55 protein-coding genes (1 of these 55 running past the window's edge) are annotated in these 54,857 nt (G+C 64.9%); 23 read left to right on the top strand and 32 right to left on the bottom strand.

The window, feature by feature from the left end:
• The 11 genes from ACOHWE_RS18555 to ACOHWE_RS18505 all read left to right on the top strand — a co-directional run.
• On the top strand, positions 1–987 hold the 3' portion of the coding sequence (locus ACOHWE_RS18555; protein ID WP_420668223.1) for a CpaE/TadZ family protein. It extends 249 nt beyond the left edge of the window; only the last 987 of its 1,236 coding nucleotides appear in the window; its start codon lies off the left edge, out of view; its stop codon occupies positions 985–987.
• Positions 988–1,070: 83 nt separating this feature from the next.
• Entirely contained in the window at positions 1,071–2,516 is a 1,446-nt protein-coding gene (locus ACOHWE_RS18550; RefSeq protein ID WP_420668222.1) for a TadA family conjugal transfer-associated ATPase, read from the top strand.
• A complete protein-coding gene (locus tag ACOHWE_RS18545; RefSeq protein ID WP_420668221.1) occupies positions 2,516–3,484 on the top strand; it encodes a type II secretion system F family protein in 969 nt (322 codons plus the stop codon). The genes ACOHWE_RS18550 and ACOHWE_RS18545 overlap by 1 nt, the downstream gene beginning before the upstream one ends.
• A gap of 11 nt (positions 3,485–3,495) precedes the next feature.
• Complete coding sequence (locus ACOHWE_RS18540; RefSeq protein ID WP_420668220.1) at positions 3,496–4,479, top strand: type II secretion system F family protein; 984 nt, start codon at positions 3,496–3,498, stop codon at positions 4,477–4,479.
• Between the two features lie 2 nt (positions 4,480–4,481).
• Complete coding sequence (locus tag ACOHWE_RS18535) at positions 4,482–5,072, top strand: tetratricopeptide repeat protein (RefSeq protein ID WP_420668219.1); 591 nt, start codon at positions 4,482–4,484, stop codon at positions 5,070–5,072.
• 132 nt (positions 5,073–5,204) lie between these two features.
• Positions 5,205–6,056 carry a tetratricopeptide repeat protein gene (locus ACOHWE_RS18530; RefSeq protein WP_420668218.1) on the top strand — a complete coding sequence of 284 codons (852 nt, stop codon included), beginning with the start codon at positions 5,205–5,207 and terminating at the stop codon, positions 6,054–6,056.
• Positions 6,057–6,059: 3 nt separating this feature from the next.
• Positions 6,060–6,557, top strand: coding sequence for a prepilin peptidase (locus ACOHWE_RS18525; protein WP_420668217.1), 498 nt, complete (start codon positions 6,060–6,062; stop codon positions 6,555–6,557).
• Positions 6,558–6,704: 147 nt separating this feature from the next.
• Complete coding sequence (locus ACOHWE_RS18520; protein WP_420668216.1) at positions 6,705–8,012, top strand: ATPase; 1,308 nt, start codon at positions 6,705–6,707, stop codon at positions 8,010–8,012.
• 291 nt (positions 8,013–8,303) lie between these two features.
• Complete coding sequence (locus ACOHWE_RS18515) at positions 8,304–10,718, top strand: ligase-associated DNA damage response DEXH box helicase (protein WP_420668215.1); 2,415 nt, start codon at positions 8,304–8,306, stop codon at positions 10,716–10,718.
• A gap of 70 nt (positions 10,719–10,788) precedes the next feature.
• A complete protein-coding gene (gene pdeM / locus ACOHWE_RS18510; protein WP_420668214.1) occupies positions 10,789–11,439 on the top strand; it encodes a ligase-associated DNA damage response endonuclease PdeM in 651 nt (216 codons plus the stop codon).
• 71 nt (positions 11,440–11,510) lie between these two features.
• Complete coding sequence (locus tag ACOHWE_RS18505) at positions 11,511–11,939, top strand: PaaI family thioesterase (RefSeq protein ID WP_420668213.1); 429 nt, start codon at positions 11,511–11,513, stop codon at positions 11,937–11,939.
• 105 nt (positions 11,940–12,044) lie between these two features.
• Here the strand turns inward: ACOHWE_RS18505 and folD are convergent, their stop codons facing one another.
• The 19 genes from folD to ruvC form a co-directional block, all read right to left on the bottom strand.
• Positions 12,045–12,947 carry a bifunctional methylenetetrahydrofolate dehydrogenase/methenyltetrahydrofolate cyclohydrolase FolD gene (folD, locus tag ACOHWE_RS18500; protein WP_420668212.1) on the bottom strand — a complete coding sequence of 301 codons (903 nt, stop codon included), beginning with the start codon at positions 12,945–12,947 and terminating at the stop codon, positions 12,045–12,047.
• Positions 12,948–13,067: 120 nt separating this feature from the next.
• Positions 13,068–14,744 carry a formate--tetrahydrofolate ligase gene (locus ACOHWE_RS18495; protein WP_420668211.1) on the bottom strand — a complete coding sequence of 559 codons (1,677 nt, stop codon included), beginning with the start codon at positions 14,742–14,744 and terminating at the stop codon, positions 13,068–13,070.
• A 186-nt stretch (positions 14,745–14,930) separates the two neighbouring features.
• Positions 14,931–15,506 carry an MOSC domain-containing protein gene (locus tag ACOHWE_RS18490; RefSeq protein WP_420668210.1) on the bottom strand — a complete coding sequence of 192 codons (576 nt, stop codon included), beginning with the start codon at positions 15,504–15,506 and terminating at the stop codon, positions 14,931–14,933.
• 64 nt (positions 15,507–15,570) lie between these two features.
• Entirely contained in the window at positions 15,571–16,263 is a 693-nt protein-coding gene (locus ACOHWE_RS18485; protein ID WP_420668209.1) for a hypothetical protein, read from the bottom strand.
• 194 nt (positions 16,264–16,457) lie between these two features.
• Complete coding sequence (ftsH, locus tag ACOHWE_RS18480; protein WP_420668208.1) at positions 16,458–18,371, bottom strand: ATP-dependent zinc metalloprotease FtsH; 1,914 nt, start codon at positions 18,369–18,371, stop codon at positions 16,458–16,460.
• A 78-nt stretch (positions 18,372–18,449) separates the two neighbouring features.
• A complete protein-coding gene (gene tilS / locus ACOHWE_RS18475) occupies positions 18,450–19,709 on the bottom strand; it encodes a tRNA lysidine(34) synthetase TilS (protein ID WP_420668207.1) in 1,260 nt (419 codons plus the stop codon).
• Positions 19,700–20,599: a tol-pal system protein YbgF gene (gene ybgF, locus ACOHWE_RS18470; protein WP_420668206.1), complete on the bottom strand. Its 900-nt coding sequence runs from the start codon at positions 20,597–20,599 to the stop codon at positions 19,700–19,702. The genes tilS and ybgF overlap by 10 nt, the downstream gene beginning before the upstream one ends.
• A gap of 4 nt (positions 20,600–20,603) precedes the next feature.
• Positions 20,604–21,128: a peptidoglycan-associated lipoprotein Pal gene (pal, locus tag ACOHWE_RS18465; protein ID WP_420668205.1), complete on the bottom strand. Its 525-nt coding sequence runs from the start codon at positions 21,126–21,128 to the stop codon at positions 20,604–20,606.
• Between the two features lie 89 nt (positions 21,129–21,217).
• Entirely contained in the window at positions 21,218–22,543 is a 1,326-nt protein-coding gene (gene tolB / locus ACOHWE_RS18460; protein WP_420668204.1) for a Tol-Pal system beta propeller repeat protein TolB, read from the bottom strand.
• Entirely contained in the window at positions 22,540–23,751 is a 1,212-nt protein-coding gene (locus ACOHWE_RS18455; RefSeq protein ID WP_420668203.1) for an energy transducer TonB, read from the bottom strand. The genes tolB and ACOHWE_RS18455 overlap by 4 nt, the downstream gene beginning before the upstream one ends.
• Positions 23,752–23,766: 15 nt before the next feature.
• Positions 23,767–24,258, bottom strand: coding sequence for a protein TolR (gene tolR / locus ACOHWE_RS18450; protein ID WP_420668202.1), 492 nt, complete (start codon positions 24,256–24,258; stop codon positions 23,767–23,769).
• Between the two features lie 3 nt (positions 24,259–24,261).
• Positions 24,262–24,957 carry a protein TolQ gene (gene tolQ / locus ACOHWE_RS18445; RefSeq protein ID WP_420668201.1) on the bottom strand — a complete coding sequence of 232 codons (696 nt, stop codon included), beginning with the start codon at positions 24,955–24,957 and terminating at the stop codon, positions 24,262–24,264.
• A gap of 105 nt (positions 24,958–25,062) precedes the next feature.
• Positions 25,063–25,446, bottom strand: a complete 384-nt coding sequence (gene ybgC / locus ACOHWE_RS18440) for a tol-pal system-associated acyl-CoA thioesterase (protein ID WP_420668200.1) — start codon at positions 25,444–25,446, stop codon at positions 25,063–25,065.
• A 59-nt stretch (positions 25,447–25,505) separates the two neighbouring features.
• Positions 25,506–26,048: an RNA 2',3'-cyclic phosphodiesterase gene (gene thpR / locus ACOHWE_RS18435; RefSeq protein ID WP_420668199.1), complete on the bottom strand. Its 543-nt coding sequence runs from the start codon at positions 26,046–26,048 to the stop codon at positions 25,506–25,508.
• A complete protein-coding gene (locus tag ACOHWE_RS18430) occupies positions 26,048–26,767 on the bottom strand; it encodes a hypothetical protein (protein WP_420668198.1) in 720 nt (239 codons plus the stop codon). The genes thpR and ACOHWE_RS18430 overlap by 1 nt, the downstream gene beginning before the upstream one ends.
• An 810-nt stretch (positions 26,768–27,577) precedes the next feature.
• Complete coding sequence (ruvB, locus tag ACOHWE_RS18425) at positions 27,578–28,609, bottom strand: Holliday junction branch migration DNA helicase RuvB (RefSeq protein WP_420668197.1); 1,032 nt, start codon at positions 28,607–28,609, stop codon at positions 27,578–27,580.
• On the bottom strand, positions 28,606–29,490 hold the full coding sequence (locus ACOHWE_RS18420; protein ID WP_420668196.1) for a GIY-YIG nuclease family protein: 885 nt from the start codon (positions 29,488–29,490) through the stop codon (positions 28,606–28,608). The genes ruvB and ACOHWE_RS18420 overlap by 4 nt, the downstream gene beginning before the upstream one ends.
• Before the next feature lie 4 nt (positions 29,491–29,494).
• Positions 29,495–30,184, bottom strand: coding sequence for a Holliday junction branch migration protein RuvA (gene ruvA / locus ACOHWE_RS18415; protein WP_420668195.1), 690 nt, complete (start codon positions 30,182–30,184; stop codon positions 29,495–29,497).
• Entirely contained in the window at positions 30,181–30,678 is a 498-nt protein-coding gene (gene ruvC / locus ACOHWE_RS18410) for a crossover junction endodeoxyribonuclease RuvC (protein ID WP_420668194.1), read from the bottom strand. The genes ruvA and ruvC overlap by 4 nt, the downstream gene beginning before the upstream one ends.
• A 327-nt stretch (positions 30,679–31,005) precedes the next feature.
• Here ruvC and ACOHWE_RS18405 point away from each other — a divergent pair, with 327 nt between their 5' ends.
• Positions 31,006–31,224, top strand: coding sequence for a DUF1127 domain-containing protein (locus ACOHWE_RS18405; protein WP_420668193.1), 219 nt, complete (start codon positions 31,006–31,008; stop codon positions 31,222–31,224).
• A 524-nt stretch (positions 31,225–31,748) separates the two neighbouring features.
• Here the strand turns inward: ACOHWE_RS18405 and ACOHWE_RS18400 are convergent.
• From ACOHWE_RS18400 to ACOHWE_RS18390, 3 genes are all read right to left on the bottom strand, one after another.
• Positions 31,749–32,099 carry a hypothetical protein gene (locus ACOHWE_RS18400; RefSeq protein WP_420668192.1) on the bottom strand — a complete coding sequence of 117 codons (351 nt, stop codon included), beginning with the start codon at positions 32,097–32,099 and terminating at the stop codon, positions 31,749–31,751.
• Between the two features lie 104 nt (positions 32,100–32,203).
• On the bottom strand, positions 32,204–33,076 hold the full coding sequence (locus ACOHWE_RS18395) for a 50S ribosomal protein L11 methyltransferase (protein ID WP_420668191.1): 873 nt from the start codon (positions 33,074–33,076) through the stop codon (positions 32,204–32,206).
• Between the two features lie 114 nt (positions 33,077–33,190).
• Complete coding sequence (locus ACOHWE_RS18390) at positions 33,191–34,426, bottom strand: MFS transporter (protein ID WP_420668190.1); 1,236 nt, start codon at positions 34,424–34,426, stop codon at positions 33,191–33,193.
• Here ACOHWE_RS18390 and ACOHWE_RS18385 point away from each other — a divergent pair.
• Entirely contained in the window at positions 34,425–34,607 is a 183-nt protein-coding gene (locus ACOHWE_RS18385; protein ID WP_420668189.1) for a hypothetical protein, read from the top strand. The genes ACOHWE_RS18390 and ACOHWE_RS18385 overlap by 2 nt on opposite strands.
• Positions 34,608–34,714: 107 nt before the next feature.
• Here ACOHWE_RS18385 and ACOHWE_RS18380 read toward each other — a convergent pair whose 3' ends face one another.
• A complete protein-coding gene (locus ACOHWE_RS18380; protein ID WP_420668188.1) occupies positions 34,715–36,910 on the bottom strand; it encodes a primosomal protein N' in 2,196 nt (731 codons plus the stop codon).
• Positions 36,911–36,991: 81 nt separating this feature from the next.
• Here ACOHWE_RS18380 and fsa point away from each other — a divergent pair, with 81 nt between their 5' ends.
• The 3 genes from fsa to ACOHWE_RS18365 all read left to right on the top strand — a co-directional run bounded on the left by fsa (position 36,992) and on the right by ACOHWE_RS18365 (position 39,962).
• Positions 36,992–37,645: a fructose-6-phosphate aldolase gene (gene fsa, locus ACOHWE_RS18375; RefSeq protein WP_420668187.1), complete on the top strand. Its 654-nt coding sequence runs from the start codon at positions 36,992–36,994 to the stop codon at positions 37,643–37,645.
• Positions 37,646–38,307: 662 nt separating this feature from the next.
• Positions 38,308–39,030 carry a DUF484 family protein gene (locus tag ACOHWE_RS18370; RefSeq protein WP_420668186.1) on the top strand — a complete coding sequence of 241 codons (723 nt, stop codon included), beginning with the start codon at positions 38,308–38,310 and terminating at the stop codon, positions 39,028–39,030.
• Complete coding sequence (locus ACOHWE_RS18365) at positions 39,027–39,962, top strand: tyrosine recombinase XerC (protein WP_420668185.1); 936 nt, start codon at positions 39,027–39,029, stop codon at positions 39,960–39,962. The genes ACOHWE_RS18370 and ACOHWE_RS18365 overlap by 4 nt, the downstream gene beginning before the upstream one ends.
• Before the next feature lie 99 nt (positions 39,963–40,061).
• On the opposite strand, the gene ACOHWE_RS18360 is transcribed toward ACOHWE_RS18365, so the two are convergent.
• The 5 genes from ACOHWE_RS18360 to ACOHWE_RS18340 are packed head-to-tail and all read right to left on the bottom strand — an operon-like array spanning position 40,062 to position 45,809.
• On the bottom strand, positions 40,062–41,342 hold the full coding sequence (locus tag ACOHWE_RS18360; RefSeq protein ID WP_420668184.1) for an amidohydrolase family protein: 1,281 nt from the start codon (positions 41,340–41,342) through the stop codon (positions 40,062–40,064).
• Complete coding sequence (locus ACOHWE_RS18355; RefSeq protein ID WP_420668183.1) at positions 41,342–42,286, bottom strand: ABC transporter permease; 945 nt, start codon at positions 42,284–42,286, stop codon at positions 41,342–41,344. The genes ACOHWE_RS18360 and ACOHWE_RS18355 overlap by 1 nt, the downstream gene beginning before the upstream one ends.
• Positions 42,286–43,335: an ABC transporter permease gene (locus ACOHWE_RS18350; RefSeq protein WP_420668182.1), complete on the bottom strand. Its 1,050-nt coding sequence runs from the start codon at positions 43,333–43,335 to the stop codon at positions 42,286–42,288. Before ACOHWE_RS18350 ends, ACOHWE_RS18355 begins: the two co-directional genes overlap by 1 nt.
• Positions 43,325–44,851: an ABC transporter ATP-binding protein gene (locus ACOHWE_RS18345; protein WP_420668229.1), complete on the bottom strand. Its 1,527-nt coding sequence runs from the start codon at positions 44,849–44,851 to the stop codon at positions 43,325–43,327. Before ACOHWE_RS18345 ends, ACOHWE_RS18350 begins: the two co-directional genes overlap by 11 nt.
• Position 44,852: 1 nt before the next feature.
• The gene (locus tag ACOHWE_RS18340; protein WP_420668228.1) at positions 44,853–45,809 is read right to left on the bottom strand and encodes a BMP family protein; all 957 of its coding nucleotides are present in this window, start codon (positions 45,807–45,809) and stop codon (positions 44,853–44,855) included.
• Positions 45,810–46,005: 196 nt separating this feature from the next.
• On the opposite strand from ACOHWE_RS18340, the gene ACOHWE_RS18335 reads away from it, so the two are divergent.
• Positions 46,006–46,275 (top strand): HNH endonuclease, encoded by a 270-nt coding sequence (locus ACOHWE_RS18335; RefSeq protein WP_420668181.1) that lies wholly within the window; start codon positions 46,006–46,008, stop codon positions 46,273–46,275.
• Positions 46,276–46,712: 437 nt separating this feature from the next.
• Here ACOHWE_RS18335 and ACOHWE_RS18330 read toward each other — a convergent pair whose 3' ends face one another.
• Positions 46,713–47,546, bottom strand: a complete 834-nt coding sequence (locus ACOHWE_RS18330) for a hypothetical protein (protein ID WP_420668180.1) — start codon at positions 47,544–47,546, stop codon at positions 46,713–46,715.
• A gap of 86 nt (positions 47,547–47,632) precedes the next feature.
• Complete coding sequence (locus ACOHWE_RS18325) at positions 47,633–48,430, bottom strand: HipA family kinase (RefSeq protein WP_420668179.1); 798 nt, start codon at positions 48,428–48,430, stop codon at positions 47,633–47,635.
• A gap of 267 nt (positions 48,431–48,697) precedes the next feature.
• Here ACOHWE_RS18325 and ACOHWE_RS18320 point away from each other — a divergent pair, with 267 nt between their 5' ends.
• From ACOHWE_RS18320 to ACOHWE_RS18310, 3 genes are all read left to right on the top strand, one after another.
• Positions 48,698–48,883: a hypothetical protein gene (locus ACOHWE_RS18320; RefSeq protein WP_420668178.1), complete on the top strand. Its 186-nt coding sequence runs from the start codon at positions 48,698–48,700 to the stop codon at positions 48,881–48,883.
• Positions 48,884–48,923: 40 nt separating this feature from the next.
• Entirely contained in the window at positions 48,924–50,234 is a 1,311-nt protein-coding gene (locus tag ACOHWE_RS18315) for a DUF6538 domain-containing protein (protein ID WP_420668177.1), read from the top strand.
• 408 nt (positions 50,235–50,642) lie between these two features.
• Entirely contained in the window at positions 50,643–50,861 is a 219-nt protein-coding gene (locus tag ACOHWE_RS18310) for a hypothetical protein (RefSeq protein ID WP_420668176.1), read from the top strand.
• Positions 50,862–51,013: 152 nt separating this feature from the next.
• On the opposite strand, the gene ACOHWE_RS18305 is transcribed toward ACOHWE_RS18310, so the two are convergent.
• Together ACOHWE_RS18305 and ACOHWE_RS18300 are read right to left on the bottom strand one after the other, a co-directional pair.
• Entirely contained in the window at positions 51,014–51,913 is a 900-nt protein-coding gene (locus ACOHWE_RS18305) for a hypothetical protein (RefSeq protein WP_420668175.1), read from the bottom strand.
• Between the two features lie 102 nt (positions 51,914–52,015).
• Positions 52,016–52,237, bottom strand: coding sequence for a helix-turn-helix domain-containing protein (locus ACOHWE_RS18300; RefSeq protein ID WP_420668174.1), 222 nt, complete (start codon positions 52,235–52,237; stop codon positions 52,016–52,018).
• Between the two features lie 139 nt (positions 52,238–52,376).
• On the opposite strand from ACOHWE_RS18300, the gene ACOHWE_RS18295 reads away from it, so the two are divergent.
• The 3 genes from ACOHWE_RS18295 to ACOHWE_RS18285 all read left to right on the top strand — a co-directional run bounded on the left by ACOHWE_RS18295 (position 52,377) and on the right by ACOHWE_RS18285 (position 54,473).
• Complete coding sequence (locus tag ACOHWE_RS18295; RefSeq protein WP_420668173.1) at positions 52,377–52,985, top strand: hypothetical protein; 609 nt, start codon at positions 52,377–52,379, stop codon at positions 52,983–52,985.
• Between the two features lie 214 nt (positions 52,986–53,199).
• Positions 53,200–53,634 (top strand): hypothetical protein, encoded by a 435-nt coding sequence (locus ACOHWE_RS18290; RefSeq protein WP_420668172.1) that lies wholly within the window; start codon positions 53,200–53,202, stop codon positions 53,632–53,634.
• Positions 53,631–54,473 carry a tellurite resistance TerB family protein gene (locus ACOHWE_RS18285; protein ID WP_420668171.1) on the top strand — a complete coding sequence of 281 codons (843 nt, stop codon included), beginning with the start codon at positions 53,631–53,633 and terminating at the stop codon, positions 54,471–54,473. The genes ACOHWE_RS18290 and ACOHWE_RS18285 overlap by 4 nt, the downstream gene beginning before the upstream one ends.
• The last annotated feature ends 384 nt before the right edge of the window (positions 54,474–54,857 follow it).

Genomic DNA, 54,857 nt, shown 5'->3' with positions numbered 1-54,857 from the left:
CAGGCCAAGGCGCAGGGCATCAAGGTGATTCTGATCGCCGATGACGTGACACCCGCGTCGCTGCACAGCCTGCTGCGCCAAGGCGCCGATGAGTTTATCCCCTACCCGCTGCCCGAACAGGAGCTGAAGGCCGCGATCGAGCGGCTGCGCGCGCCGGAGGGCGGCGCGGAGGAATCCCAGGTTCGGCACCAGCTGCAATCGGGCAGCCAGCGCGAGGGCGCGGTGATTGCCTGCCACGGGCTGGCGGGCGGCACCGGTTCAACGACGCTGGCGGTGAACCTGGCCTGGGAACTGGCAGCCTTGAGCGAGCACAAGGAGCCGCGGGTCTGCCTTCTGGATTTCGACCTGCAGCACGGCTCGGTCTCCACCTATCTCGACCTGCCCCGGCGAGAGGCGGTGATGGAGATGCTCAGCGAGACCGAGAGCATGGATGAGGAGCTGTTCGGCCAGGCGCTTCTGACCTTCCGGGACAAACTGCAGGTGCTGACTGCGCCCGCCGAGATGATCCCGCTCGACATCCTGACGCCGGATGACATCGAGCGGGTGGTGGAGATGGCGCGGAGCCACTTCGACTTTGTGGTGATCGACCTGCCGCACACTTTGGTGCAGTGGTCCGAGACGGTGCTGAACATGGCGCATGTGTATTTCGCGCTGATCGAGCTGGACATGCGCTCGGCGCAGAATGCGCTGCGCATGAAGCGGGCGCTGCAGTCCGAGGACCTGCCTTTCGAGAAGCTGCGCTTCGCTCTGAACCGGGCCCCGAAATTCACCGACCTTAGCGGCAAGTCACGGGTGAAGCGGCTGTCGGAGTCGCTGGGCATCTCGGTCGACCTGCAACTGCCGGATGGCGGCAAACCAGTGCCGCAGAGCTGCGATCACGGCACGCCGCTGGCGCTGTCGGTGGCCAAGAACCCGCTGCGCAAAGAGATCGCGAAGCTCGCGGCCTCGCTGCACGAGCTGGGAAAGAACGAAGCCCAAGCGGCCTGAGGGCTGGGAGTTGAGTTTGCGCGGCCACGGGGCCGCAGAAATGCCGGCGCTGCCCCAGCGGCAGCCCGTCTGAGGGTAAGCCGATGTTTTCCAAATACAAGAAGCAGTCACCGAAAACCGCGCCGCCGCCGCCGCCCGCCGCTCCGGCGCTGCCTGCGGCGGACGAGGCCGCAAAGCCTGCAGTCAGCCTGCGCCGCCCGGTTGCGCGCAAAGCGGCCGAAGCGCTGCCCGCCGACAAGGAACGCAAGCGCAAGGAACGGCTGAACGAGATCAAGGTGCAGCTGCACCGCGACCTGCTGGAAAACCTCAACCTCGCGGCGCTGGAACGGGCGGGCGAGGCCGAGCTGCGGGCGGAAATCGCCTCGATCAGCGCCGAGATTCTGGAAGAGAAGAGCATTGTGCTGAACCGGGAGGACCGGCAGCAGCTGAACAAGGAGCTTTTTGACGAGGTGACGGGCCTCGGGCCGCTGGAAACCCTGCTGCAAGACGAGACCGTCAGCGACATCCTGGTGAACGGCCCGCATCAAATCTTCGTCGAGCGCAGCGGCAAGCTGGAACTCAGCGACATCGGCTTCAAGGACGAGAAGCACCTGATGCGGATCATCGACAAGATCGTCTCCGCCGTGGGGCGGCGCGTCGATGAGAGCAACCCCTATGTCGACGCCCGCCTCGCCGACGGCTCCCGCTTCAACGCGATGGTGCCGCCGATTGCGGTGGACGGCTCTCTGGTGTCGATCCGGAAGTTCAAGAAGGACAAGCTGGGCATCGACGATCTGGTGAGTTTCGGCGCCTTCACCGAGGAAATGGCCGCCTATCTGCAGGCCGCGGTCTCGACCCGGCTGAACGTCATCGTCTCGGGCGGCACCGGTTCGGGCAAGACCACGACGCTCAATGCACTCTCCTCCTTCATCGACAATTCCGAACGCATCCTGACCATTGAGGACACCGCAGAACTGCAATTGCAGCAGACCCATGTGGGCCGGATGGAAAGCCGCCCGCCGAACGTGGAAGGAAAAGGCGAGGTCTCGCCCCGCGACTGCCTGAAAAACGCCCTGCGGATGCGCCCCGACCGCATCATCGTGGGCGAGACCCGCGGCGAGGAGGTGATCGACATGCTGCAGGCGATGAACACCGGCCACGACGGCTCGATGACGACGATCCACGCGAACTCCGCCCGCGACGGCATCTCGCGCCTGGAAAACATGATCGCGATGGCCGGGATCGAGATGCCGATCAAGGCCGTGCGCAGCCAGATCGCAAGCGCGGTGAACCTGATTGTGCAGGCCTCCCGCCTGCAGGACGGTTCGCGCCGGATGACCTCGATCACCGAGATTACAGGCATGGAGGGCGACGTGATTTCCATGCAGGAGATCTTCCGCTTCCAGCGCGTCGGCCTGACGCCGGACAACAAGATCATCGGCCATTTCACCGCCACCGGCGTGCGCAGCCATTTCTCGGAACGCTTCCGCCTCTGGGGCTACGATTTGCCGCCGACGATCTATGAACCCACCGTGATGGAGAAGCGCTGATGCAGCTGAGTGCCGAGCCGCTGATCTACGGGCTGATCTTCTTTGGCGTGCTGGCGCTGGTCGAGGGGCTGTATCTTGTCACCTTCGGCAAATCGATCAGCCTAAACAGCCGGGTCAACCGCCGCCTGGAGATGATGGAGAAAGGCGGCAACCGCGAGCAAGTTCTGGAACAGCTGAGAAAAGAGCTGCGCCAGCACGCCAAGTCGCAATCCATCCCGCTCTACTCGCTCTTGTCGGAACGCGCGCAGAAGGCGGCAATTGCCTTCACGCCGCGGCAGCTGATCATGATCATGGCGGGGCTCGCCGCGGTGGCCTTTGTGGGCCTCAGCGTCGGCACCTCCGCGGCGCTGCCGGTTCGGGTCCTGGGCTCGGTCCTGATCGGAGTGGGTGCAGTGTTCTTCTGGGTCAACAAGAAGGCGACCAAGCGGATGGCGCTGCTGGAAGAGCAGCTGCCGGACGCGGTAGAGCTGATGGTGCGGTCCTTGCGTGTCGGGCACCCGTTCTCCTCCGCCGTGCAGATCGTCGCCAATGAGGTCGAGGATCCGCTCGCCACGGAATTCGGCATCATCTCCGACGAATGCGCCTACGGCCGCGACGTGGGCGAGGCGCTGAAAGAGATGGCCGAGCGGCTGGACATCCAGGACCTGCGCTTCCTCGCCGTTGCGGTCACCATCCAGCAGCAGTCGGGCGGCAACCTGGCCGAGGTGCTGGCGGGGCTTGCCAAGGTGATCCGCGCCCGCTTCCGCCTGTTCCGCCGGGTAAAGGCAATCACCGCCGAGGCGCAGTGGTCGGGCAAGTTCCTGTCCGGCTTCCCGCTGTTCTGCCTGGGCGGCATCCTCGCCAAGGATCCGAACTATTACGACAGCGTGCTGGACCACCCCTGGTTCATCCCCGCCTGCTTCCTGGTGGGCGCGATGCTGACAGTGAATCTTTTCGTGATGCGCATGCTCACCAACATTAAGGTCTGAAGGAGCGGGAGATGGAGTTTCTGTCCGATATCAACGCCTGGCTGACCGCGCAGTTCGGCGCGTTCGGCCCGCTTCTTGCCCTGGGACTTGGCGGGATGTTCATGATCCTGCTGGCGGTGCCTCTGCTGCTCAACCAGCCCGAGGATCCGCTGAAGAAGCTGCAGCGCGACAATGCGCCGGAGAGCGGCAAGAAGCAATCCAAGAAGGAACGCCTGCGCCAGGCCAACCGCAACGAGCAGCTGCAGAAATTCGCAACCTTCCTGGAGCCGCAGAACGCAGATGAACTTTCCGCAATGGAGCTCAAGCTGCGTCAGGCGGGCTATCAGTCCAAGGACTCGGTGCGCCTGTTCCACTTCGCCCAGTTCGCGCTTGGCCTGATCGGGCTCGCGGCCGGCCTGTTCTACGTGTACGTGCTGAAGGCCGGGTTTGAGTACGACAGCCAGCAGATGGTCATCCGCATCATCGGCCCCGGCGCGGTAGGCTACATGCTGCCGAAATACTGGATCAGCCGCCGCGTCGAGGAGCGCAAGCAGGCGATCACCGCGGGCTTCCCCGATGCGCTCGACATGATGCTGGTCTGCGTCGAGGCGGGCCAGTCGCTGGACCAGTCCATCGTGCGCGTCGCCAAGGAGCTGCACGCCTCCTACCCGGCGCTGGCCGAGGAGTTCGAAATCGTCGCTTACGAAATGAAGGCGGGCAAGGACAAGGACAGGGTGCTTCGCGACATGGGCACCCGCTGCGGGGTTCAGGATGTCTCGTCCTTCGTGACCGTGATGATCCAGTCCGCCACCTTCGGCACTTCGATCGCGGAAGCGCTGCGCGTCTACGCCGGAGAGATGCGCGACAAGCGGGTGATGCGCGCCGAGGAGGCCGCAAACAAGTTGCCCGTGAAGATGACCCTTGCCACAATGACGCTGACGGTGCCGCCTCTGCTGATCATCCTGGTCGGCCCCTCGATCCAAGGCATCATGAACATGGGCAACGCAGGCAACTGAACATGACATATCCGGGACGGGCCCTGCCCCCCCGCCGCGCTGCAGGCCTCGCCGCCGCCAGCCTCCTTGCGCTGGCGGCGGCCTGCGCGCCGGAGGGCTTGAGGCAGGACAAGACCAGCCCTTGGGCGCCGGGCACCGACCTCAGCCAGGAGGCCGAGGACGGGCTCGCTGTAGGTCACCGGCTGATGGCGGCGGGCGAATACGAACTGGCGCTCGACGCCTTCACCCGCGCCGCGCTGGAACAGGGTCTGACAGCCGAGGTGATGTCAGGCATGGGCTCGGCCAAGCTGGGATTGAGGCGTCTGGGCCAGTCGGAGGAGCTCTTGCGCAAGGCTGTCGAGGCCGCGCCGGACTGGCCCGAGGCAGCGAACAACCTTGGCGTCGTGCTGCTGGAGCAGGGCAAGACGGCGGAGGCCGCGCAGGTCCTGAAGCGCGCCTATGCGCTCGATAATGGCGAAAGTGACGCAATCCGGGATAATTTGCGCCTGGCCCTCGCCAAACTGGATGAGCCTGCGCATAGTGAGCCGCAAGACCACGCCTACAGTCTGGTGCGCCAGGGCGGCGGCAGTTACCTGATTCGCCAGACCCCGTGACCGGAGACCGCCATGTCGGAACGGCGGACCCGCGGTGCGGCAGGCAATAGGCTGAACGGGGCGGAACAGCCCCGGAGCAAGGCAGAGCCGGGACAAAAACAGCCCGGGGCAGAGCAGTAGAGGGACGCATCCATGCGCCATCCGATTACCCTACCCGCTTGGCTGGCAGCCGCGGCCCTGCTGCTGGCCGCCTGCGCCAAGGACGCGGACGAAACCGTCGAACGCGCCTTTCAGGAGGTGAACGTCGTCGACGAGAGCAACCTCAATGACGTGATGCTGACCGTGGCCGACCCGAACGAGGCGGTTTCCTATTTCCAGCGCGCTCTCAAGGGCAACGAGGCGCGGATCGACCTGCAGCGCGGGCTTGCGTCCTCGCTGATCCGGGCCAAGCGCGCGACCGAGGGCGCCACCGCTTGGAAGAAAGTTGTGGCGATGGAAGGCGCTACCAGCGCCGACCGGGTGGAGCTTGCGGGCGCCCTGGTGCGCACCGGCGACTGGGAAGGCGCGAAGGCCGCGCTCGATTCGGTTCCGCCCACCCATGAGACCTACGAACGCTACCGGCTGGAAGCGATGGTGGCGGATGCCGGCAAGCAATGGAAGCGCGCCGACAGCTTCTACGAGATCGCCGCGGGGCTCACCACGCGGCCCGCCAAGGTTATGAACAACTGGGGCTACTCCAAGCTCACCCGCGGCGATTTCGCTGCTGCCGAGCGGCTGTTCGGCGAGGCGATCCGCCAGGACCAGACGTTGTTCACCGCCAAGAACAACCTGATTCTGTCGCGCGCCGCACAGCGCAATTACACCATGCCGGTAATCCCGGTGACCCAGACCGAGCGCGCGCAGCTGTTGCACACGCTGGGGCTCTCGGCGGTGAAACAGGGCGATGTGACCACCGGTGAAAACCTTCTGCGCGAGGCGGTGGAGACCCACCCGCAGCACTTCGAGGAAGCCGCCCGCGCGCTGGCGGCGCTGGAGAACGGCTGAGCCATGGCGCTCCCTGCACAGGCCGCGCTGTGGTTTCTGCCCTTCGTGCTGCCCTTGTGCTTTGCGGTCTGCCTGACCGACCTGCGGGGGATGCGCATACCGAACTGGGCAGTGGACACGCTGGCGGCAACTTACGTGGTGGTCGGTGCGCTGGTGATGCCAAGCTGGGCCGCCTACGGCTGGCAGCTTCTGCATCTGCCCCTCGGCATTGGGCTGGGGTTTCTTTTCTACACGGCCGGGGCCGTGGGCGCGGGGGATGCCAAATTTGCTGGCGCCGCCGCGCCCTTCGTGGCCTTTGGCGACCTGCCGGTGATGGCGATGATCTTCTCCGCCAACCTGCTGGCGGGCTTTGCCACCCACCGGCTTGCGAAACACACCGCCCTGCGGCAGCTGGCGCCCGAGTGGGAGAGCTGGCAGGCGGGCAAGAGCTTCCCGATGGGCCTGTGCCTCGGCGGCAGCCTCGCAATCTACCTGAGCCTCGCCGCGGTGTTCGGCAGCTAGGCCCCCTGCCCCCTCACCCAAGGCCCGTTTCCCGGAAAAGATGCAGCTTTGCCCCGCTGCTGCCACAGTGCTGGATATGCTGAGCGGGCTCCGGCCCCTGCGTGCGGGCCGGGCGCGATGCGCAACAGCCCGGGGACAGCCTTTGCCATGAACATGCAGACCCTCACCGTGACCGCGCCGCCCGCTCCCAAGGGGCTGGCGGAGATGCAGCTGCCGCCGGTGATGATGCGGGACATCCTGCTGAAAACGATCTTCCGCAAGAACGCCAGCATGGTGAGCGAGATCGCCGCCGCCATCTGCTTGCCTGGCTCGGTCACGCAGGAGCTGGTCGACATGGCGCGCGAGCAGAAACTGCTGGAGGCGACCGGCACGCTCAACGCCAACAGCGGCAACGAGATGGGCTACCAGCTCACCGATGCGGGCAAGGCGCGGGCGCTCGATGCGCTGAGCCAGTCGGAATATTTCGGCGCCATGCCCGTGCCGCTCGACGTCTACCGCGAGCAGATCAAGCGCCAGTCGATCCGCAACATTCAGGTGACACGCGACCAGCTTACCCGCGCGATGGGCCACCTGGTGCTGCCCGACAGCCTGCTTGGCCACCTGGGCCCGGCGGTGAGCGCGGGCCGCTCGATCCTGATGTACGGCCCGCCCGGCAATGGCAAATCCTCGATCTCCAACGGCATCCGCGATGCGCTTGGCGATCACGTCTACGTGCCGCGCGCGATCGAATACGCGGGCCAGGTCATCACCGTCTACGACCCGATCGTGCACACCGCAGTCGCGCAGGAGCCGGACGACCCCAATGCCCTGCGCCGCCGCCGCCGCTACGACAGCCGTTACGTCTGTTGCGAGCGCCCCACGGTGATCACCGGCGGCGAGCTGACGCTGGAGATGCTCGACCTCGTCTACAACCCCACCGCCCGCACCTATCAGGCGCCGCTGCAGCTGAAATCGGCGGGCGGCATCTTCATCGTCGACGACCTCGGCCGCCAGTCGGAGCCGCCGCAGGCGCTGATCAACCGCTGGATCGTGCCCTTGGAGGAAGGCAAGGACATCCTCGCGCTGCAATCGGGCGAGAAGTTCGAGGTGCCGTTTGATACGCTGGTGATCTTCTCCACCAACTTCCACCCGAACGAGATCTTCGACCAGGCGGCGCTGCGCCGGATCTTCTTCAAGATCAAGATCGACGGGCCGAGCCAGGAGAACTTCCTGAAGATCTTTGCCATGGTCGCGCGCAAGAAGGGTATGCCCCTGGACGAGGCGGCGCTGGTGCACCTCCTGAAGAACCGCTACCCGGAAATCGGCAATGCCTATGCCAACTACCAGCCGGTGTTCCTGATCGACCAGATGATCGCGATCTGCGAGTTCGAGGGCATTCCCTACCAGATGAGCCCCGAGCTGATCGACCGCGCCTGGGCCAATATGTTCGTGAAGGACGAGGTGATCGTGAAGTAAGGGGCCGCGGGCGCTCCCCAAGCTGCGCGCCGCGCATCGCCGGCGCGCGCGGTGGCGATCCAAGCTGGCATGGCTGGCAGTTTATCCCTGCCCAGTCCGTAGACCTTCCCGAGGGACCGCCAGCCTCAGCTAAATCGCCGCCGCGTGGGGGCGCGCCGGCGATGCGCGGCGGCCTTTGGCCTTGTCCCGCGCTAGGGGGCAGTTGGCCCCACGGTTCCTTCGGCCCGGCGGCCTGCCGGAACGCGGCCAAAACTTTTGGAAAAGTTTTGCAGCAGTGCCTACATGGGACGGATGAGCACACTCCCCGACGCCATCCAGTCCTGGTTCACCCGCCGCGGCTGGTCGATCCACCCGCACCAGCAGGAGATGCTGGCGCGCGCCAAGGACCCTGCCACCCTGCTGATCGCCCCCACCGGCGGCGGCAAGACGATGGCGGGCTTCCTGCCGACGCTGGCCGAACTGGCCGATGGCAGCCACCAGGGGCTGCACACGCTCTATGTCTCGCCGCTGAAGGCGCTGGCCGCCGACATCAAGCGCAACCTGCGCACCCCGGTGGAGGAAATGGGCCTGCCCATCCGCATCGACGACCGCACCGGCGACACGCCTTCCAGCCGCAAGAAGCGCCAGCGCGCGGACCCGCCGCATATCCTGCTGACCACGCCCGAAAGCCTCGCGCTTCTCACCTCCTACGAAGACGCTGCACGCACCTTCAAGGGCCTTCGCCGCGTGATCGTGGACGAGATCCACGCGCTTGCGGAAAGCAAGCGGGGCGATCAGCTGATGCTGGCGCTCGCGCGGCTGCAGACGCTCTGCCCCGGCCTGCGAAGGGTCGGGCTCTCGGCCACGGTGGAGGACCCGCAGACCATCGCCGCCACCCTCGCCCGCCACCCGGACCGCTGCTCGGTTCTGGAAGCCGACCCCGGCCCCGCCCCCGACATCCGCATGCTGGAAACCGAGGAGGCTCCGCCCTGGGCCGGAGGCGGCGCGGCCTATGCGATCCCCGCGGTGCTGGAGCAAGTGAAGGCCCACAAGACCACGCTGATCTTCCACAACACCCGCGCCCAGGCGGAGATCTTCTTCCACAACCTGTGGCTGGCCAATGACGAGGCGCTGCCCATTGGCATCCACCACGGCTCGCTCGACCGGGTCCAGCGAGAGCGGGTCGAGGGGGCGATGGTGCGCGGCGAGCTGCGCGCCATTGTCTGCACCGGCTCGCTCGACCTCGGCATCGACTGGGGCGACGTCGACCTGGTGATCCAGATCGGCGCCCCGAAGAACGTGAAACGGCTGGTGCAGCGCATCGGCCGTGCCAACCACCGTTACAATGCGCCTTCCAATGCACTCCTGGTGCCGGCCAACCGCTTCGAGGTGGTCGAATGCCGCGCCGCGCTGGAAGCGGTGCGCGCGGGCGATCTGGACGGCGAGCCCCGGGGACCCGGCCCGCTCGACGTGCTCTGCCAGCACATTCTCATTACCGCCTGCGCCGGGCCCTTCGACGCGGACGCGCTTTATGCGGAGGTCACCACAGCAGGCGCCTATGCAAACCTCAGCCGCGCGGGCTTTGACGCCTGCCTCGATTTCTGCGCCACCGGCGGCTACGCGCTGAAAGCCTACGACCGCTGGCAGCGGCTGCTGCAGTGTCCCGATGGCCGCTGGAAGCTGCGCGACCCGCGCGCCGCCGCCCGCATCCGCATGAACATCGGCACGATCCAGGATTCCGACCTCCTCAAGGTCCGCCTCAAGCACGGCCGCGGCGGCAAGCCCCTGGGCGAGGTGGAGGAAGCCTTTGCCGCCACCCTGACCCCCGGCGACACCTTTCTCATCGGCGGCCGTGTGGTGCGTTACGAAGGCCTGCGCGAAACCACGGTGGAAGTTTCCCGCAATGCCTCGCGCAAACCCAAGATCGCGGTGTTCTCGGGTACTAAGTTCGCCACCTCCACCCAGCTGAGCGCCCGCGTGCTGGACCTGCTTGGCCAGGACAGCTGGCCGAACCTGCCCCGCCATACCGCGGACTGGCTGGCGCTGCAGCGGGAGATTTCGGAACTGCCCCGCGCAGGCCATCTGCTGATTGAAAGCTTCCCGCATGAGGGGCGCGAACACGGCTGCATCTACGGCTTTGCCGGACGCAACGCGCAGCAGACGCTGGGCCTGCTGCTGACCAAGCGGATGGAGGCGCTTGGCCGCGATCCCCTGGGTTTTGTCGCGACCGACTACGCAACGCTGATCTGGGGACTTGAGGAATGGACCGACCCGGCGCCGCTGTTCGAGATCGGCGCGCTCCGGGACGGGCTTGAAGGCTGGCTTGCGGGCAATGCGGTGATGAAACGCTCCTTCCGCGCCGCCGCCACTATTGCCGGGCTGATCGAGAGGAACACGCCGGGCGCCCGCAAGAACGGGCGGCAGGCCACGTTTTCCTCCGATATCCTCTATGACACGCTACGGAAATACGACCCCGGCCACCTGCTGCTGGAGATCACCCGGCAGGAGGCCCTGCGCGGGCTGGTGGATTTCGCCCGGATCGAGGAGATGATGGAGCGCGTGGGCGGCCGCATCACACTCAGGCGGCTGGAGCGGGTGCCGCCGCTGGCCGCGCCGATGCTTCTTGAAACCGGCCGGGTGCCGGTTAAGGGCGCGGCCGAGGAGAAGCTCCTGCTGCGCGAGACCGAAACCCTGATGCGCGAATCGGGGCTTGCGCAGCTCGCCTGATCGCCGGCCGGAGGCCGTCTGCCGCAGCGCGCCCCTTGCGCCGCCCGCCGCTTCGGCTAAAGACCGCAGGATGACAGGTTACGAGTTTTCCTTCTGCGGCGCCCAGCTCACTGCGCTGGGCTCCGGCGCTCTGTGGTGGGCCGAGGCGCAGACGCTCTGCGTTTCCGATCTGCACCTCGGCAAGGCCGAGCGCCACGCCCGGCGCGGCGGCAGCGCCCTGCCGCCCTACGAGACCCGCGACACGCTGATGCGGCTTGCGGCCGCCCTTGAGCAGACCCGGGCCGCCTGCGTGATCTGCCTCGGCGACAGTTTCGATGATGACGCCGCCGCCCATGCCCTGCCCGAGGCAGAGCGGCAGCAGCTCCTGGCGCTGATGCAGGACCGCCGCTGGATCTGGATCGAGGGGAATCATGATCCCGCGCCGCCCTGTTTCGGCGGTGAGCACGCGGGTGAACTGGCGCTTGGCCCGCTCACCTTCCGCCATATCGCCGCGCGGGATGCGCAGGGAGAGGTCTCGGGCCATTACCACCCCAAGGCGCGGCTGCGCGGCACCGTGCGCCCGGCGTTTCTCGTGGATGAGGCGCGGCTGATCCTGCCCGCCTTCGGCACCTATACCGGCGGGCTCTATACCAGCGCGCCGGTGCTGGCGGGGCTGATGGGGCCGCGGGCGCTGGCGGTCTTGACCGGGCCGCGCCCCCTGGCGATGCCGATGCCGCGCTGAATGGCGCAGCGTCACGCGCGCGACAGGGCGGAACTGTCCTATGGTAAGGCCAAGTATCAGGAGAGCCGCGCATGACCGCCCCACACACCGACATCGACACCCGTATCCGCGAAAGCTTTGCCCGCCAGAGCATGATGCAGACCTTCGGCGCCGGGCTGGAGCGCGTCAGCGAGGGCCAGGTGGTGATCGGTGCGCCGATCCTGCCCGGCAGCCGTCAGCAGCATGACGTGGCCCATGCGGCGCTGAGCTTTGCGCTAGGCGACACCGCCGCAGGCTATGCCGCGCTCACGGTGATGCCCGCGGATCAGGAGGTGATGACCGCCGAGATCAAGATCAACCTGCTTGCCCCCGGTGCGGGCGAGCGGCTGCGCGCCACCGGACGCGTGCTGAAACCGGGCCGCCGCCTGGTGGTGGTCTCCGCCGAGGTGCATGCGCTGAGTGCGGGCGAGGAGAAGCTGATCGCCGTCCTGCAGGGTACGATGGTCCCCGTTCCGGCCTGATCCCGGAGGATACGGGCGCCGGCCCTGCCCTGTCATCTTGCCGCAAATACTCCCGCCGGAGGCATCCAGCGGGAGCAGTTGCAACCGGTCAGCGGTTCTGCGGCCTCAGGCCGTCAGCCCCTCGGGCTCCGGCAGCCCGTTGGCGCGGCAGCAGGCGGTGAGCGTATTGGCAAGCAGGCAGGCTATGGTCATCGGGCCGACGCCGCCCGGCACCGGAGTGATGGCGCCCGCGCGCTCGGAGACGGAGGCGAAGTCCACGTCGCCCGCCAGCCGGGTCTTGCCCTCGCCCTTCTCGGGCGCCGGAATGCGGTTGATACCGACGTCGATCACCGTGGCGCCTTCCTTGATCCAGTCGCCCGGCACCATCTCGGGCCGGCCCACCGCGGCGACCACGATATCGGCGCGGCGCACAACTTCGGGCAGGTCCCTGGTGCGTGAGTGCGCGATGGTCACGGTGCAGCTGTCGCCCAGCAGCAATTGCGCCATCGGCTTGCCGACGATGTTCGAACGGCCGATCACCACCGCCTCCTTGCCCGAGAGCGAGCCGTGATAAGCGCGCAGCATCATCAGGCAGCCGAGCGGCGTGCAGGGCACCATCGACTTCTGCCCGGTGCCCAGGAGCCCGACGTTGGAGATATGAAATCCGTCGACGTCCTTTTCCGGCGCAATGGTGTTGATCACCTGCGACTCGTCCATGTGGGAGGGCAGCGGCAGCTGCACCAGGATGCCGTGAACCGCCGGGTCGGCGTTCAGCTTTTCGATCAGCGCCAGCAGGTCTGCCTCGGAGGTGTCCGCATCGAGTTTGTGCTCGAAGGAGTTCATCCCCGCTTCAACCGTGCTCTTGCCCTTGGAGCGCACGTAGACCTGGGACGCGGGATCCTCGCCCACCAGCACCACCGCGAGGCCGGGGGTGAGCCCGTGCTCCGCCTTCAGCCGTGCCACATGTTCGGCCACCTGGCCGCGCACTTCGGCCGCAAAGGCCTTGCCGTCAATCAGTTCTGCCGCCATCGCTGTCTTTTCCTTCCGCTGTCTTGCCGCCATCCGGCCGCCATCCGGGCGCTGCCCCGTCCTAACCTGCAACGGCCCGGGGGGATACCCCGGGCCGCCGCGTTGTGAATGCCTTCCGGCTCAGAACAGCCCTTCGATCTGGCCATCCGCGTTGAGGCGGATGTTCTCTGCCGCCGGGGTGCGCGGCAGGCCGGGCATGGTCATGATCTCGCCGCAGACCACCACGATGAAGCCCGCACCGGCCGAGAGCCGCACTTCACGCACCGGCACCGAGTGGCCCACGGGCGCGCCGCGCAGGGACGGGTCGGTGGAGAAGGAGTACTGGGTCTTCGCCATGCAGACCGGCAGGCTGCCGTAGCCCGCGGCTTCCCATTCCTTCAGCTGGTTGCGGATCTTGGCATCGGCCAGCACCTCGTCGGCGCGGTAGATGCGCTTGGCGATGGTTTCGATCTTTTCGAACAGCGGCATCTCGTCGGGGTAGATCGGCGAGAAGTTGGCGCTGCCGGAGTCGGCCAGGGCAACCACTTTCTGCGCCAGCTCCGCCGAGCCTTCCGAGCCCAGTTCCCAGTGCCGCGACAGCACCGCTTCGACGCCGTGGGTGGCGCAGTAGTCCTTCACCGCCTGCACCTCGGCGTCGGTGTCGGTGACGAAGTGGTTGATCGCGACCACCACCGGAACCCCGAAGGACTTCACGTTCTCGATGTGGCGGCCGAGGTTGGCGCAGCCGTTGTGCACGGCGTCAACGTTTTCGGCCCCAAGGTCGGCCTTGGCGACGCCGCCGTTCATCTTCATCGCGCGCACGGTGGCCACCAGCACCACCGCCGACGGCGCGATGCCCGCCTTGCGGCACTTGATGTTCATGAACTTCTCGGCACCGAGGTCGGCGCCGAAGCCTGCCTCGGTCACCACGTAGTCGGCGACTTTCAGGGCGGTCTTGGTTGCGATCACCGAGTTGCAGCCGTGCGCGATGTTGGCAAACGGGCCGCCGTGCACGAAGGCCGGGTTGTTTTCCAGCGTCTGCACCAGGTTCGGCTGCATCGCGTCTTTCAGCAGCACGGTCATCGCGCCTTCGGCCTTGATGTCGCGGCAGTAGACCGGAGTCTTGTCGCGGCGGTAGGCCACGATGATGTCGCCGAGGCGCTTTTCCAGATCCTTGAGGTCGGTCGCGAGGCACAGGATCGCCATCACTTCCGAGGCCACGGTGATGTCAAAGCCGGTTTCGCGCGGGAAGCCGTTGGAAACGCCGCCGAGGGAGGCAGTGATCTGGCGCAGCGCGCGGTCGTTCATATCGACGACGCGGCGCCAGGCGACGCGGCGGGTGTCGATTTCGCACTCGTTGCCCCAGTAGATGTGGTTGTCGATCATTGCCGACAAGAGCGAATGCGCCGAGGTGATGGCGTGGAAGTCGCCGGTGAAGTGGAGGTTCATCTCCTCCATCGGCACGATCTGGGCATAACCGCCGCCAGCCGCGCCGCCCTTCATGCCGAAGTTCGGCCCGAGCGAGGCCTCGCGGATACAGATCATTGCGTTCTTGCCGATCCGGTTCAGGCCGTCGCCAAGACCCACGGTGGTGGTGGTCTTGCCTTCGCCCGCGGGCGTCGGGTTGATCGCGGTCACCAGGATCAGCTTGCCGTCCTCGCGCTCCTGCACTGAGTTGATGAAGGATTGCGACACTTTTGCTTTGTCGTGGCCATAGGGCAGCAGGTCGTCGCTGGAAATCCCGATCTTCGCGCCGATCTCCTGAATCGGCTTCTTGTTTGCCTCGCGGGCAATCTCGATGTCACTCTTGTAGCTCATGGCCTGATCCCTGTGAGTTAGCATACGATCGCCGGCCCAGATGCCGGTTTAGCCGTAGACTTAGCCATTATGCGGCATTTGGCGCGCGTGATTTCCGACATTATCCTGCCCCGAAGCGGCGTAGGCACGCGGCGGGCGGTGTCTTGGGTGACGCATCGGAAACCCGAGAGCCCCCAAGGCGGAGACTCAGGGGGCCCAGGCGGGCTGGTCCGGCACGAAGAGACCCAGCGATTGCCCCAGCCTCAGGCAGCCCGGACGCTCCACCCAGGCAGTGATTCCCCGGCGGTGCTCCGCGGCCGGCTTGAAGCGGGCGCCGAAGCCCGGATGCTCCGCTTCGATCTCCCGCGCGGGCAGCACGCAGGGACGGTTTTCCAGATTCACGGTGAGGGTGGCGCCATCCGGGGCCTGCAACCGGGCGCCGGGCGGCACGCGGGAGAAATCCGGGATGCCGCCGAGCACGATATTGGCGCCTACCAGCGCAGGGTCGAGCGCGCCAAGCTCCATCCGGGCTGCGATCTGCGCCAGCTCCTCCGCCGACAGCAGGCTGAGCTGGCGGCTGTTGCGGATCTCGGTGCCCCTTGGGTGCAGATTCTTTACCCGGCTGCAGGAGGGCGCTGTGCCGCCCTGGTGGCGCGCGCCAGCCAGCCCGTCAAAGCCGATCTCCAGCTGGTCCGCCGGTCTGGAGCGCAGCCCCTCCCCGGCCGGAGCCTGGCCCAGCCAGGTGATCCTGGCAATGTAATCGGTTTGGCGCAATACAGGCATGGATATGGCCTCCGGCAGTCTGTTCCGGCCGCACAGTCGCCCAATCCCTGTCCTGCTGCAATGATCAGTTGTGCGCCGCAGCCCGCAAGCGCGCGGCGCCGAGGCAGATGGCCCACACCAGCAGCGCGGCGCACATAAGCTCCATCAGCTCCTCACTCACGAAGGCCCATTCGACCACGGCGGCGCTGACCTCGATGCCGAAATCGTCGAGCTTCCGGTCAATCCCGTCCAGCGATTTCGAGGCAACGGCCAGAACCAGTCCGCCAGCAGTGGCCCAGGCCCAGGCCGTGCCCGCCTTCAATGCCTGCAGGAACTGAGGGCCGCCGAGGCGCAGGAGGCGGATGAAAGTGACCAGGATCGCGGCGATAACGGCCAGGCCGACGGCCTTCTCCCAGACCGGCGCGTCCCCTGTGTAAAGACGCATCTGCAGAATGCCTTCGGTCAGGAAGCGCTTGTCGAAGTCCAGTTCCCGCGCGCCGAGGAAAGCAAAGGCCGCCGGGACCTGCCACCAGGCGCCCAGACGATCCAGCGGCAGGAAATAGAGTGCGATCAGGGCGCTGCCGCCCCACAGCACGGCAGAGGCTTTCTCCACCGGGCCGTCTTCATGCAGTCCGTCCGGGAGAGTGTCATAGCCAGTTGCCGCCGCCCAGAGCGCGGCGGCTGCAATCAGCGCCGCAAGCGCCGCGAAAACCGCTTGCGCGGGCAACAATGGCTGGTTGAACGCGCCCGCGCGGGCTTGGCTGTCCAACCCGGACATATTCGTCTTGTGAACGGCCACAGCAATCCCCTGCGTCTTCGTGACAGGAGGGGTACATAGGCGCGCCACCCTGTGGCTTTCAATCCTCCCGGAGAGATTTTTTCCCTGCAGGTGGCCGGGACACATCAGTGTGTCCCATAAGAAAAAGAGCCGCAGTTTCCTGCGGCTCCCCTATCGTTCATAACACGCCCGGTTCAGGCCGAAGGCTCGGGCTCCAGACCTCCGCCGGGCGGGGTTTTCTTCGGCTTTGCCTTGGGAATCGCAGTCACCGAGGCGGTGCCTTCATCCTCATCGTTGTCGTCGTCCTCGCCCGCTTGCGGCGGCTCGCCGTTCATCACGCGCTTGATCTCGTCGCCGGTGAGGGTTTCGTACTCCAAGAGGCCCTGGGCCAGGCGTTCCCACTCTTCCTTGTGCTCCATCAGGATCTGATAGGCGCGCTCATAGCCTTCCTGGATCAGGCGCTTCACCTCGCCCTCGATCAGCTCCTTGGTGTGGGCCGAGACCGAAAAGCCTGCGGTGTTGCCGGAATAGCCCTCATGAGCTTCGGCATAGTCTATGTTGCCGACCTTTTCGGACATGCCCCAGCGCATCACCATGGCGCGGGCCAGCTGGCTGGCCTGCTGGATATCGCCGGCCGGGCCGTTGGAGACGTGGCCTTCGCCGTACTTGATGATTTCGGCGGCCTTGCCCGCCATGGTCATCGCCAGCTTCTGCTCGCACTCATCCTTGTGCCAGTTCAGCCGGTCCATCTCCGGCAGGCTGACCACCATCCCCAGCGCGCCGCCGCGCGGGATGATGGTGGCCTTGTAGACCGGGTCGCACTCCGGCAGCACCAGACCGACAACGGCATGGCCTGCTTCGTGGTAGGCGGTCTTTTCCTTCTGATCCTGGGTCAGCACCATCGAGCGGCGCTCGGCCCCCATCATCACCTTATCCTTGGCGGACTCGAAATCCTCCATGGTTACGAAGCGGCGGCCGACACGGGCGGCCATCAAGGCGGCCTCGTTGACCAGGTTGGCGAGATCCGCGCCCGAGAAACCAGGGGTGCCGCGGGCAATGATGCGCAGGTCCACGTCCGGACCCAGCGGGGTCTTGCGGGCGTGCACGCCCAGGATCTTCTCGCGGCCCTTGATGTCCGGATTGCCCACGGTGACCTGGCGGTCAAAGCGGCCGGGGCGCAGCAGAGCCGGGTCCAGCACGTCCTTCCGGTTGGTGGCGGCGAGGATAATGACGCCTTCGTTGGCCTCGAAGCCGTCCATTTCCACCAGCAGCTGGTTCAGGGTCTGCTCGCGCTCGTCGTTGCCGCCGCCATAACCGGCGCCGCGGTGGCGGCCGACGGCGTCGATTTCGTCGATGAAGACGATGCAGGGCGCGTTCTTCTTGGCCTGTTCGAACATGTCGCGCACCCGGCTTGCGCCGACGCCGACGAACATTTCGACAAAGTCGGAGCCGGAGATGGTGAAGAACGGCACGCCCGCTTCACCCGCGATGGCGCGGGCAAGCAGCGTCTTACCGGTGCCCGGCGGGCCCACCAGCAGCGCCCCCTTGGGAATCTTGCCCCCGAGACGGGAGAATTTCTGCGGGTTGCGCAGGAACTCGACGATTTCCTCGAGCTCTTCCTTGGCCTCGTCGATGCCGGCAACATCGTCAAATGTGACGCGGCCGTGCTTCTCGGTCAGCATCTTAGCCTTGGACTTGCCGAACCCCATTGCGCCGCCTTTGCCGCCGCCCTGCATCCGGTTCATGAAGTAGATCCAGACACCGATCAGCAGGAGGAAGGGCAGCAGGGTGATCAGGAAGGACTGGAAGCCCGACTGCTGCTGCTTCTCAGCCCGGACCGGGATGTTGTTCTCGATCAGCAGCGAGGTGACCTCGGCGTCGCCGGGTTTGATGGTGACATAGTTCTGTCCGTCCGAGGTCGTGTAGCGGACCTGTTCGCCGTCCAGGGTCACGGTCTTGACGTTGCCGGTTTCCACCGAAGCGACAAAATCCGAGAAAGTGCGTTCGCGGCTCTGCATCGTGCTGCCGGAACCGCTGAACAAATTGAACAGCGCCAGAATCAGCAGAAACAGAACGACCCAGAAGGCGATATTACGTGCATTGCCCAAGGAAAGTTCTCCCAATCATTTAGGCGCACCGCGGAGGCCGCCTGCGTTACGCCTAAAATAAGGATCATTCGGGCAGGTTCAATGCGATAAAAGGGATGCGAAGAAGTCTTCTTCGCTGCCCGCCGCTGCCGCGGTCCAGCCATCGGCCAGCCCGGCCACCGGGGCCGCCACCAATTCGGCACCGCGCCAGACCGCCGGAGTTGCCTCCAGAACCGGGCCCGGCACGCCGGTGCCGCGCCAGCCGGGGCACAGCTTCAGCCCTTCCGGGCCCAGGGCGCGCAGCTCGCAACCCTTTGCATCGCCTCCATAAACCTGCCAGCGCCCGTCCCAAAGCCCGCCCGGCTGCGCAACCGTGCGGCTGACGGCGTTGTATTCGCGGCACACCCAGACCTGGCGTGCGCCTGCAATCACCCGGCAGCCCGCCAGCGTCGCAGAGCCGCCCTTGCGCGCGGTGGCTGCGGCAGCAAGCATCGGCCCCCGCCGCGGCGGGTAACGGTTGCCCGAGACCCATTGCAGCGAGCGCACCAGCAGCCGGTGGCCGATTTCGTCCGGCAGGGTGCGGAACTTGCGCTGGCTCATCGCCACGGCGCCCGCTTCGATGCAGGCAAGGTCGCGGGCAGCGAGGAAGACGTACCAGTCCAGCGCATCGCGCGCTTTGGCCATGTTCTGCGCCACCGCCGCCAGCGCCTTGACAGTCAGCCCCAGAGTGTCCAGCGCCGCCAGCGCCTGGCGCATCCGAACCCGCTCGAACCTGGGATCCTCGTTCGAGGGGTCGTCGCTCCAGGAGAGGCCGCGCACCTCAAGGTAGCTGCGCAGCTGCGCGCGGCTGATGCCGAGAAGCGGGCGCAGGAGAGTGACCCCGTCCTGGGTGCGCCGTACCGGCATGCCGGAAAGGCCACTGACACCGGCGGCGCGGCTCAGCCGCATCAGCACGGTTTCGGCCTGGTCGTCGGCGGTATGGCCAAGTGTCAGAACAGGGATCGCGTTCTCGCGCGCCCAGGCCGTGAGCAGCCGGTAGCGCGCCTCCCGCGCCTGGTCCTGCAGGTTGCCCGGGCCGGGGCCCTCCTGCCAGTGCAATGTCTGATGGGGAATGCCGAGCGCGGCGGCGGCGGCGGCGGCCGCTTGCGCTTCAGCCGCGGAGCCGGGCCTCAGACCGTGGTCGACGGTGGCGGCATGCAAGCTGACGCCCGCATCCGCGAAACACTCATGCAGAAGGTGCATCAGCGCCATCGAATCGCCGCCGCCGGAGAGCGCGATGCCGAGGCGGGGCGGCAGGGCGGAGCGGAACTGGTCCCGCACCGCTGCGTGGAGGCTGCTATCTCCGCCGCTCAGGTACATCCCAGCTTGGCCATCTCGGCTTCGGCGGGGCCTTGCGGGGCGCTGCCGGGGAAGCGGGCGCCAACCTCGGCGAGCGTGACGCAGGCCTGTTCGGTCTGTCCCAGCCGTCCCAGCGCCGCCCCGAGCTCGAAAAGCGCCTTGGCTGCGTCCGGCCCGCCAGGATTGGCCGAGAAGGCCGCGAGATAGGCCCGCGCCGCTTCCTTGGTGTCGCCCAGCCCATCAAGCGCCTTGCCGCGGTTAAAGTCGGCGGCGGCGGCCAGAGGGCTGCCAGGATAGGCCTGATTGAAGGCGGCGAACTTCTCCGCTGCTTCCTGGTAGCTGCCCGCCTGCAAGAGCTGCTCGGCAGCGTCGAAATCGGCTTTCTCGCCAATCGCCAGCTCGCCGGAGGGCGCAGGCTCGCTGCCGGCATCAGCGCCGAGGCCCAGAGTGCCAGCGGCCTCCGCTGCGGTTTCTGCTCCGGTACCGGCGCCAGCCGCGCCTGCGGCGGGCGGCAGCGCACCGCCGCCCAGCGTGGTGGTTTCCCCCAGTGCGCCGAGGTCGCCGCCTTCCAGCTCCACCAGGCGGAACTCGAGGTCGCCAATCCGGTTGGTGCCGTCGGTTACAATGCGGTCAATGCGGTGGGTGAGCTGCTCGGTCTGCGCGGTGAGCCGCTGCAGCTCGGCCTCGATCGCGGCAACCCGGTCCAGCACCGAATCGCCGGTTACTGCAGCCGAAGGCGCGCCGGTGGTCGACAGCTCCCGCTTCAAACGCTGGATTTCCACATGCAGGACCGTCAGCTCCTGGCGGACGTCGGCCAAGGTCTGCGGATTGGGCTGCTCCTGCGCCGCCAGCGGCAGTGCCAGGGGCACCAGCGTGCAGGAGGCCAGGAGCGCGGCGCGCAGTCTCCGCATCGTCTTACCCCGTCAGCCCGCCGGCCAGCACGGTGACCGCGCGGCGGTTCTTGGCATAGCAGGCTTCTTCCGAGCAGATCTCGATCGGGCGTTCCTTGCCGTAGCTCACCACCTGTATGCGGCTCGCGGCAATGCCCTGCGAAATCAGGAACTCGCGCGCGGAGTTGGCGCGGCGCGCTCCAAGGGCGAGGTTGTACTCACGCGTGCCCTGCTCGTCAGCGTGGCCTTCGATGGTGACCGCGTAATCGGGATTGGCGCTGAGCCAGCGGGCCTGACCCCGCAGGGTTCCTTCGGCAGCGGGAGAGAGCGTGGACTGGTCCACCGCAAACAGTACCCGGTCGCCGACAGTTTCGCGGAAGTAGGCCGGACTTGCCGGGTCCAGCGCCCCGGTGCCGATCCCGGCTCCCGCGCCGCCCCCGGCTCCCGCACCGGCACCGGCACCGTTCAAAGTGTCGTTCCAGGGCGAGTTGCTGCAGGCCGCGAGGCCCAGCATCAGGGCAACCGCCGTTGCTGTCTTCAAACCGCTCATGTTTTCAGCCTATTCCTTTGCGTTTATTGGCCCGACGCTAACATACCCCCGGGCCCGGTGCTATGGCGGATGAGGCCGCCGCCTGCCCTTCAGGGCTGCAGCGGCGACCACGCCGGGTCGGAGGCCCCGTCCGGGGTGCGCACCGGCTTCAGGTTGCGCCCGGTGATGTCCACCGAATAGAGCATTGCACGGCCGCTGCTACCCTGGCTTTCGCGGGTGAACATGATCACCCGGCCGTTGGGCGCCCAGGTCGGGCCCTCGTCAAGAAAGGAGGCGGTGAGCAGGCGTTCCTCGCTGCCGTCGGTGCGCATCACGCCGATGTGGAAGCGGCCCTGATTCTGCTTGGTGAAGGCGATCATGTCGCCGCGCGGCGACCAGACCGGGGTACCGTAGCGGCCCTTGCCAAAGCTGATCCGCTGCGCCTCGCCGCCGCTTGCGGGCATCACGTAAAGCTGCTGATTGCCGGAGCGGTCGCTTTCAAAGACGATCTGGCTGCCATCGGGCGAGAAAGAGGGCGCAGTCTCGATTGAGGGCGCGGAGGTCAGCCGGGTGCGCTGGCCGGTGGAGAGATCCATTGTGAAGAGGTCGGTATTGCCGCCCTGGGTCTGCGAATAGACCACGGTGCGCCCGTCCGGTGCAAAGCGCGGGGCAAAGCTCATCGTCCCCTCGCCGCTGGACAGCACCCGGCGCTGCACGCTGCCCACGTCGAGCACGTGGATCTGCGGGAAGCCGCTTTCGTAGCTTGTGTAGAGCACCCGGTCACCCTGGGGCGAGAAGCGCGGCGCCAGCACGATGGAGGCGCTGTTGGTCAGGTACTGCACATTAGCGCCATCGTAATCCATGATCGCCAAGCGTTTGCGGCGGTCGTTCTTGGGGCCGGTTTCCGAGACATAGACCACGCGGCTGTCGAAATAGCCGCCCTCGCCGGTGATCCGGCTGTAGATCGCATCGGCCACTTTGTGCGCCATGCGGCGCCAGCCCTCGGTGGTGCCGGTGAACTGCAGCCCGGTGCCGAGCTCCTTCTCGGAAAAGACGTCATAGCCGCGGAAGCGCACGGTGAGCTGGCTGCCGTTCACGCTGACTGCGCCGGTGATCAGCGCCTGCGCGTTCACCGCCTTCCAATCGGCGTATTTTACCGGCGCATCAAAGGAGGTGACCTCGGAAATATGCGCGCTCTTGGGCACCTCGCGGAACAGGCCGGTGCCGCTGAGGTCGGAGGCGACCACGCGGGCGATATCGGCGGCGTATTGCGCGGCGGCGGGGGTTTCCGGCAGGAAGTCCGGCACCGCATAGGGCAAGGGTTCGATCACGCCCTGATCGATCTCGATGCGAAGCGGGCCGTCCTGCGCGAGAGCGGGGCCGGTGGCGGCAAGGGCCGAAGCGCCGATCAGGAGAGCGGAGAGAAAGTGCCTCATTTGATTCGCATCCTTTCGGGGTTGAATGTCATTTCGATGTCGCGCCATTGCGCGTATTTCTCGGGCGGCAGGCTGAAGCCCTGGGCGCCGCAGCGGATGATGGCCCGGCGCGCTGCCTCATAGGCCTGTTTCGCCGCCGCAGCGGAGCCGCCGCTGCTCGACAGCATCCGGATCGAGCCAACGTCCGGCGTGCCGTTCTGCGCCAGCGAGACGGTAACGACCACGGTAGTCTTCAGCGCGTCGGTCGAAAGCGAGCCGACGTTCCAGCAGCGCGAGACCTCGACCCTCAAAGCGTCCTTCTCTCCGTGGGTGAGCGGCGGGCCGGAGGGTTCCGGCGCGGTCACATCCGCCTCCTGCCCGCCCGCCAGCGCCTCGGCCAGCGCGTCCTCGACGGCGGCGGATTCGACCTGCTCGGGCGCTGCGGGTTTTTTCTCCGGCTCGGGCTTGGCGGCCGGTTTGGGCGCGGGTTCCGGCTCAGGCACGGGCTTATCCTCCGCCTGCGGTACGGCGGCGGCAGCGGCTTCCGGCTCGGGCTCCACCTCCCGGGGGCGGGAGGGGCGCGTGCGCGGACGCTTGGAGACCTCGGGGGCGGCAAGCGCGACCTCGGCCTCACCCTCGTTCTCTTCGGTCACGATGCGGTCGGCGGCGGCCTCGGGTGCGGCGGCCTCCTGCACCTCGCGCTCGGTCTCGGCGCCCTCCTCCGGGGCGACTTCCTCGCGCACAGCATCCGCCACTTCGGTGTCGGGTTCCGGCGGTGCCACCGGCTGCGGCGCGACCCGGTCGACCGGGCGCTGCTGCGCCTCGGGTGCTACATCCGGTACCAGAGCGGTGGATTCGGGCGCGTCCGGCACCGCGGGCGGCGTTTGCGGCACCTGCGGTTCGGGGCGCTGCTGCGGACGGGCGGAGACCTGCGGATCGGGCTCGGAAGGGGCGACAGGCTTCGGCGTCACAGTCTCGGGGCTGGTGTCGGCCTGCGCCGCGGGCGCGGGCGCCTGCCCGCTGCTATCCGGTTCCGCGAGGGCTGCTGGCGCGTCGGTGATCTGCGGCGCCTGGCGCTGCTGGCTCAGCCGCTCGAACTCCTGCGCGGAGATCAGCGCCACTTCCTGCACCTTGAACGGCAGCGGCTCGGAGGGGAACCAGGCGCCGAACACGGCCCAGCCCACCAGCACCGCGTGGCCGGCTACAGAGATCTTGGTTCCGGTCTGCAACCGCCCGGCCCCCGCCTACTGCCCCAGGGCGGCGGCAGGTGTACCGTCTAGCGCCGGGCCGCCGGTGTCCGTCACCAGACCCACGTTGGAGAAACCGCCGGCATTGAGCGCGCCCATCACCTGCATCACGTCGGCATAGGCGATATTGCCATCGGCGCGCAGGTAGACGCGGTTCGACTCGCGCTCGGCCGCAATGGCGCGCAGCCGGGTCACCAGCTCCTCGCGGGCAACCGGCGTGGTCTGGATCTCGACCCCGCCGCCCGCGGTCATGGTCACGGTGAGCGGCTCCTCGTCATCGCCCGGCAGCGCGCCCGCGGCGGTCTTCGGCAGCTCCACCGGCACGCCCACGGTCATCAGCGGCGCCGCCACCATGAAGATGATCAGAAGCACCAGCATGACGTCCACGAAAGGCGTCACGTTGATCTCCGACATCGCCCGCACGCGGCTGCGGCGGCGGCCCCGGCGGCGGTTGCCGCCTGCTGCGGGTTGCTGGACGGAGGCGCCCATCGCTCAGGAATCCAGCTGGCGGCTGAGGATGGTGGCAAACTCGTCGGCGAAGGCCTCGTAGCCGCCGATGATGCGGTCGCTGTCCGCGCTCAGCTTGTTGTAGAAAATCACCGCGGGGATCGCCGCCAGCAGGCCCAGGCCGGTGGCCAAGAGCGCCTCGGCGATGCCCGGCGCCACCACGGCGAGGTTGGTGTTCTGCTGCTCGGCGATCTCGATGAAGGCGGTCATGATGCCCCAGACGGTGCCGAAGAGGCCCACGAAGGGCGCGGTTGAGCCGACGGTTGCCAGCACCGAGAGGCCGCTTTGCAGCCCTTCGCTTTCCTTGGCAATCGCCACGTCCATCGAGCGGTCGATGCGCGCCTGCGCGCCGGGGATCAGCCCGCCGTCGCTGCGGTGGCTGCGCCGCCACTCGGTCATGCCCGCGGCAAAGACCCGCGCCGCGTGGCCGCCGGGCTGGGGCCCGAGCTTCTCGTAAAGCCCGTCCAGCGGCTCGCCGGACCAGAAGGCGCGGTCGAAACTGTCGGCCTCGCGGCGCGCTTTGCGGTAGTTGATGATCTTCTGGAGGATGATGGCCCAGGACCAGATAGAGGCCCCGATCAGCATCAGCATCACCAGTTTCACGGTAATGGTGGCCCGCGCGAAAAGCCCCCACATGGAGAAATCAATCTCCTGTGCCAGCGCCAGAGTTTCTGCTTCCATTCGCCTGCTCTATCATTTCCCGGCCGGTTGTCCGGCGTTATTTGGCCAGAGGCTAGCGCGTTTCAACGGGCAAGGCCAACAAAACAGGCGGAGCGGCGCCGAATGTCACCGCAATGCGCGAATCTCTGCCGGCAGGCGGGCGGGCCGGCCCTCCAGCGTCATGCAGACGATGGTGACCTTGGCGCGGAACAGGGGCTGGCCCGCGCGGCGCACCTCCTGGTCCAGCAGCATCCGCGCGGGCGTGACCTGAGCAATTTGCGTGGCGACGGTGAGCTCCTCGTCGAACCGGGCGGGGGCGAGGTAGTCGGCCTCGATCCGATGCACCACGTAGACCAGCCCGGCCTCGCGCATCGCGTTCTGATCGGCGCCGATGCCGCGCACCCAGTCGCTGCGGGCGCGCTCGATGAAGCGCAGGTAGTTGGCGTGGTAGACGATGCCGCCCATGTCGGTGTCCTCGTAGTAGACCCGGATGGGGAATTCGTGGCTCATCTGCTTCCTCCCTGCCTGCATGCCGGGCACCCGATGGGGCGCGGGCGCCTGCCCTCCCCTTAGCCGCTCAGCTCATACTCCGCCAGCACATCATGGCGCGCGCCTTCGGGGGAAAGCGTGGAGCGGAACAGGGCAAAGCTCTCGACCCGGCAGTCATGGCGGAAGCCCGCGCCGCGTTCGAGAAAGCGGCCGATCTTCTCCACCTGCCCCGCCTCCAGGTGGCCCGGGAAGCGGGCGAGCGTCACATGCGGGCGGAAGCGGGCGCGGTCGGGCAGGATCTCCGCCGCGCGGCAGGCCGAGAGGACCCGGGCGCGCAGCGCGGTCAGCTCCGGCGTCGGCGCGGCCTTGGCGAGCAGAACGCGCGGGTGGCGGCCGCCGAAGGTGTCGAGCCCCTGGAAGCTGAGGTCGACCGGCGCGGCGCGGATCTCCGAAAGTTCCTGGTGCAGCGCTTCCAGCACAGCCTCGGGCTGGTCGTCCAGGAAGGCCAGCGTCAGGTGCAGGTTCTCCGCAGGCATCAGCCTCCCCACGGTCAGCCCCTCCTGCGCGCGCTCCAGCGCGTCGAGGGCCGCATCCGGCAGCTTGAGGGCGGCAAAGGCGCGCATCAGCCTTGCGGGGGCGGCGCCTGCAGGCGGGCAAACAGGCGCAGGGCGTGGGACTTGTCATTGGCCGCCACCGGCATCATCCGGTCATAGGCGGCGGCGATCACGCCCGCGATCTCGGGCCGCAGGATGGTGGCGCCGCTCTCGGGCAGCACGGCGAGCGGAGAGGTCTCGGCAAAGGCGCGGTCGCCCCACATCAGTAACACCTGCACCGCCTGGGTGAGCGCCAGCGTCTCTGCCGGCACCTCGGCCATTGCGCCCTTCATCCGCAGGAACACGAAGGCGGCCTGGATCGCGCCGTCATCATCGAAGCGGAAGGCGCGGTACTGGCTCGCATCCGCCGCCGTGAGCTTTGCCACCAGCGGCTCGAGCCCTGGGATCATCCGGCCGAGGTCCGGCACCTCGAGCAGCTCGTCCCACTCGCGGAAGAAGAAGAACATCAGGTTTGCGCCCAGCTGCGGGTCGGTCTCGGCCATCTGGTGGCCCGCCAGCGTGGCCACCGCCTCCAGCGCGCCCTTGACGATGGTGAGGGTGGCGTCCTCGACCCCGAAGACGATCGGCGCGATGGGGCGGCCCCAGCGGGCAAAGGCATAAGAGCCGTCGGCGCGTGTGAACAGCGCCTCGATCTGTTCCGGGCTGAGCGCGGGGGACGCGGGGTCTGGCGCGGCTTGGGCCCCAGGGATGGCGGCGGCGGCGGAAGGGTCCGGTTTGCGGGCGGTCATGCGGGGTCTCCTTGCTGCTGCCCCTCCTATGCCGCCTGAGGGCCGCGGCGGCAAGGGGGCGGCAGGAGCGCGGGCGCGGCGCAAAGGCAGAGGAAGCGCTCCCGCGCCCGCGGGTGCCTAGCTGCGCCAGCACCTCTGGCGGCCTTGGGCCGCGCGCCGCTTGCGCGGCGCGGGCGGTGGCGGCGGCGGATGCTCTGCAGTTGCGGGCCGGACAGCCCGTACAGGACCGGAATCGCAGTTGCCCTGCCCCGCCACGCGTAGACCGGCGTGACGCTCGAAACCGCCGAGATACGCCGCAGACGGCTTCCGGCGGCCGCACGGCCGCCGCGCCGCGCGCGCGGCGCGGCCCAACCGGCGCTTGGCATCTGCGATACCGCCGCGGCGGGCGGGAGCAGCATCACCCGGCTTTAGGTGGTCAGCAGATCTGCCACGGAGCCGTGGTTGCGATCCATTGTGTGGTTGCGATCCATTGTCAGGACTGCTGCGCCCAAGAAGACAAGCCGCGCATCGGCGGCGCGCGCGGAGGCGATCCGAAGGGTGGTAACTGGGAGTTTATGTTCGCAAAGTCCGTAGACCCTCTAGAGGGAGCGCCAACCGGCAGCCAAATCGCCGCCGCGTGGGCGCGCGCCGGCGATGCGCGGCGGCCTTCGGCCTTGTCCCGCGCGGGCGCGATCAGAAGGCGGCGGCTTTTGTGGGAACAGCGGCTTTCCGACAGTCCCATTGACCGTTCACTTGAGGAACTCAGCGCTAAGTAAGGGCGCACGTTCTACGGTATTTGCAGGTCTACCACCCGCCGCCTGCCGCCCCGCGTCAGCCAAACAAGTCCGTCTGGCTGCGCGGCACCGGCAGACCCAGGTGCGTCCAGGCCTTCTGTGCCAGCATCCGGCCCCGCGGCGTGCGCTGGATCAGACCCTGCTGCAGGAGATATGGCTCGATCACCTCCTCCAGCGCATCGCGGCTCTCGCTGAGTGCGGCCGAAATCGTCTCGATCCCCACCGGGCCGCCGCCGTAATTCTCGGCAATCAATTTCAGGTAGCGCCGGTCAGCGCCGTCGAGTCCCAGCTGGTCCACCCCCAGCCGTGTCAGCGCGCCGTCAGCCAGGGCGCGGGTGATCCTGCCGTCGCCCTCGACCACCGCGAAGTCCACCACGCGACGCAGGAGCCGCCCGGCGATCCTGGGGGTACCGCGTGCGCGCCGCGCGATCTCGCGGGCGCCGTCATTCTCGGCTGGGGCGCCGAGCTTGCGGGCATTGCGGCTGACGATCTCGAACAGCTCGTCCTCGGTGTAGAACTGCAGCCGGGTCGGAATACCGAAACGGTCCCTGAGCGGCGTTGTCAGGAGGCCCATGCGGGTGGTCGCACCGACCAGTGTGAAGGGCTGCAGCTCGATCCGAACGGTGCGCGCGGCCGGGCCCTCGCCGATCACCAGGTCGAGCTCGAAATCCTCCATCGCCGGGTAGAGCACCTCCTCCACCGCCGGGTTCAGCCGGTGGATCTCGTCGATGAACAGCACGTCGCGGGCTTCGAGGTTGGTGAGGATCGCGGCGAGATCGCCCGCTTTCGCCAGCACCGGGCCGGAGGTCATGCGGAAGTTCACCCCCAGCTCGCGCGCGACGATCTGCGCCAGCGTCGTCTTGCCGAGACCGGGAGGGCCGTGGAACAGCGTGTGGTCCATCGCCTCGCCGCGGCGGCGGGCGCTTTCGATGAAGACGCTAAGGTTGGCGCGGGCCTCCGCTTGGCCAATAAACTCCGACAGCCCCTGCGGGCGCAGGGCGCGGTCATTCTCCGCAGCGCTGTCTTCCGGCAATGGCTCGGGGCGCAGGGCGGGGTCGGCGTCGATCATGTGTTCAAACCTCGCTCGATCGTGTCCAGCCGGTGCATCCAGTTCCGCTCAATGGTTACGATTTCATCAAGCGGCATGTCAGGCGACACCCGTTCCAGAATGGAGAAACGGAATTGCCTGGGATCCCGCAGTGCCAATTCACGCGTCACGCCAGCCTCTCTTGCAGCGTGCTCCCGCCACCGGCCAAGCAAGTTCTTTCGGCCGTAGGCGGAGCCGACGTAGCGTGCTCCGTCGGTCTGATCGACGATGAGATAGATCCCGCGCCACTCAGACAGTTTCCGGGCCCAATCCTCTGGCAAATCCCGCACCTCGCTGCCTGTCAGAATCATATTGCGCCACCCTGGGCAAGGTGGAGCAAACAGGGGCGCCGGGCTGATGGCGGCAATAGGTGCATTGAGGTTTTCCGCGAGCCTTACATACCGCCGTCCTGGAACGGGGCGGATCTGCATGCGCCCCCTGAGGTCACGAAGCTGGTCAGCCAATTCGAATTCGAAGAGAAGCTGATTACCGCCCCGTGCAATATTGACGTCGGGCGCGATATCGCTGGCCCCGTAGTCACTGGCCAGCCGCTGAAACCTTGGGTCCTGGTAGATCTCCGCAACAGGCAGTCGCCGGGAGGATGCTTTGCGGTAGAAGCCCACAAATAACATGTTCCCTCCCTCAAGCGCGACGAAACTGGCCACCCAGCCCCGGCTGGACAGGGTGGCCTCGGCTTGCGGCGAATGCACGCTTTGATAAGCGGCGAACAGATCCGGCTTGCGATCCGCCAGCCACGGCAGCTTGCGCCTGAGCGGCTGAAGCGTCGTATTGTGCAGCAGGACCGCTGTATTTTCCAATTGCATGTCTGCCGCACTCAGTACGTCGCAGAAGGTCAGCGCCATCCCCTCATCCCTTCGGTGCCAGCAGGCGCAGCGCGGCGCGGATCAGTTCCGGCTCGTCTGCATCCGGATAAGTGGCCGCTGCCTCCGCCACCGCAGCAGCTGCATCCGAGGGGCCGTAGCCGAGGTTGCCAAGCGCTGACAGCGCCCCGGCAGAGGCCGCGGCCGCACCGGAGGGCTGTTTCGGCGGCGTCTTGCGGGCGGGCTTGGCGGCGGGCGCGGGTTCGGCGTCCTCGATCAGCTCGAGCCCCGGCCCTTCCATCGCGTCAGCAACAGTGCCGCCCATCGCCATCACGCCGGGCGCCTTGTCCTTGAGGTCAAGCACGATGCGCTGCGCGGTCTTGGCGCCGACCCCCTTAGCCGCCTTCACCGCGGCCCAGTCGCCGAGCGCAATCGCCCGGCTGACCCCGTCCGGCCCTAGCGCGCCGAGGATGGCGAGCGAGACCTTGGCGCCGACGCCTTGCACTGACGTCAGCAGCCGGTGCCATTCCTTCTCCACCAGCGAGGTGAAGCCATAGAGCTGCATCAGGTCCTCGCGCACCACCATTTCGGTGTAAAGCGCCACCGCCTCGCCCACGCCCGGCAGCGCGGCCATGGTGCGGTCGGAGCAATAGACGATATAGCCGACGCCGCGCACGTCAATCATCACGTGGTCCGCCGTGCGGTAGTCGATCCGTCCGGTCAGCTTGCCGATCATGCGCGCGCCTCCTTAAGCTGCCTTTGCTGCGTGCCGCCGTAATAGGCGTGGCAGATCGCGATGGCCAGCGCGTCCGCGGCATCGGCATTCTGCGGCAGACAGCCGGGCAGCTGCAGCTTCACCATATGCATCACCTGCTGCTTTTCGGCGTGGCCGACGCCCACCACCGTCTTCTTCACTCGGTTGGGGGCGTATTCGCCCACCGGCAGCCCGGCCTTGGCCAGCGTCAAGAGCGCCACGCCGCGGGCCTGGCCCAGCTTCAGCGTGCCGGCGCCGTCCTTGTTGACGAAGGTCTGCTCGATCGCGGCCTGATCGGGGGCGAAGGCCTCGATGATCTCGCTCACCTGGTTGTGCAGCGACAAAAGCCGTTCGCCCAGATCGTCGCCATCCGAGGTGCAGACCCCGTTGGCGACATGGCGCAGCCGGGTGCCCTGCGATTCGATCACCCCCCATCCGAGGTTCCGCAACCCCGGGTCAATGCCCAGTATCCGCATGATGTGCCCGGCCCCTGCCCGTGTTCGGGAATTATTTTTTCCACGGATAGCACAAAAGGCGAACATGTCCAATTGCTTTTCCCCGGCGCCGATGCCAGCAAAACCCGGCCGGAACGGTCTGAAACCGACGCTTGGCCAGGGCGGAAACGACATTTTCCGCGCCTTTCGTCCGGGGAGCTGAACGCCCTTATTTACAAGGGTTCGAGCTATGCATTTTTCGCATGGGACACATGCAAATTCATCCCTTGCCCGCCGAAATACGCCCAACTAAATGCCGGCCATCGCGGCGCACGAAAGCGCCCCCACATCAGCCGAGAGGACCAGGACATGGCCGCATTTGACACCACCCGCCCCACCTATGGGTCCACCGGCCTTCTGGGCCGCGCAGGCGCCCTGATCGAGTCCGCCTACACGGGTTTCATCGCTTGGAACGACGCCCGCGCGACCCGCAAGGCGCTGTCCGGGCTGAGCGACCGCGAGCTGTCCGACATCGGCCTCTCGCGCGCCGATATCGAAGCCGTGGCCGAGGGCCGTCCGGTATTCTGAGAGTTCCGTCTCTGCCCCGCCTCCTCCCTCGGGGCGAGCATGAGAGCGCCGCGGGCCAGGTATGGTCCGCGACGTTTCCCGTTGGCAGGGACGCAGGCCATGCGGGCGGGCATGTGATCCGTCCAGCCCCCTGAAACCAGGCCACACCTCGCCTGCCGCGCGCGAAGGCGGCAGGGCAGAGCTGGACTGCCCATCCCCGGCAAAACCCGTATATTCCTTCAGGAGGGCACCCATCCTCAGCAAATCGCTGCCGCGATGGGGGAGTTCCCGATGCGCGGCGGCTTCTCGGCCCAGTTCCGCGCTAAGAACGTTTGTGGGAGGGCTGTGCACCTGCACATGAAAAAGGCCGCGGTCCCGAAGGTCCGCGGCCCTGCCGTTCCTGATCCCTGCTGCGGTCTGCTGTCCCCATGGCCTCCCGGAGCTCCGCCCGAAGCTCCGCCGGACTCTCCCCCCGGATATCCGGCCGTCAGGCTAATTTTCCAGGACGTTGCAGCAAGTCTTCCAGGTCCTCCAGAGGATTGCTGTCAGCGCAGGACCGGCATTATTTTTCCTGCGAGATAGTCGGAGAGCGGGTCGCGCCGCATCACAACGGCGCCTGCCTGCTCCAGCAGGTTGCCTTTGGTCAGGCCAGCGACGCGCTCGGCATAGGTGGCCTGCCCCAGCACAGCCATCAGCAAGCCCTTGAACAGCACAACGCCCCCAGCGGCGAACACCAGCAGGCGCAGGACGCCAGGGCCCCTGCGCCGCGGCGGCTCGGGTTTCACCACGATCAGCCCGTCAGCACGCATCTGCGTGCTGCAGCCCTGGGCCATCGCGGCATGTTTACGGTTGAGTTGCGCCAAACGCGCCTGAAACTGATGACGGTCTTCGCCCATTCCGAGCCTCCAAACTGGCCCCCACCAGCGGGTCTCTTCATGCTCGGCCCGGAATGGGGCGCTTTCGAGGCAAATAGTGAAAATTCGACTAAAACCCAGCTATTTCACTCGGCCCGGCGGAGCAAAAGGGTGGTCCATTCGCCAATCTCTTCCCGGCGGTCCAAATTGATGCCGTTTTGTGCATAAACGGCGATCACATTATCCGCCTGCTCGTTCAATATACCCGAAAGAATCGCATAGCCGCCGGGCCGCAGATGCGCTGCCACCTCGGGCGCCAGTGCCACCAGCGGGCCTTTAAGGATGTTCGCGAAGATCAGATCGAAAGGTGCCTCGCCCTGCAGCCGCGGATGATCGAAGCCCGCAGCCTCGAGGCATGTGACCTCTCCCTCCATGCCGTTGGCCTTGAGGTTGGCCTCGGCCACTTCGACCGCGACCTGGTCGATGTCGCTGGCCAGGAAAGTGCCGTTCCAGACCCGCGCTGCCGCCATCGCCAGCACCGCGGTGCCGCAACCGATGTCGGCCACCTTGGCGGCGCTGAAGCCGCGGTCCAGCAGGTGGTCGAGCGCCTTGAGGCAGCCGAGCGTGGTGCCGTGGTGGCCGGTGCCGAAGGCCATTGCCGCTTCGATCAGCAGCGGGATCCGGCCGTCCGGCAGCTTGTCGGCATCGTGGCTGCCGTAGACGAAGAAGCGCCCGGCCTCCACCGGCGCCAGTTCGCGGCGCACATGGGCGACCCAATCGGTCTCCGGCAGTTCAGAGACGGCAAAGGGCTTGGCATCATGCATTGCCGCCAGAAGCGCGAGGCCCGCCTCGTCCGGGCTTTCGGTGAAATAGGCGCCGACCTCCCACAGGCCCGAGCCGTCCTCCATCTCGAAGACGCCGATGCCGGTGGGCTCGGGGGTGAGGCGCTCCATCGCCTCGCCCAGCGCTTCGGCTTGGGCTTTGCCGGTCAGGGTGGTGAGGGCGGTGAATGTGGGCATGGCGGCTCTCCGGTCAATGTCGCCCTGCGCCTAGGCCGCGGCGGGCGGCAGGTCAAGGGTGCGCACGCGCCGGCGCCCGGCTGCACGGCCGGGTACAAGCGGGCGTAAGCGCGCCTATTCGGCGGGAGCTGGGGCCGCGAACTTCGAGAAGATGGTTTCATTCCCCGGTTCCGGGTGGCGCGGGATGAGCAGCGCCAAGGTCAGTGAAATCAGCGCCATCCCCGCCGCCAGCGCAAACACCGCGCCCGGCGAGACCACCCAGAGAAGCCCCAGCAGCACCGGCAGGAACACCGCCGCGATGTGGTTGATGGTGAAGGCCACAGCGGCCGTCGGAGCAATGTCGCCGGGGGCGGCGATTTTCTGGAAATAGGTTTTGAGCGCCAGCGCCAGCGCAAACAGCACGTGGTCCACCACATAGAGCACGGCAGCCAGCACCACGCCCCAGCCGAACCAGTAGATGCCGCCATAGGCCGCAAAGACGATGGCGAGCCCGGCGTATTCGAACACCAGGGTCCGGCGCTCGCCGAAGCGGGCGACAAAGCGGCCGAGCATCGGCGCGGCCAGCATGTTGATCACCAGATTGATCAGGAACAGCGCCGTCACCTCATGCACGTCGAAGCCGAATTTCTCCACCATCATGAAGCCCGCGAAGACCACAAAGATCTGCCGCCGGGCGCCCGCCATGAACTGCAGCGCATAGTAAAGCCAGTAGCGGCGGCGCAGGATCAGCTTTTTAACCTGGGGATGCGGCGCCTCGAACTGCGGGTAGGCGAAGAGGCAGTAGGCCGCGATCAGCGTGGTGACCCCGCCCGCCGTCATGAAGACCGCGTTGAAGGAGAGATCGAGCGGCTCCCACAACAGCACGATCAGCCCGTAGACCACCAGCGTCGCGGCCGATCCGGCTGCGACCAGCCAGCCGAGGGTCTGCGGCGCGCGTTCCTTGGGCAGCCATTGCAGCTGCAGCGACTGGTTCACCGTCTCGTAGTAGTGAAACCCGATCGAGCTGAGCATGGTGATGGTGAGGATGCCGCCGAGGCTCGGGTACCAGGCCGTGACCGCCGTCGCCGCGCCGAGAAGCATCAGAGAGACCATGCCCAGCACCTGCTCGCGCATGATCATGATCACCGCGATCACGCCGACGGCGAGGAAGCCGGGGATTTCCCGAACCGTGTGCAGAAGGCCGATGTCGGCACCGTCGAACTGCGCCGCCTCGATCACGAAGTTGTTGAGCAGCGCGGTCCAGGCGTTGAAGGCAATCGGCATGCACAGCGCCATCACGAACAGAAGCGTGACCGGGCGGCGCCACAGCGGCAGGTGGCGGGCCTCGTCGAGAGGGAGCGGTTTAAACATGCCGCTGGTCTACGCCGGTTCTTCTGCCATGGCGAGAGGGATTTGCGGCCTGCACACTCAGGTCTGCATCTGCGCAGAGCGGCGGAGGGCGCACCATCTGCTGCTGGCACCGTCGGCCGCAGGCGTTGGATTTGAGTATTTTTGGAAAGATGAATGGGGCATGGCGCGCTGGCCGTTTTGAGGGCGGTGCCTGCCGCGGTCCCTGGAATTGAGTATTTTTCGCAAAGAAGTCGGGGGAAGGGGCCCGTGATTTTTTCCGGCGGCCTGCCCGAAGGCACGGGCTGCCGCTCAGAGGAAGCTTTGCGGGTCGATGTCGATGCTGAGGCGCAGGTCGCCCTTGAGCCGCAGGGGCGCGGTCCAGCGGGCCAGCGCTTCCTGCAGCGCCGCCCCCTTGGCGGCCTTCACCAGCAGGCGCACCCGGTGGCGTCCGCGCACACGGGCGATGGGCGCCGGCGCTGGCCCGTAAAGCTGTGCGCCGATCTGGCGCAGCGGACCGTCGTTGCGCGCCATTGCGTTGCCGAGGTCGAAGACCTGCGCAAGGTCCGGCCCCGAGAGTATGATCCCCGCCATCCGTCCGTAGGGCGGCACGCCTGCGGCCTGCCGCTCGGCCGCCTCGGCACGCCAGAAATTCTCCTCGTCGCCAGACAGGATCGCGCGGATTACCGGGTGTTCGGGCTGGAAGGTCTGCAGCAGAGCTTCGCCCGCCCTCTCCGCGCGGCCTGCCCGGCCCGCGACCTGGCGCATCAGCTGGAAGGTGCGCTCTGCCGCGCGCAGGTCCGATCCTTGCAGGCCGAGGTCGGCGTCGATCACCCCCACCAGCGTGAGCAAAGGGAAGTTGTGGCCCTTGGCCACCAGCTGGGTGCCGAGGATGATGTCGGCCTCGCCTGCTGCGATCTCCTCGATCCGCTGTTTCAGGGCGCGGGCGGAGCCGAAGAGGTCCGAGCTCAGCACCGCGATGCGGGCCTCGGGGAAGAGCGCCGCGGCTTCCTCCGCCAGCCGCTCGATGCCGGGGCCGACCGGGGCCATCTTGCCCTCCACCTCGCAGGAGGGGCAGACCTCGGGCACCGGCTTGGTCTCGCCGCACTGGTGGCACATCAGGCGCTTCTGGAAGCGGTGCTCCACCATGCGGGCGTCGCAATGGTCGCAGGCCACCTGCGCCCCGCAAGCGCGGCACAGGGTGAGCGGGGCAAAGCCGCGGCGGTTCAGGAACAGGAGCGACTGCTCGCCGCGCTCCAGCCGGGTCTTCATCGCAGCCTTCAGCGTGGGCGAGATCCAGGTGGAGGGCAGCAGATCCTCGCTGCGCATGTCGATCGCGCGCATTTCCGGCAGCACCGAGGCGCCGAAACGGGAGGTGAGGTCGAGGCGGCTGTACTTGCCCGCCTCGGCGTTGACCCAGGTTTCCAAGGACGGTGTCGCGGAGGCCAGCACCACCTGGGCCGAGCACATGGCGGCGCGCAGGACCGCCATGTCGCGGGCATTGTAAAGCACGCCGTCCTCCTGCTTGTAGGAGGTATCGTGTTCTTCATCCACGATGATCAGCCCGAGATCGCGGAACGGCAGGAACAGCGCCGAGCGCGCGCCGATCACCAGCTGCGCGGCGCCCTGCCCGACCATTTTCCAGACCCGGCGGCGCTCGGTCATGGTGGCGCCGGAGTGCCACTCGGCGGGGGTCGCGCCAAAGCGGGCCTCGACCCGTTTCAGGAACTCCGCGGTCAGGGCGATTTCCGGCAGCAGCACCAGCGCCTGGCGCCCGGCGCGCAGGGCTGCGGCGACGGCTTCGAGGTAGACCTCGGTCTTGCCGGAGCCAGTGACGCCTTTCAGGAGCGTGGTGCCATAGCGCCCGGACTGCACCGCCTCGGCCAGCGTGGCGGCGGCGGCAGCCTGATCCTCGGTCAGGGTCTTGCCCGGCAGGTCCGGGTCGAGCCGCGGATAGGGCAGATCGCGCGGGGCTTCCTCCTCGCGCAGCACGCCCTGTTTCACCAGCCCCTTCACCACCGAAGGCGTGACGCCCGACATGTCCGCCAGTTCCTTGGGCGTGAAGGCGAGGCTGCCGAACTCGTCCAGCACGTCGAGCACCCGGGCGCGGGCGTCGGTCATCCGCTCGGGCTCGCCGTCGCCGCGGCGCAGGATCTTGCGCATCGAGAGCGGATCGGAGAGCCCCGGCGCGCGGGTCGCAAGCCTGAGCATCGCGGGCATCGGGGTCAGGGTGTAGTCGGCCGCCTTGCCGAGGAACTGGCGCATCTCGCCGCGCATCGGGGCCACGTCCAGCACCCGGTTCACGCTGCGCAGCTTGGCCGAATCGAAATTCCCGGCGCCCGGCCCCCAGACCACGCCCAGCACCTTGCGCGGGCCCAGCGGCACCTCGACGTAGGCGCCGACAAAGCAGCCGCCAGCGGGCGCGCGGTAATCCAGAAGCCGGTCCAGCGGCTGGGTAGTCAAAACCCCGACCCGTTCGCCTTCCTGAAAGAACTCCTGCCCGCTCACGCTGCCCGCCTTGTTGCCGCCCGCACGCGCATGAGGTAAAGGCAGAAGCGACCGAGGCCAACCCATCCGAAGGACTGCCCCATGAAATTCTTTGTAGATACCGCCGATATCGGCGCCATTGCCGAGCTGAACGATCTGGGCATGGTGGACGGCGTGACCACCAACCCGTCGCTGATCAAGAAATCCGGCCGCGACATCATCGAGGTCACCAAGGAGATCTGCGATATGGTCGACGGGCCGGTGTCGGCGGAAGTGACCGCAACCGATGCCGAAACCATGATCGCCGAAGGCCGCAAGCTGGTGGAGATCGCCGAGAACATCGCCGTGAAGGTGCCGCTGACCTGGGACGGTCTGAAGGCCTGCAAGACGCTGAGCGACGACGGCCACATGGTGAATGTGACGCTGTGCTTCTCCGCCAACCAGGCGCTGCTGGCGGCGAAGGCGGGCGCGACCTTCATCTCCCCCTTCATCGGGCGGCTCGATGACATCCACCTCGACGGCATGGAGCTGATCGAGGACATCCGCACCATCTATGACAACTACGGTTTCGAAACCCAAATCCTCGCAGCCTCGATCCGCTCGGTGAACCACGTGGCCGATTCGGCCCGCATTGGCGCCGACGTGATCACCGCCCCGCCCGCGGTGATCAAGGCAATGGTGAACCACCCGCTGACCGATAAGGGCCTGGATGCCTTCCTGAGCGACATCAAGGCGGCGGGCATCAAGATCCTCTGAGGCTCGCGCCGAAGCAGACGACACGGAAGGCGCCCCTTTTTGGGCGCCTTTTCTTTTTTGGCCTGACGGTCTGGAGCGGGCCAGGATCCCAGCCGTGCATCGGCGGCGCGCGCGGCGGCGATCCGGACGGAAATGGCTGGCAATTTATTCAGGCCAAGTCCGTACGCCCTGCCGAGGGACCACCCAGAGGCAGCCCAATCGCCGCCGCGTGGGGGCGCGCCGGCGATGCGCGGCGGCCTTGCGGCCTTGTTCCGCACTGGGAGCACCAGAATAGTCCCGCACCGCTTTCCACGGCCCGCCTGCACACTGGCTCCGCCCTGCCGCTCCTGCCCCGCCCGGCGAGGCCCCCCTCCGCGCAGGTCCGCCCCCCGGCTGCGCCGGACAGCGGAGCCGCCTTGGGCCGCGCAGCGCGCCTGCGTGCGGGCCTCACCGGATCGCTGGCACATTGACGCTTCCCTTCCGGCCCGCGCCGCGCCGGGCGCCAGCCCGGCGCCCGGCCCAACGGGAGCGGGGCCGTGCCCCGGCGACGGGCGGGAGCTCCCCCGCCGGCCCATAGTCCCGCCGCAACGGCATCGCGGCAAATGCCTTTGCCTGCCCATTTTTCGGCGGCGCGCTTCGAATCTCATGTTATACACGGGGCCAAACCCGCAAGAGGTTCACGCATGAGCAGTTCTGCAACACTCGAAGACCAGCTGCGCGCGGCGATTCTGGCCCGGCCCGACGCGGTGCTGGAAGACGAAAGCATCATGAACGCCCTGGTCGCCGCCAACGAGCGCGCGATGGGCGAAAATATCGTCGATCTGCGCGGCATCGCGATGGAACGGATGGCGGCGCGGCTGGACCGGCTGGAGGACACCCACCGCTCGGTGGTGGCCGCGGCCTATGACAACCTCGCAGGCACCAGCCTGATCCACCGCGCGGTGCTGCGGCTGATCGAGCCGCAGGATTTTGCAGGCTTCCTCGACTGCCTCGCCCGCGACCTTCCCGAAATCCTGCGCCTCAGGGCGATGGTGCTGGTGCTGGAAACCGCGGAACCCGGCAGCGCCGCCGCGGTGGAGCGCAAGGCGGGGGTGCTGAAGATGACCGGGCCGGGGTTCTGCGCCGCCCATACCAGGCAGCCGGCCGATGGCCCCGGCAGGGCCGGGGACCGGCCGGTCACGCTGCGCAGCCTCGCCGCCGGCGGCAGCCTGCGCCTTTACGGCGACGCGGCAGAGCAGATACGCTCCGAAGCCTGCCTGACCCTGAATCTGGGGGAGGGCCGCCTGCCCGGCATGCTGGTGCTGGGTTCGGAGGATCCGGGCCAGTTCTCGGCCCAGCAGGGCACTGACCTCCTCGCCTTCCTTGCCGGTGTCTTCGAACGTACAATGCGCGGCTGGCTGTCGTGAGCGCTGCCGGGCCGGTGCTGATCTCACCTGCCTGCCGCGCGGCGCTGCAAGAGTGGCTGGAGCGGCTTTCCGGGCTCGAGGGGGCCTCGCCGCACACCATTGCGGCCTACCGCGGCGATGTCGCCGATTTCCTCGCCTTCATGACGCTGCACTCGGGCGAGCCGCAGGGGCTGCGCGCACTGGCCCGCATTGCCACAGCCGACATGCGCGCCTGGATGGCGGCCACCCGGGCGGGCGGCGCTGGTGCGCGGTCGCTGGCGCGCAAGCTGTCCGCGGTGAAGAGCTTCTACCGCTGGCTGGCCGCGCGCGAAGGCTTCGATCCGGCCGCAGTGCTGATGACGCGGGCGCCGAAGTTCCAAAAGAAGCTGCCCCGCCCGCTCGACCCCGAGGCCGCCCGCGCGGTGCTGGAAACGGTGCCGCAGCAGGCCCGCGAAGACTGGACCGCGGCCCGCGATGCCGCGGTGGTCACGCTGCTTTACGGCTGCGGGCTGAGGATTTCCGAGGCATTGGGGCTCAAGGGCGGCGACGCGCCGCTGCCCGCCTCGCTGCGCATCCTCGGCAAGGGGCGCAAGGAGCGGCTGGTGCCGGTGCTGCCGGTGGCGCGCACCGCGGTGGACTGCTACCTGGCGCTCTGCCCCTTCCCGAAAGAGGCAGACGGCCCGCTGTTCCGGGGCCTGCGCGGCGGCGCGCTGAACCCGCGGCAGATCCAGGGCGCCATGGCCCATGCCCGCGCCCAACTGGGCCTGCCCGCGTCGGCCACGCCGCATGCGCTGAGGCACAGCTTCGCCACCCACCTTCTGGAGGCGGGCGGCGACTTGCGCGCGATCCAGGAACTCCTGGGCCATGCCTCGCTGTCAACCACCCAGGCCTACACCGCAGTGGGCACCACCCATCTGATGGAAGTCTACAACCGCGCCCATCCGAAGGCTTGAATCTGCCCGGGCAGTCCGCGGCGGACCGGCCGCCCCCTCCCCCGGCGGAAAATCTGCAGAACGCCCCGACAACCGGGGAGCTTCTTCAGGCGACCGGCATCACATGCGCCTGGGAGCACGGCGGCGCACCGACTGGGGGCGGCCGTCAAGAGTCAGCGACGCATCGGCCCGCGGGGTGCGCGCAATCACCTTTCCCTTAGAGACAACAGCCAGCCGCGCAGGGCGCAGCCGGATCGCATCTACCGGGGAGGCCGCATCCAGAACCACAAGAGAAGCGCTGGCGCCTTTCCTCAGCCCGTAGTCCTGCAAGCCGATGATCGATGCATTGGTCTCCGTTACCATGGTAAAGCAGCGCGCCATTTCCTCAGGGTGGGTCATCTGCGCGACGTGCAGCCCCATGAAGGCCACATCCAGCATGTCCGCCGTTCCAAGGGAGTACCATGGATCGAGCACGCAATCCTGCCCCCATCCGACGGCAATGCCCATCGCCTGCATTTCTTTGACCCGCGTCAGGCCGCGGCGTTTGGGAAACGTGTCGTGGCGCCCCTGGAGCACGATATTGATGAGCGGGTTCGGAATGGCGGATATCCGGGCTTCCGCAATCAGCGGCAGAAGTTTCGAGACATAGTAATTGTCCATCGAATGCATCGAGGTGAGATGGCTGCCGGCCACCCTCCCCTGCAATCCGGTTCGGATCGTTTCGGCGGCGAGGGTCTCGATGTGGCGGCTCATCGGGTCGTCGGTCTCGTCGCAGTGGATGTCGACCATCAGGCCGCGGTCCGCAGCGATCTCGCACAGGTCCCGCAGGCTGTCCGCGCCGCCCTGCATCGTGCGTTCAAAATGCGGTATGCCCCCCACCACCTCGACCCCCATATCCAGCGCGCGGATCAGATTTTCGCGCCCGTTCCGGGCCCGATAAAGCCCGTCCTGGGGAAAGGCCACCAGCTGCAGGTCGATGTACGCCTTGACCTTCTCCTTCACCTCCAGCATCGCGGTGACGGTATTGAGATGATCGGGCGTAGTGTCGACGTGGCTGCGGATCGCGAGCAGCCCCATCGAGGCCGCCCAGTCGCAATAGGCCAGGGCCCGCTCGACCATATCCTCGACCGAGGCAACTTCCCGCAGCTCGCCCCAGAGCGAAATCCCCTCCAGCAGCGTTCCGGACGCGTTCCTGCGCGGCAAACCGTAGGACAGGGTCGCGTCCATGTGGAAATGCGGGTCCACGAAGGGCGGCGAGACCAGGTCCCCGGTGGCGTCGATCACCTCGAGCGCGGTGGCGCTGATATTCGGCGCAATCTCCGCGATGCGGCCATCCGCGACCGCGATATCTGCGACGGTCCCGTCGGGCAGCGTGCCCCCTTTTACCAGAAGGTCCAGCATCATCTTTCTCCCTTGCTGAACGGCACCATCAGGGCCGCGGGCACTTCGGCGCGGCGCGACATCAGGACAAGCGCCAGGATGGACAGGATATAGGGCAGCATCAGGAACACCTGATACGGCACAACCGCGCCGATGCCGGTCTGCTGAAGCCGGATCTGAAGCGCGTCGAAGGCGGCAAACAGGATGGCGCCCAGCAGCGCCTTGCCCGGTTTCCAGGCTCCGAACACTACCAGCGCAATGCAGATCCAGCCGCGGCCGCCAACCATGTCGAAGAAGAAACTGTCAAAGGCAGACATGGTCAGGAATGCCCCTCCGACAGCCATGAAACCGCTTCCCACAATCACCGCCCCCATGCGGATGGCGGTGACCGAGAGGCCCTGCGCGGTCACTGCACCGGGGCTTTCCCCGGCCGCGCGCACAGCCAGCCCCAGCGGCGTGCGGTAAAGCACCAGGGCCGTGAGCGCCACGAGGATGAAGGCCGCGTAGGTCAGCGGCGTCTGGTGGAAGAGGGCCTGGCCAATGACCGGGATATCCGACAGAATCGGAATTTCCACGGGCTGGAACGCGGTGATCTTCGGCGGTGAGGAAACCTCGGGCAACACCACGCGGTAGGTGAAGAAAGTGGCGGAGGTTGCCAGCAGCGTGATCCCCACGCCAACGACATGCTGTGACAGCCCGAAGGGGACCGACAGGACCGAATGCAGCAGGCCGAAAATCATGCCGGCGAACAGCGCCGCAGCGACGCCGCCCCACAGCGGCAGCCCCGCCCAGACCGAGATCCAGCCCGCAAAGGCCCCCGCAACCATGATGCCCTCGATCCCGAGGTTCAATACGCCTGCCCGCTCGCAGATCAGCTCCCCCATGGTGGCAAAGATCAGCGGCGAAGCGATGCGGACCGCCGCCGCCCAGAACGAGACGGACAGGAGAATATCGAGAATATCCATCAGTCCCTCCTGACCCGGAATTTGGTGAAAAGGATTGCGAGGACCATCAGCAGAAGGGCGCTCGCGAGCATGATGTCGGCGAGGTAGGTCGGCACCCCGATCGCCCGGCTCATGCTGTCGGCACCAACGAAAATGGCCGCCACGAACAAGGCCGCAAGCACGACGCCAAGAGGGTTAAGAAGCGCAAGCATGGCGACAACGATGCCGGTGTAGCCAAACCCAGGGCTAATATCGAGAGTAAGCGCGCCCTTCAGGCCCGCGACCTCGGAAAACCCGCCGAGCGCCGCAAGCCCGCCGGACAAGAGCGCGGTCTTGAGTATCACCCTGGTGACCGGGATTCCGGCAAACCGGGCTGCCTCGGCGTTCTGGCCGACCGCCCGCATCTCGAAGCCCAGCGTGGTCTTGCGGTCGACAACATAGAGCGCCGCAGCGCAGATCAGCGCGAGACCAAAGCCCCAGTGCAGCCGCAGGCCTTCGACGATGCGCGGCAGACGGGCTTCATCGGCGAGACGGGCGGACTTCGGCCAGCCCATCCCCATCGGATCCTTCAGCGGGCCTTCGAGCAGGTAGGAGACGAACAGCAGAAAGATGAAGTTGAACAGGAGTGTGGTGACAACTTCATCCACACCGAACCGCGTTTTCAGCAGCGCGGGCACCAGCAGGACCACCGCGCCCGCAAGCGCCGCCGCAATGGCCAGGGTTGGCAGCATCAGAGGCGCAGGCAGGGTCAGCGCGCCGGTGCCCAGCACTACGGTCATGACCGCACCGGCGTAGAACTGCGCCTCCGCGCCGATGTTCCACAGCTTGGCACGAAAGGCCACTGCCACCGCAAGCCCGGTGAAAATAAGGGGGGTTGCGCGGTTGAGGGTTTCGAGCAAGGCGAACTTCGACCCGAACGCCCCCGTGAAGATCAGGCCGAACACCGCCAGCGGGTCACCGCCAGCGATTAGCGCCAACAGCGCCGCTGCCAGAAAGGAGGCCAAGATCGCAAGCGCTGGCGGCACCAGCCTGCGGACCGGCGTAGGAGAGGTGACAGGTTCAAGGCGCATGATCACCTCCGTGGCCTGCCATCCATTTGCCGATTTCGGCGGCAGAGAGCTCTCCCCGCCCGAAGGCGGGGCTGAGCCGGCCTTCGGATATGACGTGGATGCGATCGGACAGTTTCATGATTTCGTCGAGATCCTCGGAAATGAGAAGCACTGCAGCCCCCGCCTCGCGCGCCTTGGCCAGGCGGCCGTGCACATAGTTGACGGCGCCGATATCGAGCCCGCGCACAGGCTGGTTGGCGACAATGATGGCCGGCCGTTCTTCGAGAACCCGGCCCAGAATGAGCTTTTGCATGTTGCCGCCTGACAAGAGCCGGATACGCGTGTTCGGGCCGGGGCAGCGCACATCGTAGGTCTGGATCAGTTTTTCGGCATGGGCGCGCGCCTTTCCCCAATTCATCCAGCCCCTGCTGGAAAACGCCCCTGCATATGTTTCGAGAATGGCGTTTTCGGTCAGGCTGAAGTCCGGGATTGTGCCGGTCTTGTGGCGGTCTTCGGGAATGCGCCCGATCCCGGCTGCGAGCGCCGCGCGCGGCGACCAGCGTGCGGGTGTCCTGCCCGCGACCGCCATCTCTCCGGACCGGGGCGCGAGCATGCCGCAGATCAGATCGGACAGAGCGCCCTGCCCGTTCCCCGAGACCCCCGCAAGACCCGTGATCTGGCCCCCAAAGAGATCCAGGTCGATACTGTGCAGGCCCTCCGCTGCCACCGACCTGAGCGAAAGCAGCGCCGGGCCTGCGGGCATGGCCGGAATGTCGGGCGCATGGACCTCGCCCCCGACCATCAGCGCGGCAAGCTCCTCGCGGCTGGTATCGCTTGTGGCCCGCTCCGCCACCAGGCGGCCGTGCCGCAGGACCATGACGCGGTGCGAAATCGCCATCACCTCATGCAGTTTGTGGGAAATGAACACGATCGACAGCCCAAGCGCGATGGCCTCGCGCAGCGTCGCGAACAGGGCGCTGGTTTCCTGCGGCGTGAGGACCGCGGTTGGTTCATCGAGGATCAGAACGCGGGCATCCCGGTAGAGTGCTTTCAGGATCTCGACTCTCTGGCGTTCACCCACGGTGAGGCGCGCCACCTTGGCATTGGGATCGACGCTCAAGTGAAACTTATCCGACAGGGCGCGGATTTTTTCTTTCGCCCGGGCCGGAGCCAGTGACAGCCCCCCGAGCGGCTGCGTGCCCAGCACGATGTTTTCCCAGACCGTCAGGTTGGGGGCGAGGGTAAAATGCTGATGGACCATGCCGACGCCGGCATCCAGCGCGGCGCGCGGATTGCCGGCCGGAAGCCGCCGCCCGAAAACCTCTACCGTGCCTTCATCCGCCGTGTATTGGCCGAAAAGGATGTTCATCAGCGTGGTCTTGCCCGCGCCGTTCTCGCCCAGAAGCGCGATGACCTCGCCTTTGTTCAGGGCGAAGCTGACATTTTCATTGGCAATGACCGAGCCGAACGACTTGGTAATGCCGTGCATACGCAGGACAGGCGAAGCCTGTCCTGCGTCAACTTCAGCGTGTTTCATTTCAGGAGGATTTCGGCTCTTCGTCATTGATCTCGACGGTAAATTCCCCCGCCTTGATCGCAGCCGCCCGCTTGCCAACCAGATCCAGCGCTTTCTGGGGGATCTTGCCTTCGAATGTGCCGAACGGCGCAAGAGAACACCCTCCTGCCTTCATAAAGGAGTAGGTCCCGTAGTCCTCGGCCGTGAAACTTCCGGCCTTGACCTTGGCAATCGCCGCGTCGAGGGTCGGCTCGAAGTGCCAGACCGCGGAAGCCACGACAGTTTCGGGGTAATCAGCCTGCGTATCGATCACGTTGCCGATGGTGAGAATGCCCTTTTCCTTGGCCGCGTCCGATACGCCGAAGCGCTCTGCATAAAGCACGTCCGCGCCGTTTTCTATCATCGCATATGCGGTCTCTTTCGCCTTGGGCGGATCGAACCAGCTGCCGATGAAGGATACCTGAAACTGCATATCGGGATTCATTTCCCTCGCGCCTGCCATGAAGGCGTGCATGAGGCGGTTCACCTCTGGGATCGGAAAGCCGCCGACCATGCCGATGTTGCCGCTCTCGGACATTGCGCCTGCAATAATGCCGGACAGGTAGGACGCGTCCTGGATGTAGTTGTCAAATACGGACAGATTGGCGAGCGCGGGATCCTCCTTGAACGAGGAGCCGAGCAGGAAGGCCACCTCCGGATAATCCGCGGCCACTTCCCGGGCTTCCTGCTCCACACCGAAAATCTCTCCGACGATCATGTCATAGCCCTGCTCGGCATATTCCCGCATCACCCGCGGGTAGTCGGTGTTTGCCGTATTCTCCGAGTAATCATATTCGATTTCGCCGCGTTCCTGGGCCGCGATCGCGGCAAGATGGATCCGGCTGACCCATTGCTGCTCGACTGGAACGGTGTAAATGCCTGCCACCTTGAGGACCTTATCCTCTTGCGCGAGGGCCATGCCGGACATCGCGCTGAGCATGACACCGCCGGCGGCACCGGCCTTCAGAAATGCGCGGCGCGAGGGGGAGGCGGAAATGTTTTTTTTGTTCATTTTAATTCACTCCTGTTGGTTTTTTTAAAGTTTTACAAATTGATACGGCCTTTATTGTCGCTGGGTCAACTGTCTTGCGCGATGCAGACCCGGTCCGGCTGGCGGCGGCACCGCGCCTGGAGAGATGCACCCGCCCCCGCGGCGCACTCCTGATCAGATAACGGCAACGGTGCGGCGACCCAAGATGCGGTTCCGGGGGCGGCAAGTGGCGGCGGCGAGGTTCGTCTACTGCGTGCTCAACCGGGCGGTCATCGGGACGACGACGATGGTTCGGCATCGGTGCGGTAATGAACTGTGCTGTCGGCCAGAGCATCTAGTGGAGGGGTCAGCGGCGGATAACAAGCGCGACGACTGGGATCACTGGGCAAACGGTGTGGACTTCAGCTTGCTCTAACCCGTGGCGATGGCCTCCAGCGGTATACTGGGGGCCTCCCGACCCACCCTAAACACCCGTTCTGAAGCGGCTAACAGCACGCCAAGACACTGGGGCCGAAACCGGGGGCCTTTTTGGGGCTAACGGGTGCGCCAGGTGCTTGTTTTCTTGTGTGAGAGGCCGATGGCTGGGGTGGCAGGACGCCTTGCCTGCCCATCCGCTTCATCGCCTTAGCCGCCCCGTCAGCAAACCTGGGGCCATTCCTGGGGCGGTTCGGTGGCTAACGACCCGTCTCCGGGCCGCTCACCCAACATCCCAGCCAAAACATCCCAGCCTAGAACCGCTGCCGAGCCGCTACCAACTTCCCAGCCACCCGCTGACGTGTGGTGGCGGTGGAGACCCGGTGGTGGCGTTGGCCGGTGGTTTGGGTGGGGTGGTTAGGTATCGAAAAAAACTCTTCAGGCTGCTTCAAGCTTCAACACATGGTCTCCGATCTCGACCACGGTATTCAAAGCTCTCAAGCGCAATTCTTCTTGGTCAGCCTGGTGTTCAAGCTCCTCGAAGGCCTCGTTCAAGTTTTCCTGTTGCTTCTCTGAAAGTTGAGGATCATCCGCGTGAGGACGCTGCAGTATCATCTCATGTTTTCGATCTAGTACGCTATTCGGGTCTCGGTCGCGTTCAACTTTCAGGTCCCAGAGGCGCCGTTTTACGATGTTTACGGAGGCCGTAAGGGCACCTGCTTTCAACGTCCCGAAATTCGCAACAAGTTTTGATCCTGAGAAATCAATAATAACCTTGTGACTGCTACCCTTATTACGCCTCTGCTTCCCTTCTCTAAGGTCGCTGCTAAAAAAACCAGCGTAGCCGGCTCTTTGCGCTTTGACGTAGTCGCAAACTAAAAACGGCAGTCGATCTCCACTACTTTCTTGGGGGTCCGCTACATTTGCATTGGAAGCAACTATCTTGGACGCCTCTACCTGCTCTTGATAAAGGGATGATAGAACGGCCATCCAGCTCTTACCTATGGCTTGGAGGCTATCACCTTCAGCTGTTCGCAACTCACCAACATGGACACCACTGATAACGTGATTGGGATCCGTCAGCGCTTCTACCGAACGCAGAGCGAGTTCGTTCCTCAAATGATCAATGGCTATCTCAATAGCACTGATGGTCGCAAAAGCGTCATCCCCATAAAAGCAATGCAAGCGGCCAACGGCATTGGCTGGCTCGACATGAAAGCCCTCACTGTTCACGACAGCAACACCGACCACAAGGCGCTCGTAGCCGCCCATGATGGGTGACAACATTATGGGGGCCCACGTCGCTTGAAGCTTAGTGCTCCAAGCTGGGAACTGGCTGGAGTCTAGGTTAATTTCCATCAAACCATCACCGGCACGCCGAGCGCTCTACTGGAGTGTTGAGGGACCATAGCAGCTCTACTCTCAAGAAAGTCTTTCAGAGCATCCAGGTATTCTTTAGGCAGCAATTCCACGATGCGGCTTTTGGATGAAGCTGCAGCAATGTCGCAGGCCCCAATCGTCTCGCCAAACTTCCTGGCTTCTACTGCACGTTCCTTCTTTTGATCCACGGAAAGTAGGCTGGTAAGCCATTCGGACAAGCGGTGACGGTAGCTTGCATCTGGATTAAGGTGCTCAGGCTTCCACGACGGACCAGTGAAGCTGTGCCCGTGGTCAATCATCCAGCATTCATTCTTATTCCCAAACAGGATATTACCAGGATGTCGGTCGGTGTTGGCGATCCAAGCATCGTACGCATACAAACGGCCAAGATCATCCCAATTCATCACTTGGTTGATAAGAGACAGTCGCTCTGGCAGGTTCGCGGTCTGCAGACGAAATGTTAGGTTGGGAACTTTAACATCGGCGCTCACGAACACGAGTCGGCTCCCATCACTGAGAACTGGGCTATGCCTCAAGCTGAGGTCCCCTGGTCGCACTAGCCCGATATAGCAATCGGGTACAGGGAGCTTAACTTCACGCGCCAGGGTATACGCAAGCAACTCATTGCAGAGCTGAGTTATATCCAAGTCTTTAATAATGCTTAACCTTGTCGCCCCATCGGACGTCAGAACCTGACCTCTATAAGTGTCATTCACATTGCCTTCGTTGAAGCCAACGGCACCGAGCAACACTGTCGCGAGTTGAATATCCGGCATAAAAAACTGTTTCTAGCTATTCCCTGCAATCACCTTTTACGGGAAATCTGACATCCAGATCAAGTCACCCGAGAGCCATCAACAGGCCAAGAGCAAACTGAGCACCCCTCCGTATCTAAATCGATAGCAACTACGGAGGTTAATCATGTTGTCTCAAATGCTTACGAAGTACCTGCTAGCAGCCAAGCCGATAAAGGCCAGACGGTCCAGCAGCGGCGAAATCGTCATAGGCAAAATCATCATCGTCCTGTTTGCCAGGATCGACTGATGGACGAGCTGGCGGAAGGCACCATCGTGGTCATCCGCGCGTCTGAAGACTGGCCGGAGCATCTGTTCCGGATCACCGAAGTCTTTGACGACTGCGTGGGCGGCTACTCATTGAACGGACCATTGGAAGGCGAATACGGCGAGCCGGACTTCGACCTGATCCTGAGGGTCTACGAGGGCGACTGACGCCCTTTTCCCAATCTCAAAACCAGAAGGAGGAGACGCAATGTCTGCTCAGATCAAGTATGCGTACTTGAAAGGACACACGTGGCTCTATCGACGCCATTACCCGAAAGACGTGGCTCTGGCTCTTGGCCAGCAAGCCCTGAAACAATCGCTGAAGGCGAGAGATGCCGCTACCGCCCGCGTCCGGGCAGCTGAATTGAACGCCCGCTATGAAACGCAGGTGGCAGAGGTTCGGTCACTCGCAGAGGAAGCGCTTAGTGCTCCAAGGAGCAGCGGAACCGCCCCCGCATGGGCAGCTAACCCGGAAGGCGCTCTCGACCGCCTGCGGGCCTCTCTGGCAGACTCCGGAGCAGTCCTTGACCGGCCTGACTTCAACCGGTTGGCGGCGAAGCAGAAGATCCTGATTGGTGACCGCGCTGACCTGTACTTGAGGCACCGGAGCAGCCAGCTTCGCCATGGCGGGTTCAAATCGGTTCGCTATTCGGTGGAGCTGTTCGCTAGCCGGTATGGTCAACGGTCGCTCTGCAGCCTTGGACGAGATGACGGTCGGGAGTTTCTTGGGGCAATCGCCAAGTTGTCCCCGCTGGTTGGCAAGTCGGCGTCGACGAGAGGGTTGGGCCTGGACGGTCTGCTGTCTTTCTCGGAGAACTGCGCCGCCAAGATAACCGTGCGGACCCAGAAGCGTGTCTGGTCACAAGTGAATCATTTCCTCGACTGGTGCGTCTATGAAGGCGCTCTAGAAGCCAATCCGTTTAAATCAGTGCTGTTTGACCAGAAGGTTCGACCCAAGCCCTATGCGGTGCCGACGGACGAGGAAGTGCGGCGGTTGCTGGCTGACCGGAGTGGCGATCTGCATCCAGTGTTTCTGACCTGCTTGTTGTCGGGGATGCGAGCCGGTGAAGCGGCTGGCTTGCTTCGGGACGATCTGGTGTCGAAGGGGAACCTTGGAACCTTTGCTTGGGTACGACCAAACGAGCTGAGACTGCTCAAGACCGACGCTGCGGAGCGGTTGGTTCCAGTTCACCCGGTGCTGGAGGAACTGTTCGCGGACCTGCCTAACTTCGGCCCGCTTTTCCCTGACCTGAATGTCAACCAGATCACCAAGGCGTTTGCAACGGCCCGGCGACGGTTGAAGCTGGAGCGTCCAGGGCTGGTGTTTCATTCGACCCGGAAGTGGTTCATCACCCAGTGCGAGCGTACTGGTGTCCCGGAGCATTTCACGGCATCTCTGGTGGGGCATAAGTCGGCTCGGTCAGAGAACGGGATCACCTACGGCATCTACTCCGCAGGGATCAGTGACGAGCAGAAGCGGTCCATCATCGACCAGATACGGCTTCCGGTGCCGGGATGAGTATTCCCAACATCGAGGAGTTTGAAGAGAGGGCCGCTATCGCTGAATACGATGGCGGTCTTTCTCGTAGGGCTGCCGAAGATCTGGCGGCTCGGTCCCAGGGCTTCGCTGACGCTGAAGACTACTGGAGATGGCTGGCGGAATACGTGCTGACCCGAAAGATACCATAGAGACACCCCGGCTGGCTTCGTGCTGGCCGGGGAGCACTTTGCTTTTTTCTTCAGAGCCAGAGATTAACCATAAACCCCTTGCAAACAGATAGCGCTAACTGTAGGAAGGCCTCCCTCCCTGCTTGGAGGATCAACGATAACAATAACAAGGAGCCCGTACCGATCTTGGATTTCACCGTCTGTCTTCGTGACCCACTCACCAAGGCAATCGCTACGGGGGCCAAAGAGAGGAAATTTCATGACCACTCAACTTGATGCAGAATTCGAAGTCATCGCCGTCGACGGTAGCCAAGCGTACTTTCTGGACGCTACCAACGATGGGGCTGACCAGTTCGAGGAATTTGAGACCCACTCAGGCGTGAGTCTGGCTGACCTCGAACGTGCAGATCGAACAGAGACAACGGTGTTCGTCCCGGCTGATAACCGCCACTACACTGTCGTTCGGTTGCAAAGCTGATAGCTGAAGGGAAACTGAAGCCCTTTGCCGCATAATCTGGCTAACTAGTCTTTGGCTCACCTCTGTCCTCTGGATGGCGGTGGGCCTTTCTAGTCTGGGGCGTAAGCCTGGCCTCGGCAGCCAGACGGCCTACACTTTGATTTTCTTACGGCTCATCTTCTTGCTGGTTTTCTTTTCCGCCTTTGAGCGCGCTTTGTTTCTTTGGGCAGGTTCCGAGCAGGCCCTGGCGAGAACTTTGAATCGGTACCTTTTCGGACCACAGTAGCATCAGGAAAGTGCTGGCACAGCGCATCCGTGATCCCGACGAGAACCTCAGCACATGTTTCAAGTCCTAGTGCAAGAAACCCTCTGTCGTAGGGGTTCTCCAAACCCGTGCCACGCCCGTTTGGCTCCATGCGATAGAAGGCAAGTGACTGGACGTGTGCATGTTGAGATGTGATGTTCCAAAGGAGGTAAAAGTAAGACTTGTCCCAGCCCTTACGAGCCATGATGTCCTCCTTAGTTTCAAACATCAACTTGCCACCTTTGAGGGCGTCTTTCTTAACTTTTTCTGGGAGTTCCTTGAAACGCTGTGTCTGCTCTAGCCGTCCGATTATTTCGGCGCGCGCTTTTTCGGTTTCTTCATCTGCAATTCCACCATGGACAACGTTGAGCCGCTTGGTCAGGTCGTAGAGGTGCATCAACTGCACTATAGCTCGTTGATTTTCTTTGCCGGGATCTGCGTCGCAGAGGTAGTAGAACAACAGCGAAGCTTCTAGAATTGAACGAAAGCCGCCTGCGTTAGCCCCGAAGTCCCAATCGTCGTGATCTGAGGAACGCCAGCGATTTTTTGGAACTGATCTCAATAGGTTTCGCGCATGGGCTAGGATACGCACAAATACATGGGTTGCGTAGCCAAGACTTGGAAAAACATTCTGGCCACTAACCGCTTGAGAAACCGCGCAAGCCTCACATACGGCAGCGTCGAACTGCTCTAAGCATCCCTTGTATCGGGAGCGAGAAGAGTAATTTTCAGGTATTTCTGGTTCGGGTAGCGTATGCGTGTCAGCCAAATCAGCACCTACCTTGTCTGTTCGAACCCATTACCAACACCGCAGACCGTGGTGAAGGTCAGTTTCGCCTGGATAGAATTCCACTACGGATTGTCCATGCTATTAAACTTGATCTTTCTCAGGCACCAACAGCCTCCAAGCGGGAATGCCAAGCGGCTCAGCCAGCTTCTCCAGAACCACGATAGTTGGATTCCTTACTCCGCGTTCGACACCGCTAACATAGGTTCGGTGCAGGCCGCATTCAAAGGCCAAAGCCTCCTGCGAGAATCCCGCTTCCTCCCTGAAACGCTTCAGATTTCGTCCAACTAGCCTGCGTATCTCCATGCTCGGAGAGAGCAGTCTTGTAGACTTACAATCTACAGACTATGAGTCTCATTTGCCGGGCGCTTCAAAACTACGCGGCGCTAAAGGGCGGCAAACTGGGCAGATTTTCAGCTCCATCCATCATCGAATGAGGAAGCTCATGGAAAGCACATTTAGAATTATATTCTGGGCGGGGTTGGCCGGATGTGCTGCTTGGTTTTGGTACACGATGTTTCAGCCGATGACGGTGCTAGTCGAAGCGGCAGGCGTCTCCGCAGGCACCTTGCTGCTGATCGGCGCAGCGGGTCTGCTCTACTTCTGGATCCCGCAGGCATTTGACCTTGGCAAGGCAAACAAGGTGGCAGAGGCAACGGCTCAGAATGCCGTAACGAGGGCTAAGTCGGTGAAGAGTGAGGTGCTTACAAAGGCCAAACCATGGCACTGGGGCCTAGTTGCTGTCGTCATCTTGGCGCTCTTTGCTGGCTGGAGCATGATGAAGTCAGCGGAACGAGCCGAAGCCGATCTGTCCCATCTAGTCACTCAGGTTCGATCTACGTGTGCCTCCTGGCTAAACAAGGAAATGAATGGCAGCAACCGGATCAACCCTGCATGGGCAAACGACGCTTGGCAGAAAAAGGGGCACATTGTTGTTGAGGTCGTCTGGAAGGAAGGCTCTTCGCACCGGTCCCGGCTATGCGTTTACGATCCGAGCACAAGGAAAATGGATTCTCCGGGAGCCTTCGGAAGAGTGCGCTGGGAGAAGCAATAACTTGGCAATGGAGGAGGTACTACGGCTTAATGCATAAGGTCAGGTCCGCGGCTCCCGCTGGTGCAGTTCCTGCGGGGGCTTGCATTTCAACAGACATCCGCTTCAATTTTACGCAGAGCCGAGAGTTTGGTTTCGCCTAAATATTGAATTTGTGACTAGGCTTGGGGAAGTAGATATGCGGATCACAGGCGTTGCACCCGATACAGGTGAACAAATGACCACTGAGATTTCCGATGAGAATAGAGAGAGCATTGAGTGGCTTAGCCAGATGGGTTTGAAACCTTCTGAGCTAAAGGCCAGGATAGAGACGCTGGATATTTCAGCAGATGCCAAGGTCATCCTGTTGCAGTTGGCTACCAAGGTAGTGAGGATCGGGGAGACGGTCGTCAAGATTGGGCAGAAGGTCCTCGAGCTCGTCTTCAAGTTCACGTCGAGCTATCCAAACACAACATTTGGGGTGGTATTTGGCGCGATCGCTGGAACACTGATTTCCAGTATCCCTATCATTGGCTTTGTTCTCGGCCCCTTGGTTTCCCCCATCTTGCTTCTTCTGGGCATCGCCCTTGGCGCTAAGACGGACTTCGTCGAGAAAGCAATGGAAGCCAGGATCAAGTCATCTCTTGAACCTTTCAACGCATTGAAGGCATGAGCAAAGTGAGTGACGACCGCGAACTTGCCGATAGGCTGAGTGAAGTTGATGTTGTTGTTTCTGACCCGTTCCGTTTCAAGGCGCGGTTAGAGATCGGGGAGAAAGCCTTCCAAACGCTGACTCTGAGAAACAAGGCGTTTGAGTTCTGGGATATGGCGGGAGTGGCCGTGACCGGTGCGCAAGTAGCCAAGTCGGCCACGGTGGCCTCGGCATTCTTTTCGACTACTTCTGGCGGTTTTTTAGGTCTGTTTGCCACCACTACTGCCTTTACGCCTATTGGCTGGGTGATCGCTGCAGGCCTTGCCTCAGGAGGGGCCTACTACGGGATCGTTCGGCTAATGAAGGGGCTGGATGATGATCGGATAGATGTTGTGCCAAAGTTCATCAACACACCTCTTGATGTCCTTGGTGCATCACTCCTAGACCTGATTGCTCCTCTAGCCCTGAAGGTTGCCGCCGCTGACGGGAAGATACTTGAGGAAGAACTAGAGGTTATTCGCTCGTATTTCGTTGAGGGCTGGGGATTTAACCCTGAGTATGTTGAGATCGCCCTCCAGATATTCTCCGCGAAACTTGACGATTTATCTCTCCGAGACCTAACGGAGGAACTGCGTAAGTTCACGTTGGAGAGTAGGGACTGCAACCATAAGAGGGTTCGCGAGAAGATTATCCAGTTGCTCCGTGAGGTTGCTGAAGCAGATGGGCAGATCCATGAACTAGAGGAGTTGATGATCCAGCATGTGGCTGAATTTCTGCCGAAAGATCCGTGGTTTCAAATGCCAAAGTTCGACATGCTTCCCAGCGTACCCAAGTTGCCAGGATGGAAAAGCCGCACCTAACCCCACACCACACCACCGGCCAACGCCACCACCGGGTCTCCACCGTCACCACTCGTCAGCGGGTTGATAGCGGCAGGCTGGGATGTTGGCGGGTCGATAGCAACTCTTGGCTGGGTTGTTGACGGCTGGGATGTTGGGTGAGCGGCCCGGAGACGGGTCGTTAGCCACCGAACCGCCCCAGGAATGGCCCCAGGTTTGCTGACGGGGCGGCTAAGGCGATGAAGCGGATGGGCAGGCAAGGCGTCCTACCACCCCAGCCATCGGCCTCTCACACAAGAAAACAAGCTCCCGCCGCACCCGTTAGCCCCGAAAAGGCCCCCGGTTTCGGCCCCAGTGTCTTGGCGTGCTGTTAGCCGCTTCAGAACGGGTGTTTAGGGTGGGTCG

The sequence above is a fragment of the Cribrihabitans neustonicus genome, from assembly GCF_048820895.1.
Classification (GTDB): Bacteria; Pseudomonadota; Alphaproteobacteria; order Rhodobacterales; family Rhodobacteraceae; genus Cribrihabitans_A; species Cribrihabitans_A neustonicus.
Note: the sequence above shows the minus strand (reverse complement) of the source record. Positions and strands in the feature narration are given on the sequence as shown.

Bases quoted from the DNA above. Each gene is read 5' to 3' on its own strand.
- ruvB (WP_420668197.1), bottom strand. From the start codon at position 28,609: ATGATCGACGCCGACCCCGCCCTGCGCCCCGAGCCATTGCCGGAAGAC.
- ACOHWE_RS18405 (WP_420668193.1), top strand. From the start codon at position 31,006: ATGGCCGCATTTGACACCACCCGCCCCACCTATGGGTCCACCGGCCTT.
- folD (WP_420668212.1), bottom strand. From the start codon at position 12,947: ATGGCGGCAGAACTGATTGACGGCAAGGCCTTTGCGGCCGAAGTGCGC.
- ACOHWE_RS18505 (WP_420668213.1), top strand. From the start codon at position 11,511: ATGACCGCCCCACACACCGACATCGACACCCGTATCCGCGAAAGCTTT.
- ACOHWE_RS18540 (WP_420668220.1), top strand. From the start codon at position 3,496: ATGGAGTTTCTGTCCGATATCAACGCCTGGCTGACCGCGCAGTTCGGC.
- ACOHWE_RS18345 (WP_420668229.1), bottom strand. From the start codon at position 44,851: ATGAAACACGCTGAAGTTGACGCAGGACAGGCTTCGCCTGTCCTGCGT.
- ACOHWE_RS18285 (WP_420668171.1), top strand. From the start codon at position 53,631: ATGAGCAAAGTGAGTGACGACCGCGAACTTGCCGATAGGCTGAGTGAA.
- ACOHWE_RS18315 (WP_420668177.1), top strand. From the start codon at position 48,924: ATGTCTGCTCAGATCAAGTATGCGTACTTGAAAGGACACACGTGGCTC.
- ACOHWE_RS18390 (WP_420668190.1), bottom strand. From the start codon at position 34,426: ATGTTTAAACCGCTCCCTCTCGACGAGGCCCGCCACCTGCCGCTGTGG.
- tilS (WP_420668207.1), bottom strand. From the start codon at position 19,709: ATGTACCTGAGCGGCGGAGATAGCAGCCTCCACGCAGCGGTGCGGGAC.
- ACOHWE_RS18515 (WP_420668215.1), top strand. From the start codon at position 8,304: ATGAGCACACTCCCCGACGCCATCCAGTCCTGGTTCACCCGCCGCGGC.
- ACOHWE_RS18335 (WP_420668181.1), top strand. From the start codon at position 46,006: ATGCACCCGCCCCCGCGGCGCACTCCTGATCAGATAACGGCAACGGTG.
- ACOHWE_RS18490 (WP_420668210.1), bottom strand. From the start codon at position 15,506: ATGCCTGTATTGCGCCAAACCGATTACATTGCCAGGATCACCTGGCTG.
- ACOHWE_RS18355 (WP_420668183.1), bottom strand. From the start codon at position 42,286: ATGGATATTCTCGATATTCTCCTGTCCGTCTCGTTCTGGGCGGCGGCG.
- ruvC (WP_420668194.1), bottom strand. From the start codon at position 30,678: ATGCGGATACTGGGCATTGACCCGGGGTTGCGGAACCTCGGATGGGGG.
- ACOHWE_RS18360 (WP_420668184.1), bottom strand. From the start codon at position 41,342: ATGCTGGACCTTCTGGTAAAAGGGGGCACGCTGCCCGACGGGACCGTC.
- ACOHWE_RS18325 (WP_420668179.1), bottom strand. From the start codon at position 48,430: ATGCCGGATATTCAACTCGCGACAGTGTTGCTCGGTGCCGTTGGCTTC.
- ACOHWE_RS18330 (WP_420668180.1), bottom strand. From the start codon at position 47,546: ATGGGCGGCTACGAGCGCCTTGTGGTCGGTGTTGCTGTCGTGAACAGT.
- ACOHWE_RS18385 (WP_420668189.1), top strand. From the start codon at position 34,425: ATGCCGCTGGTCTACGCCGGTTCTTCTGCCATGGCGAGAGGGATTTGC.
- ACOHWE_RS18520 (WP_420668216.1), top strand. From the start codon at position 6,705: ATGAACATGCAGACCCTCACCGTGACCGCGCCGCCCGCTCCCAAGGGG.
- thpR (WP_420668199.1), bottom strand. From the start codon at position 26,048: ATGCGCGCCTTTGCCGCCCTCAAGCTGCCGGATGCGGCCCTCGACGCG.
- ACOHWE_RS18545 (WP_420668221.1), top strand. From the start codon at position 2,516: ATGCAGCTGAGTGCCGAGCCGCTGATCTACGGGCTGATCTTCTTTGGC.
- ACOHWE_RS18430 (WP_420668198.1), bottom strand. From the start codon at position 26,767: ATGACCGCCCGCAAACCGGACCCTTCCGCCGCCGCCGCCATCCCTGGG.
- ACOHWE_RS18340 (WP_420668228.1), bottom strand. From the start codon at position 45,809: ATGCTCAGCGCGATGTCCGGCATGGCCCTCGCGCAAGAGGATAAGGTC.
- tolQ (WP_420668201.1), bottom strand. From the start codon at position 24,957: ATGGAAGCAGAAACTCTGGCGCTGGCACAGGAGATTGATTTCTCCATG.
- pdeM (WP_420668214.1), top strand. From the start codon at position 10,789: ATGACAGGTTACGAGTTTTCCTTCTGCGGCGCCCAGCTCACTGCGCTG.
- ACOHWE_RS18530 (WP_420668218.1), top strand. From the start codon at position 5,205: ATGCGCCATCCGATTACCCTACCCGCTTGGCTGGCAGCCGCGGCCCTG.
- ACOHWE_RS18485 (WP_420668209.1), bottom strand. From the start codon at position 16,263: ATGTCCGGGTTGGACAGCCAAGCCCGCGCGGGCGCGTTCAACCAGCCA.
- ybgF (WP_420668206.1), bottom strand. From the start codon at position 20,599: ATGCGGAGACTGCGCGCCGCGCTCCTGGCCTCCTGCACGCTGGTGCCC.
- ACOHWE_RS18350 (WP_420668182.1), bottom strand. From the start codon at position 43,335: ATGCGCCTTGAACCTGTCACCTCTCCTACGCCGGTCCGCAGGCTGGTG.
- ACOHWE_RS18310 (WP_420668176.1), top strand. From the start codon at position 50,643: ATGACCACTCAACTTGATGCAGAATTCGAAGTCATCGCCGTCGACGGT.
- ACOHWE_RS18300 (WP_420668174.1), bottom strand. From the start codon at position 52,237: ATGGAGATACGCAGGCTAGTTGGACGAAATCTGAAGCGTTTCAGGGAG.
- ACOHWE_RS18295 (WP_420668173.1), top strand. From the start codon at position 52,377: ATGGAAAGCACATTTAGAATTATATTCTGGGCGGGGTTGGCCGGATGT.
- ruvA (WP_420668195.1), bottom strand. From the start codon at position 30,184: ATGATCGGCAAGCTGACCGGACGGATCGACTACCGCACGGCGGACCAC.
- ACOHWE_RS18400 (WP_420668192.1), bottom strand. From the start codon at position 32,099: ATGGGCGAAGACCGTCATCAGTTTCAGGCGCGTTTGGCGCAACTCAAC.
- tolR (WP_420668202.1), bottom strand. From the start codon at position 24,258: ATGGGCGCCTCCGTCCAGCAACCCGCAGCAGGCGGCAACCGCCGCCGG.
- ACOHWE_RS18290 (WP_420668172.1), top strand. From the start codon at position 53,200: ATGACCACTGAGATTTCCGATGAGAATAGAGAGAGCATTGAGTGGCTT.
- ACOHWE_RS18525 (WP_420668217.1), top strand. From the start codon at position 6,060: ATGGCGCTCCCTGCACAGGCCGCGCTGTGGTTTCTGCCCTTCGTGCTG.
- pal (WP_420668205.1), bottom strand. From the start codon at position 21,128: ATGAGCGGTTTGAAGACAGCAACGGCGGTTGCCCTGATGCTGGGCCTC.
- ACOHWE_RS18550 (WP_420668222.1), top strand. From the start codon at position 1,071: ATGTTTTCCAAATACAAGAAGCAGTCACCGAAAACCGCGCCGCCGCCG.
- ACOHWE_RS18370 (WP_420668186.1), top strand. From the start codon at position 38,308: ATGAGCAGTTCTGCAACACTCGAAGACCAGCTGCGCGCGGCGATTCTG.
- fsa (WP_420668187.1), top strand. From the start codon at position 36,992: ATGAAATTCTTTGTAGATACCGCCGATATCGGCGCCATTGCCGAGCTG.
- tolB (WP_420668204.1), bottom strand. From the start codon at position 22,543: ATGAGGCACTTTCTCTCCGCTCTCCTGATCGGCGCTTCGGCCCTTGCC.
- ACOHWE_RS18420 (WP_420668196.1), bottom strand. From the start codon at position 29,490: ATGGCGCTGACCTTCTGCGACGTACTGAGTGCGGCAGACATGCAATTG.
- ybgC (WP_420668200.1), bottom strand. From the start codon at position 25,446: ATGAGCCACGAATTCCCCATCCGGGTCTACTACGAGGACACCGACATG.
- ACOHWE_RS18395 (WP_420668191.1), bottom strand. From the start codon at position 33,076: ATGCCCACATTCACCGCCCTCACCACCCTGACCGGCAAAGCCCAAGCC.
- ACOHWE_RS18495 (WP_420668211.1), bottom strand. From the start codon at position 14,744: ATGAGCTACAAGAGTGACATCGAGATTGCCCGCGAGGCAAACAAGAAG.
- ACOHWE_RS18535 (WP_420668219.1), top strand. From the start codon at position 4,482: ATGACATATCCGGGACGGGCCCTGCCCCCCCGCCGCGCTGCAGGCCTC.
- ACOHWE_RS18320 (WP_420668178.1), top strand. From the start codon at position 48,698: ATGGACGAGCTGGCGGAAGGCACCATCGTGGTCATCCGCGCGTCTGAA.